The organism is Niveispirillum sp. CC-CTL257 (assembly GCF_059489915.1).
This window is the reverse complement of record NZ_JCAJXE010000001.1, coordinates 1,642,048-1,698,229: the sequence shown is the minus strand read 5'-3', so window position 1 is coordinate 1,698,229 and position 56,182 is coordinate 1,642,048. Positions and strand designations below refer to the sequence as shown.

55 protein-coding genes (2 of these 55 running past the window's edge) are annotated in these 56,182 nt (G+C 63.4%); 22 read left to right on the top strand and 33 right to left on the bottom strand.

What is annotated here, in order from left to right; translation table 11 throughout:
* From ABC729_RS08090 to ABC729_RS08070, 5 genes are all read right to left on the bottom strand, one after another.
* On the bottom strand, positions 1–484 hold the 5' portion of the coding sequence (locus ABC729_RS08090) for a DUF1365 domain-containing protein (RefSeq protein ID WP_495607115.1). Its footprint begins 329 nt before the window's first position; only the first 484 of its 813 coding nucleotides appear in the window; it begins with the start codon at positions 482–484; the stop codon falls past the left edge of the window.
* A 5-nt stretch (positions 485–489) separates the two neighbouring features.
* Positions 490–1,824, bottom strand: a complete 1,335-nt coding sequence (locus tag ABC729_RS08085) for an NAD(P)/FAD-dependent oxidoreductase (protein ID WP_495607114.1) — start codon at positions 1,822–1,824, stop codon at positions 490–492.
* A gap of 14 nt (positions 1,825–1,838) precedes the next feature.
* A complete protein-coding gene (locus tag ABC729_RS08080) occupies positions 1,839–3,317 on the bottom strand; it encodes a cryptochrome/photolyase family protein (RefSeq protein ID WP_495607113.1) in 1,479 nt (492 codons plus the stop codon).
* A 250-nt stretch (positions 3,318–3,567) separates the two neighbouring features.
* The gene (gene pdeM, locus ABC729_RS08075) at positions 3,568–4,284 is read right to left on the bottom strand and encodes a ligase-associated DNA damage response endonuclease PdeM (RefSeq protein WP_495607112.1); all 717 of its coding nucleotides are present in this window, start codon (positions 4,282–4,284) and stop codon (positions 3,568–3,570) included.
* A gap of 10 nt (positions 4,285–4,294) precedes the next feature.
* Positions 4,295–4,717, bottom strand: coding sequence for a VOC family protein (locus ABC729_RS08070; protein WP_495607111.1), 423 nt, complete (start codon positions 4,715–4,717; stop codon positions 4,295–4,297).
* A gap of 258 nt (positions 4,718–4,975) precedes the next feature.
* Between ABC729_RS08070 and ABC729_RS08065 the strand changes: the two genes are divergently transcribed.
* Together ABC729_RS08065 and ABC729_RS08060 are read left to right on the top strand one after the other, a co-directional pair.
* The gene (locus tag ABC729_RS08065) at positions 4,976–5,596 is read left to right on the top strand and encodes a hypothetical protein (RefSeq protein WP_495607110.1); all 621 of its coding nucleotides are present in this window, start codon (positions 4,976–4,978) and stop codon (positions 5,594–5,596) included.
* Complete coding sequence (locus ABC729_RS08060) at positions 5,593–6,168, top strand: hypothetical protein (protein ID WP_495607109.1); 576 nt, start codon at positions 5,593–5,595, stop codon at positions 6,166–6,168. The genes ABC729_RS08065 and ABC729_RS08060 overlap by 4 nt, the downstream gene beginning before the upstream one ends.
* Before the next feature lie 16 nt (positions 6,169–6,184).
* Here the strand turns inward: ABC729_RS08060 and ABC729_RS08055 are convergent, their stop codons facing one another.
* The 3 genes from ABC729_RS08055 to trxB form a co-directional block, all read right to left on the bottom strand.
* Positions 6,185–6,415, bottom strand: coding sequence for a hypothetical protein (locus tag ABC729_RS08055; protein ID WP_495607108.1), 231 nt, complete (start codon positions 6,413–6,415; stop codon positions 6,185–6,187).
* 328 nt (positions 6,416–6,743) lie between these two features.
* Positions 6,744–7,655 carry a LysR family transcriptional regulator gene (locus ABC729_RS08050; RefSeq protein ID WP_495607107.1) on the bottom strand — a complete coding sequence of 304 codons (912 nt, stop codon included), beginning with the start codon at positions 7,653–7,655 and terminating at the stop codon, positions 6,744–6,746.
* 310 nt (positions 7,656–7,965) lie between these two features.
* Positions 7,966–8,919, bottom strand: coding sequence for a thioredoxin-disulfide reductase (gene trxB / locus ABC729_RS08045; protein WP_495607106.1), 954 nt, complete (start codon positions 8,917–8,919; stop codon positions 7,966–7,968).
* Positions 8,920–9,145: 226 nt separating this feature from the next.
* Between trxB and ABC729_RS08040 the strand changes: the two genes are divergently transcribed.
* From ABC729_RS08040 to panB, 3 genes are all read left to right on the top strand, one after another.
* Complete coding sequence (locus tag ABC729_RS08040) at positions 9,146–11,248, top strand: protein-disulfide reductase DsbD family protein (protein ID WP_495607105.1); 2,103 nt, start codon at positions 9,146–9,148, stop codon at positions 11,246–11,248.
* A gap of 197 nt (positions 11,249–11,445) precedes the next feature.
* Positions 11,446–12,369, top strand: a complete 924-nt coding sequence (locus ABC729_RS08035) for an RNA polymerase factor sigma-32 (protein WP_495607104.1) — start codon at positions 11,446–11,448, stop codon at positions 12,367–12,369.
* Between the two features lie 102 nt (positions 12,370–12,471).
* Positions 12,472–13,296 (top strand): 3-methyl-2-oxobutanoate hydroxymethyltransferase, encoded by an 825-nt coding sequence (gene panB, locus ABC729_RS08030; RefSeq protein WP_495607103.1) that lies wholly within the window; start codon positions 12,472–12,474, stop codon positions 13,294–13,296.
* 8 nt (positions 13,297–13,304) lie between these two features.
* On the opposite strand, the gene ABC729_RS08025 is transcribed toward panB, so the two are convergent.
* From ABC729_RS08025 to minC, 5 genes are all read right to left on the bottom strand, one after another.
* Positions 13,305–14,900, bottom strand: coding sequence for an ABC transporter substrate-binding protein (locus ABC729_RS08025; protein ID WP_495607102.1), 1,596 nt, complete (start codon positions 14,898–14,900; stop codon positions 13,305–13,307).
* A 107-nt stretch (positions 14,901–15,007) separates the two neighbouring features.
* The gene (locus ABC729_RS08020) at positions 15,008–16,618 is read right to left on the bottom strand and encodes an ABC transporter substrate-binding protein (protein ID WP_495607101.1); all 1,611 of its coding nucleotides are present in this window, start codon (positions 16,616–16,618) and stop codon (positions 15,008–15,010) included.
* A 97-nt stretch (positions 16,619–16,715) separates the two neighbouring features.
* Positions 16,716–17,000 carry a cell division topological specificity factor MinE gene (gene minE / locus ABC729_RS08015; protein WP_102110923.1) on the bottom strand — a complete coding sequence of 95 codons (285 nt, stop codon included), beginning with the start codon at positions 16,998–17,000 and terminating at the stop codon, positions 16,716–16,718.
* Positions 16,997–17,812, bottom strand: coding sequence for a septum site-determining protein MinD (gene minD / locus ABC729_RS08010; RefSeq protein ID WP_495607100.1), 816 nt, complete (start codon positions 17,810–17,812; stop codon positions 16,997–16,999). Before minD ends, minE begins: the two co-directional genes overlap by 4 nt.
* A gap of 97 nt (positions 17,813–17,909) precedes the next feature.
* Positions 17,910–18,728, bottom strand: coding sequence for a septum site-determining protein MinC (gene minC / locus ABC729_RS08005; protein ID WP_495607099.1), 819 nt, complete (start codon positions 18,726–18,728; stop codon positions 17,910–17,912).
* Positions 18,729–19,456: 728 nt separating this feature from the next.
* On the opposite strand from minC, the gene ABC729_RS08000 reads away from it, so the two are divergent.
* A complete protein-coding gene (locus tag ABC729_RS08000; protein ID WP_495607098.1) occupies positions 19,457–20,203 on the top strand; it encodes a PhoH family protein in 747 nt (248 codons plus the stop codon).
* Positions 20,204–20,236: 33 nt separating this feature from the next.
* Here the strand turns inward: ABC729_RS08000 and ABC729_RS07995 are convergent, their stop codons facing one another.
* The 3 genes from ABC729_RS07995 to ABC729_RS07985 form a co-directional block, all read right to left on the bottom strand.
* Entirely contained in the window at positions 20,237–20,887 is a 651-nt protein-coding gene (locus tag ABC729_RS07995) for a hypothetical protein (protein ID WP_495607097.1), read from the bottom strand.
* Between the two features lie 242 nt (positions 20,888–21,129).
* Positions 21,130–22,815, bottom strand: a complete 1,686-nt coding sequence (locus ABC729_RS07990) for a methyl-accepting chemotaxis protein (RefSeq protein ID WP_495607096.1) — start codon at positions 22,813–22,815, stop codon at positions 21,130–21,132.
* Positions 22,816–22,864: 49 nt separating this feature from the next.
* Positions 22,865–23,809 carry an alpha/beta fold hydrolase gene (locus ABC729_RS07985; RefSeq protein ID WP_495607095.1) on the bottom strand — a complete coding sequence of 315 codons (945 nt, stop codon included), beginning with the start codon at positions 23,807–23,809 and terminating at the stop codon, positions 22,865–22,867.
* Positions 23,810–23,922: 113 nt separating this feature from the next.
* Between ABC729_RS07985 and ABC729_RS07980 the strand changes: the two genes are divergently transcribed.
* Positions 23,923–24,402 carry a MaoC family dehydratase gene (locus tag ABC729_RS07980; RefSeq protein WP_495607094.1) on the top strand — a complete coding sequence of 160 codons (480 nt, stop codon included), beginning with the start codon at positions 23,923–23,925 and terminating at the stop codon, positions 24,400–24,402.
* Between the two features lie 564 nt (positions 24,403–24,966).
* On the opposite strand, the gene ABC729_RS07975 is transcribed toward ABC729_RS07980, so the two are convergent.
* From ABC729_RS07975 to uvrC, 6 genes are all read right to left on the bottom strand, one after another.
* The gene (locus ABC729_RS07975) at positions 24,967–26,649 is read right to left on the bottom strand and encodes a methyl-accepting chemotaxis protein (protein ID WP_495607093.1); all 1,683 of its coding nucleotides are present in this window, start codon (positions 26,647–26,649) and stop codon (positions 24,967–24,969) included.
* 174 nt (positions 26,650–26,823) lie between these two features.
* A complete protein-coding gene (locus ABC729_RS07970; RefSeq protein ID WP_495607092.1) occupies positions 26,824–28,044 on the bottom strand; it encodes a sensor histidine kinase in 1,221 nt (406 codons plus the stop codon).
* A gap of 111 nt (positions 28,045–28,155) precedes the next feature.
* Entirely contained in the window at positions 28,156–28,635 is a 480-nt protein-coding gene (locus ABC729_RS07965) for a molybdenum cofactor biosynthesis protein MoaE (protein WP_495607091.1), read from the bottom strand.
* The gene (gene moaD / locus ABC729_RS07960) at positions 28,635–28,886 is read right to left on the bottom strand and encodes a molybdopterin converting factor subunit 1 (RefSeq protein ID WP_495608659.1); all 252 of its coding nucleotides are present in this window, start codon (positions 28,884–28,886) and stop codon (positions 28,635–28,637) included. Before moaD ends, ABC729_RS07965 begins: the two co-directional genes overlap by 1 nt.
* Before the next feature lie 7 nt (positions 28,887–28,893).
* Positions 28,894–29,457, bottom strand: coding sequence for a CDP-diacylglycerol--glycerol-3-phosphate 3-phosphatidyltransferase (pgsA, locus tag ABC729_RS07955; protein ID WP_495607090.1), 564 nt, complete (start codon positions 29,455–29,457; stop codon positions 28,894–28,896).
* 60 nt (positions 29,458–29,517) lie between these two features.
* Entirely contained in the window at positions 29,518–31,455 is a 1,938-nt protein-coding gene (gene uvrC / locus ABC729_RS07950; RefSeq protein ID WP_495607089.1) for an excinuclease ABC subunit UvrC, read from the bottom strand.
* A gap of 864 nt (positions 31,456–32,319) precedes the next feature.
* On the opposite strand from uvrC, the gene ABC729_RS07945 reads away from it, so the two are divergent.
* Positions 32,320–32,793 carry a phasin family protein gene (locus ABC729_RS07945; RefSeq protein WP_495607088.1) on the top strand — a complete coding sequence of 158 codons (474 nt, stop codon included), beginning with the start codon at positions 32,320–32,322 and terminating at the stop codon, positions 32,791–32,793.
* A 23-nt stretch (positions 32,794–32,816) separates the two neighbouring features.
* On the opposite strand, the gene ABC729_RS07940 is transcribed toward ABC729_RS07945, so the two are convergent.
* From ABC729_RS07940 to ABC729_RS07930, 3 genes are all read right to left on the bottom strand, one after another.
* Positions 32,817–34,043 carry a GGDEF domain-containing protein gene (locus tag ABC729_RS07940; RefSeq protein WP_495607087.1) on the bottom strand — a complete coding sequence of 409 codons (1,227 nt, stop codon included), beginning with the start codon at positions 34,041–34,043 and terminating at the stop codon, positions 32,817–32,819.
* A gap of 80 nt (positions 34,044–34,123) precedes the next feature.
* Entirely contained in the window at positions 34,124–35,329 is a 1,206-nt protein-coding gene (locus ABC729_RS07935; RefSeq protein WP_495607086.1) for a GGDEF domain-containing protein, read from the bottom strand.
* A gap of 154 nt (positions 35,330–35,483) precedes the next feature.
* Positions 35,484–36,710, bottom strand: coding sequence for a helix-turn-helix domain-containing protein (locus ABC729_RS07930; RefSeq protein ID WP_495607085.1), 1,227 nt, complete (start codon positions 36,708–36,710; stop codon positions 35,484–35,486).
* 358 nt (positions 36,711–37,068) lie between these two features.
* On the opposite strand from ABC729_RS07930, the gene ABC729_RS07925 reads away from it, so the two are divergent.
* Positions 37,069–37,713, top strand: coding sequence for a hypothetical protein (locus tag ABC729_RS07925; RefSeq protein ID WP_495607084.1), 645 nt, complete (start codon positions 37,069–37,071; stop codon positions 37,711–37,713).
* A 17-nt stretch (positions 37,714–37,730) separates the two neighbouring features.
* Here the strand turns inward: ABC729_RS07925 and ABC729_RS07920 are convergent, their stop codons facing one another.
* Positions 37,731–38,744 (bottom strand): MBL fold metallo-hydrolase, encoded by a 1,014-nt coding sequence (locus ABC729_RS07920; protein WP_495607083.1) that lies wholly within the window; start codon positions 38,742–38,744, stop codon positions 37,731–37,733.
* A gap of 180 nt (positions 38,745–38,924) precedes the next feature.
* Between ABC729_RS07920 and ABC729_RS07915 the strand changes: the two genes are divergently transcribed.
* Entirely contained in the window at positions 38,925–39,110 is a 186-nt protein-coding gene (locus ABC729_RS07915; protein ID WP_495607082.1) for a hypothetical protein, read from the top strand.
* Between the two features lie 233 nt (positions 39,111–39,343).
* Positions 39,344–40,414 carry an OmpA family protein gene (locus ABC729_RS07910; RefSeq protein ID WP_495607081.1) on the top strand — a complete coding sequence of 357 codons (1,071 nt, stop codon included), beginning with the start codon at positions 39,344–39,346 and terminating at the stop codon, positions 40,412–40,414.
* A 136-nt stretch (positions 40,415–40,550) separates the two neighbouring features.
* On the opposite strand, the gene ABC729_RS07905 is transcribed toward ABC729_RS07910, so the two are convergent.
* Complete coding sequence (locus ABC729_RS07905) at positions 40,551–41,219, bottom strand: response regulator transcription factor (RefSeq protein WP_495607080.1); 669 nt, start codon at positions 41,217–41,219, stop codon at positions 40,551–40,553.
* Between the two features lie 331 nt (positions 41,220–41,550).
* Between ABC729_RS07905 and ABC729_RS07900 the strand changes: the two genes are divergently transcribed.
* Positions 41,551–42,309, top strand: a complete 759-nt coding sequence (locus ABC729_RS07900) for a LuxR C-terminal-related transcriptional regulator (protein WP_495607079.1) — start codon at positions 41,551–41,553, stop codon at positions 42,307–42,309.
* Positions 42,310–42,383: 74 nt separating this feature from the next.
* Here the strand turns inward: ABC729_RS07900 and ABC729_RS07895 are convergent, their stop codons facing one another.
* Entirely contained in the window at positions 42,384–43,736 is a 1,353-nt protein-coding gene (locus ABC729_RS07895) for a TldD/PmbA family protein (protein WP_495607078.1), read from the bottom strand.
* A gap of 259 nt (positions 43,737–43,995) precedes the next feature.
* On the opposite strand from ABC729_RS07895, the gene ABC729_RS07890 reads away from it, so the two are divergent.
* On the top strand, positions 43,996–44,157 hold the full coding sequence (locus ABC729_RS07890) for a hypothetical protein (protein ID WP_495607077.1): 162 nt from the start codon (positions 43,996–43,998) through the stop codon (positions 44,155–44,157).
* An 86-nt stretch (positions 44,158–44,243) separates the two neighbouring features.
* Positions 44,244–44,735 carry a YajQ family cyclic di-GMP-binding protein gene (locus ABC729_RS07885; RefSeq protein WP_054166042.1) on the top strand — a complete coding sequence of 164 codons (492 nt, stop codon included), beginning with the start codon at positions 44,244–44,246 and terminating at the stop codon, positions 44,733–44,735.
* A gap of 18 nt (positions 44,736–44,753) precedes the next feature.
* Here ABC729_RS07885 and ABC729_RS07880 read toward each other — a convergent pair whose 3' ends face one another.
* Positions 44,754–45,524 (bottom strand): TerB family tellurite resistance protein, encoded by a 771-nt coding sequence (locus ABC729_RS07880; protein ID WP_495607076.1) that lies wholly within the window; start codon positions 45,522–45,524, stop codon positions 44,754–44,756.
* Positions 45,525–45,768: 244 nt separating this feature from the next.
* Here ABC729_RS07880 and ABC729_RS07875 point away from each other — a divergent pair, with 244 nt between their 5' ends.
* The 3 genes from ABC729_RS07875 (at position 45,769) to ABC729_RS07865 (ending at position 47,641) form a co-directional block, all read left to right on the top strand.
* On the top strand, positions 45,769–46,308 hold the full coding sequence (locus ABC729_RS07875) for a GNAT family N-acetyltransferase (protein WP_495607075.1): 540 nt from the start codon (positions 45,769–45,771) through the stop codon (positions 46,306–46,308).
* Positions 46,309–46,441: 133 nt separating this feature from the next.
* Positions 46,442–46,864, top strand: a complete 423-nt coding sequence (locus tag ABC729_RS07870; protein ID WP_495607074.1) for a DUF2141 domain-containing protein — start codon at positions 46,442–46,444, stop codon at positions 46,862–46,864.
* Positions 46,865–46,951: 87 nt separating this feature from the next.
* Positions 46,952–47,641, top strand: coding sequence for an aspartate/glutamate racemase family protein (locus ABC729_RS07865; protein WP_495607073.1), 690 nt, complete (start codon positions 46,952–46,954; stop codon positions 47,639–47,641).
* Positions 47,642–47,687: 46 nt separating this feature from the next.
* Here ABC729_RS07865 and ABC729_RS07860 read toward each other — a convergent pair whose 3' ends face one another.
* The 3 genes from ABC729_RS07860 to fsa are packed head-to-tail and all read right to left on the bottom strand — an operon-like array spanning position 47,688 to position 50,089.
* Positions 47,688–48,629 (bottom strand): tyrosine recombinase XerC, encoded by a 942-nt coding sequence (locus ABC729_RS07860; protein ID WP_495607072.1) that lies wholly within the window; start codon positions 48,627–48,629, stop codon positions 47,688–47,690.
* Entirely contained in the window at positions 48,623–49,348 is a 726-nt protein-coding gene (locus tag ABC729_RS07855; protein ID WP_495607071.1) for a DUF484 family protein, read from the bottom strand. Before ABC729_RS07855 ends, ABC729_RS07860 begins: the two co-directional genes overlap by 7 nt.
* Positions 49,349–49,408: 60 nt before the next feature.
* Entirely contained in the window at positions 49,409–50,089 is a 681-nt protein-coding gene (gene fsa, locus ABC729_RS07850; RefSeq protein ID WP_495607070.1) for a fructose-6-phosphate aldolase, read from the bottom strand.
* A gap of 231 nt (positions 50,090–50,320) precedes the next feature.
* On the opposite strand from fsa, the gene ABC729_RS07845 reads away from it, so the two are divergent.
* Positions 50,321–50,767 carry a DUF2948 family protein gene (locus tag ABC729_RS07845; RefSeq protein ID WP_495607069.1) on the top strand — a complete coding sequence of 149 codons (447 nt, stop codon included), beginning with the start codon at positions 50,321–50,323 and terminating at the stop codon, positions 50,765–50,767.
* Between the two features lie 9 nt (positions 50,768–50,776).
* Here ABC729_RS07845 and ABC729_RS07840 read toward each other — a convergent pair whose 3' ends face one another.
* Entirely contained in the window at positions 50,777–53,290 is a 2,514-nt protein-coding gene (locus ABC729_RS07840; protein ID WP_495607068.1) for a flagellin N-terminal helical domain-containing protein, read from the bottom strand.
* 309 nt (positions 53,291–53,599) lie between these two features.
* Here ABC729_RS07840 and ABC729_RS07835 point away from each other — a divergent pair, with 309 nt between their 5' ends.
* The 4 genes from ABC729_RS07835 to ABC729_RS07820 all read left to right on the top strand — a co-directional run.
* Positions 53,600–53,749: a hypothetical protein gene (locus ABC729_RS07835; protein WP_495607067.1), complete on the top strand. Its 150-nt coding sequence runs from the start codon at positions 53,600–53,602 to the stop codon at positions 53,747–53,749.
* 32 nt (positions 53,750–53,781) lie between these two features.
* Positions 53,782–55,044: an efflux RND transporter periplasmic adaptor subunit gene (locus tag ABC729_RS07830; RefSeq protein WP_495607066.1), complete on the top strand. Its 1,263-nt coding sequence runs from the start codon at positions 53,782–53,784 to the stop codon at positions 55,042–55,044.
* A 78-nt stretch (positions 55,045–55,122) separates the two neighbouring features.
* Complete coding sequence (locus ABC729_RS07825; RefSeq protein ID WP_495607065.1) at positions 55,123–55,803, top strand: ABC transporter ATP-binding protein; 681 nt, start codon at positions 55,123–55,125, stop codon at positions 55,801–55,803.
* Positions 55,804–55,837: 34 nt separating this feature from the next.
* Positions 55,838–56,182, top strand: partial view of an ABC transporter permease gene (locus tag ABC729_RS07820; protein ID WP_495607064.1) — the 5' end (the start) only. It continues 2,139 nt past the right edge of the window; 345 of the gene's 2,484 nt are visible here — the first part of the coding sequence; the start codon lies at positions 55,838–55,840; its stop codon lies off the right edge, out of view.

Genomic DNA, 56,182 nt, shown 5'->3' with positions numbered 1-56,182 from the left:
GATCGAAGAAGGGGGAGACGTGAAATTCCTTGGCGTGCGCGTGGTCCAGCAGGCCGCCCGGTGTGGGGGTCACATAGCAATGCTGATCGCCGAAGGTGTTCTTCACCTCATAGACCACGCCGCGCAACGCCCCATCCGGCCCGAAACCATAGAAGATGGACAACGGATTGAAGCCATATCCCAGTACGCGCGGGAAACAGAACAGCAGGATGCGCCCGCCGTCCAAATGCACGCCCTTGTCCGCCAGCATCCGCTCCACCCAGGGGCGCAAGGGCGACCCGTCCCGCCGCCCATGGTCGCGGTCCTGGATGGACAGCAGGCCGGGGCGGTTATGGGTCAGCGGTTTCGGCAGGTCATGCAGCCGGTCGATATCCAGCAGCAGCGACCAGACCCGGTAATTGAACGCATGCCGAAAGGGCCGATACCGGGCGTGGAACACCCGGCAATGATACAGCGCATGGGATTGGCCATCCTCCCCCGACATGCCCGTTACTCCGCCGCTGCCTTGAAGGGCTTCAACGGCCTGGCGTTGCGCCCGGCGGGGGAGACATCGGTGGTGTTCCAGGGCCGCTTGGCGCCCAGCGCCTCTGCCACGGCCAGCCCCGCCGACAACCCATCCTCATGGAAGCCGTACCCCAGATAGGCGCCGCAGAACCAAGTGCGGCGCACGCCCTGGATGCGAGCCATCTCACCCTGCGCGCGGATGGCGGCGGCGTCGAACATGGGGTGGTCGTAGATGAATTCCTTGATCTTATATTCGGGCCGCGGCGGCTGGATCGGGTTCAGGGTGACGAACAGGGGGTTCGCCTCGTCAATGCCCTGCAGCTCATTCATCCAGTAGGTCACCGCCACCTTGGCATTGCGGTCGCGGGTGCCGTTGGCCAGATAGTTCCAGGCTGACCAAGCCTTGGGGCGCTTGGGCATCAGCGCCGGGTCACGGTGCAGATGGGCGCGGTTCAACTGATAGCGGAAGGCACCCAGCACGCGCTTTTCCTGCTCATCCGCGTCGGTCAGCATGGCCAGTGCCTGATCGGCATGGGCGCCGATCACCACCTGATCGAACTGGGTTTCGTGGCCCTCTGTATCGCGCAGCCAGACGCCCGTGGGCGTGCGGCGCATGGCGATGATGGCGCGGTCGGTATGGAAGCGCCCGGCCAGCGTGTCGGCCAGCACCCGCACATAAGTGCGGCTACCGCCCTTCACCGTGAACCATTGCGGCCGGTTCTTGATCTTCAACAGGCCATGGTTCTGGAAGAAGCGCACGAAGCTGTGCGCCGGGAAAGCCAGCATTTCCGAAATGGTCGATGACCAGATGGCCGCCCCCATGGGCAGCAGATGGTCATAGATGAAGCGATGGCCATAACGACCTGCGTCCAGATATTCGCCCAGCGTCTGATTGATAGCCGCCGGGTCGCGCAGCAGCTTCGGCGCCTCGCGGTAGAACCGCACGATATCGCGCAGCATCAGGTGATAGCTGGGGGACAGAAGGTTGCGCTTCTGCGCGAACATGCCGGCCAGATTGCTGCCGGAATATTCCAGACGGCCCCGATCCAGGCTGACGGCGAAGCTCATGGTGCAGGGCATGGAGGGTACGCCCAGATGCGCGAACAGGGCGATCAGGTTGGGGTAGGTCGCCTCGTTGAACACGATGAAGCCGGTATCGACAGGGATATTCTCCCCGTTCTTGCCCGTCACATCCACTGTGTTGGAGTGGCCGCCCAGGTAATTATTCTGTTCGAACACCGTCACGTCATGCCCGTGGCGGTTCAACAGCCAGGCTGCGCTGAGACCCGAAATGCCGGCACCGATAACCGCGATTTTCATCAGTCTTCCTTCCTTCAGGCCGGGATCGCCGGAGTGCTGCCACGGATCGTGGCAAAGGCATCCAGCGCGCGCTGCCGGCCCATCGCATGATCAATGATCGGGGTGGGATAGTCACGACCAAGAGTGACACCGGCCCCGCGCAGCACCATGGGCGGTGCGGTCCACGGGGCGTGGATATATTTGTCCGGCATATGTTTCAGTTCAGGTACCCATTGGCGGACATAACGCCCGTCAGGATCGAATTTCTGCCCCTGCATGATGGGATTGAAGACCCGGAAATAGGGTGCAGCGTCGGCCCCGCAACCCCCGATCCATTGCCAGCCGGCGGCATTATTGGCCAGATCGGCATCGACCAGCGTGTCCCAGAACCAATCCTCCCCTGCCTGCCAGGGCAGCAGCAGATGCTTGACCAGCAAGGACCCCACGATCATCCGCACACGGTTATGCATCCAGCCCGTGACCCAGAGCTGCCGCATGCCGGCATCGACGATGGGGTAACCGGTCTGTCCGCGCTGCCACGCGGCCAGGGCCTTATCATCGCGGACCCACGGGAAGGTCTCGAATGCCGGGGAGAGGGGGCGTTCGGGCAGGGTGGGGAAATGGTACAGCAGGGAATGGCAGAATTCCCGCCAGCCGATCTCCCGCAGGAAACTGTCCATCTGCGCCTTGAACGCTTCACTGCCCTGATCCCCCGCCATCCTGGCTGCGTGCCAGACCTGCCGGGGGGAGATTTCCCCGAAATGCAGATGCGGGGACAGGCGCGAGGTGCCGTCAATGCCGGGCACATCACGCCCGGCACTGTAATTGGCGGCACCTTCGGACAGGAACTGCGTCAGGCGGGCGGATGCCGCCGCCTCTCCCACGCCCATCCCATCATCCCAGGTGCGGCGGAGCCCGCCGGCCCAGTCGGGGCGGGTGGGCAGCAACGCCCAGTCGGACAGGGCGTCGCCGGCCGGACGGTTGGGGCAGGGGATCAGACGGTCAGGTGCCGGCAGGGCACGGTCGGGGTTGGTAACGGCCACACAGGCGCGCCAGTAAGGTGTAAACACCTTGTACGGCGTGCCCTGACCCGTCAGCACTTCCCACGGTTCGTTCAGCAGGGCGGCCTTATGGCTGCTGACCTTTACCTTGCCCTTCAATGCTGCCTTCAGGCGTGAATCGCGTTCAATGGCAAAGGGTTCGTAGCAGCGGTTCCAGACCAGTTCCGCCGCATCCACCTGCGCCGCCAGATCGCCGATGACCACATCGCCCGGCCCGCGCAGCAGCAGCAGCGGCGAACCCAGTCTTTCCAGGGAGGCCGACAGATGCGTCAGGCTGTGATGCAGCCACCAGCGCGTGGCCCCGCCCGCCTTCCACGCGCCGGGGGTGATATCGTCCAGCACATAGACGGGCAACAGGGGGCGCCCGCTTTCAACGGCATAGTGCAGGGCCGGGTTGTCAGCCAAACGCAGATCCTGGCGGAACCAGACGATGATGGGACGCGTATCGGTCATCGGGTGGGGTAGGCTTCCGGTTAGGAACATCAGATTTTACTGATGATACGCGCCGGGGTCGCGATTGGATCACCGCCAACCCTATCCTTTTGCAAAGATTATTTTTGTCGGTGCCCGTTGACGCGACCCGGCGGGGATATAGGTGAACTTAATGACAGGTGGCCATCCCATTTCCCCCCCTTTGGCCGTCTGTCTCTTTTGCCCCCGGATGCCTCCCCCGCATCCGGGGGTGTGTCTTTTCAGGGACGGGTCAGCCGCGTGCGGCGGCGGTTTCCCGGCGTGTTGGGCCGTCCGCCGACAGGCGTGTGCAGGGCAGGGGGAACAGACGGCCCGTGCCCAGCATCCAGGCCTGGAACGGACGGTGCAGCAGACCCGATATGGCGGGGTCCAACACGTTCAGACCACCGGCATAGGCCCCGAAGGCTGGCAGGATCATGCGTCGCCCGTCGCCCGCGAAGCAGCGCGCGCTGATCCGCTTGCCCCGCACAATGGCCGCCGCCTTGGGATGGTAATGGCCGGAAATTTCGCCCGCCGCCGCCAAACGGTCGGACACCGCCTCATGCCGCAGGACCAGCGGTCCCTCGCGCAACTCCTCCGCCACCACCGTTCCGCCCCAGCCGGGGGGCGGGGCCGGATCATGATTGCCGGCGATCCAGACCCAGTCATGGGCCGCCGTCAGCGCCGCGATGCGTCGTCCATCGGCGTCCGACACGCGGGCGGCGGCGTCGCGGTCATGGAAACTGTCGCCCAGGCAGACGACGCGGGTGGGTCGCCAATGTCGGCACAGTTCCTCCAGCCGCGACAGGGTCGCCGCCGTGTCATAGGGGGGCAGGAACTGTCCCAGCCGGGCAAAGGCCGACCCCTTTTCCAGATGCAGATCAGCAACCATAAGCCAGCCGCGCGTGGGCCAGAACAGGGCCCCGGCGGGATCGGCCTTCAAACTGGCACCGTTCAGCAGGATGTCCATGGGCGTCCGGTCAGTCCAGGGTGACCGACCCGTCCTCGGCCAGGGGCCAGAACGGGTTATGGGCGATTTCCCAATAATGACCGTCGGGATCGGCGAACATGCCGGAATAACCGCCCCAGAACTGATCCGCCGGTGCCCGCACCAGCCGCCCACCCTGGGTCAGCGCGAAGGAGACCAGCCGATCCACATCGGCCTTGCTGCGCACATTATGCGCCAGCATGCTGGGGCCATGCGTCACCTTGCCGGCATCGCCGGCGATTTCCTTGTCATGGCTGTCCGCCGCCAGAAGGCCCAGGCCCATGCCACCCATCTGAAAAAAGGCGAAGCCGGGCTGGCTGCCCGACGCAGCCTTCCAGCCCAGGCCTTCATAGAAGGCCCGCGACCGCGCCACATCGGCGACGCGCAGGGTGATCAGGGTGATGCGCTGTTCCATGCCGGCTACTCCGCCATCTGTCTGCCGCCATTCACACATAGCGGCGGCCAAACCGCAAGGGTGGGCTGAACCGCGCGGGTAAGATACGCAAGCCCTTGGGCACAGGCGGGGCGCAATACACCAGCCATTGAAAAGAACACGGAACTTTCAGTCGAGAAGATAATGGTCTGGCTGCGAATTCGGTCCTGTTTATTGCCTCTTTCAAGGAATTGAAACTTTCACTACAATAAATCGATTGGATACTTTCCGGGGCACCTTGTGCTGAATGGCATCATCGATCTGGTCCGGTTTGCCGTGATCACGTTTCTGGCCTCCGTGGCTGCGAACGTGGCAGTCTCGATGGTCGCCTATATCTGGGTCAGGGTTATCCGTGCGCAGGGGCAGGAAACGATGCTACGCGACCGGCTGGCGCGGTACGCCCGTATCGCCACCGGCCTGACCAACCGTGTTGAGGCCCGAAAGAACACGGCCGCCGGTGCCGCAACACACCTGTTCTCGGCGCAGCGACAGGAGAAAGCCCTGAAGGGCCGTATCCGGGAGCTGGAAAACAGCCCGCACCGTTTCGTCCGCATGATCGGGGCGGAGCAGTTTCCCAACAAACCCTATGAGTTCCTGGTCTTCAACAGCTCCGTTTCGCATCAGGTGAAGCGGGGGGAGAAGCATCCCTTCTACGATAATTCCTGGGCGCAGCCTTGTCCCGTCCATGTCTGGGCGCGCGGGCCGGAAGAGGCGAAGGCGGAGTTCGAGCGCGTCTATCCCAAGGCGTCAGGCTTCAAGGCCGTCTATGCCCAGCCCCTGACCGGGGCGGCGGCACCCAAGGATAGTGACGAAGGGGCCGGTGTGGAAATCGCCGATGATCCGGAAATGGAGCCGGCATGAACGGCTTCTCCATTGCCCTGATGCTGATGATCGTCTTCCTGTCGATGAAGCCGACAGTGTTGAAGGCCAATCGCAGCCTTAAGGAAGCGAGAAGGGCGATGATCGAGCTGCGGCGTCGCCAACAGGCGCTCAGCAACAAGATCCGTTCGCTGGCCCGCGAAAGCCTGAGCCAGCGCCTGACCGCCGGCCAGGACGATCATGAAGCGGAAGAAATGCAGGCCCGTACCGATCACCTGCATCGCATGATCGAACAGTTGGAGGCGGAGGATCGCCGCGTTCTGGTGATGGATGAACGGCGCGGCCTGTCGGAAACCGGCTGGATCATCTGTGTCCGCCGCCGGCCGGAAGCGGCCTCGCCGCTGGAACCCACCAACATCACACGTCTGTGGGATGAAGGCCGCTATGTGTTCTTCTTTGCCTCCGACATGCCGCGTGCGCGCCGCAAGGTGCTGATGCGGTTTCCCGAGGATGGCGGCTACAGCATCGTCGATGTGAAGCCGCATGAGGGTGACCTGTCCGATCCCCCCGCACTGGGCGCCCATAATCCTGATAAGCGCAAACAGAGTGCCTGAGGCGGCCTGCCGGTCTTTATGCCGATATGTCGATGATATAGCCGCGATACTGTACCGGCTGCACCGGCTCCAGCCGCACGGGCGGGACAGGCGACAGGTTACGTTCGGGCAGACGGGGGGCAGGTGCCGGCTGTGGCGGCGGTGGGGCCGGTGCCGGGTCGGCGGAACGACGCCCGGGTGCCCCCTCCGGCGCGGGTGGGGCCGGGGCGGTATAGGTACCAGTGCTGTTGATGCCGTTGATCGCCATGATCGGCTGCCCCGCTATTCATGGGCGACATCATAATCCCTGCACCCGCCATCGTGAATTGCACAATCGGATAGGCTGACACGGTCTGACCCGTGCCGGAATTTTGGGCGGTGGCTGGTCAGGAGTGAGGCAGATAAAAAAACGGCCGGAAAACCAAACGGTTTCCGGCCGAGTTGAACAGGGAGGCTTCACGTCTGGGAGACGCTGGGTCAAGGACCCAACCCCGACCGGGTAAATCGGGGTGAAACGTCGCTGCTGCGTCGCAGCAGCGATGGCCCAAGATTTAAGCATCCGGGCCGATTATACCAGGGGTGAAGCCAAGCCTGAGTTATGCGTTCGATGCATGGCTCGCAGGGAAGGTCTCAGCAACCTTCTTCACGAGGAAGTCACGGAACACGGCGATGCGCTTGGAATGGCGCAATTCCTCCGCGTACACGAAATAGGCGTCGATGCGCGGCCCGCTCACTTCCGGCAGGATACGGACGATATCGGGCTGGTTGTCGACGACATAGTCGGGCAGGGACGCAATGCCCAGGCCGGACTGAACGGCGCGGAACATGGCGTACAGGCTATTGACGCGCAGCGCGGTATGGCGTTCGCCACCCGGCGGATCGCCGACATGCAAGGCCCAGTTGATGTTGGTGACCGGGGCCCGCGCTTCGTTCGGATAGGCGATCAGGTCGTGCTGATCCAGTTCCGCCACCGATTGCGGCATGCCGCGCTTTTCGATGTAGGACTTGTGGGCGTACAGGTGGACGCGCACCGTCATCAGATGGCGCTGGATCAAATCTGGCTGGCGCGGGGCCGACAGGCGGATGGCGATATCCGCCTCGCGCATCGACAGATCCAGCTCGTTATCGTCCAGCAGCAGCGTCAGCTGCACATCCGGATAGAGCGACAGGAAATCCTTCACCCGCGGCGTCAGCCAAGTGGAGCCGAGCGCGATGGTGGTGGTGACCTTCAGCGGGCCCTTCGGATGCTCCTTCGATTCGGAGAGCATGGCCTCCGTCATCGAGAGCTTGGCGAACACCTCCCGCGCGGTGCGGTAGAGCAACTCACCCTGTTCCGTCAGGATCAGCCCGCGCGCGTGGCGATGAAACAGCGGCACATGGAGGCTTTCCTCCAGAGCGCTGATCTGCCGGCTGACCGCCGACTGGCTGAGGTTCAGGGTTTCCCCCGCATGCGTGAAGCTGCCCGCCTCCGCCACAGCGTGAAAGACGCGAAGCTTGTCCCAGTCCATGGACCCGTCCCTAGATAGTGGCGCAACTGCCGAACGCCGGATGACGTCCCAGGCGCCCTGTCTGTTGGTCGGACACGGGAATGCGCCCGACGCATGGATGATATACAGCCCCCGCCGCCAATGCTAGGGCTTGTCACCAAAATGTCGATTTACCGCTAGCTATCGTATTGTTCTTGCAACACATCACCGAGGGACCGGGCGGGAATCCCCCTGCGAAAGTGGTAAAATGAAGAACGGCCAGGAAATGGAAACGGCGACTCCGCCGCCATTCCTTGGCCGTTTTCACATAATCCTTGGGGCCGATGTCGAATCAGTGACCGGCCAGGAACTTTTCGACTTCCAGTGCCGCCATGCAGCCCATGCCTGCCGCCGTCACGGCCTGACGGAACACCTTGTCCTTCACATCGCCGGCGGCATAGACGCCAGGGATGTCGGTGCGGGTGCTGTCCGGGTCGGTGACGATATAGCCTTCGTCATCCATGCGAACCTTGCCCTTGAACACGCTGGTGGCCGGGTCATGGCCGATGGCCACGAACACGCCGTCAAGCGACCGTTCCGTGACAGCGTCGGTCTTCACATTGCGCAGGCGCACGCCCGTCACCAGCTTCGGGTCGGTGAAGCTGGAGCCACCCTTGCCCAGGATCTCTTCCACCACGCTGTCCCAGACCACTTCGATCTTGGGATGGGCGGCGACGCGTTCCTGAAGGATGCGTTCACCGCGGAAACTGTCGCGGCGATGGATCAGGGTAACCTTGCTGGCATGGTGGGTCAGGTACAGGGCCTCTTCCAGGGCGGTGTTGCCGCCGCCGATAACGGCCACTTCCTTGCCCCGGAAGAAGAACCCGTCGCAGGTGGCGCAGGCCGAAACGCCGCCGCCCTGATAATGCTCTTCGCCCGGAATGCCCAGCCAGCGGGCCTGTGCGCCCGTCGCGATGATGACGGCGTCGGCGACGAACTCATCACCGCTGTCGGCCTTGCACACGAAGGGGCGCTGGGTGAAATCGACATCGGTGATGATGTCGTAAAACATTTTGGTACCGTAACGTTCGGCCTGCGCCCGCATCTGCTCCATCAGGAACGGGCCTTCCACCGGGTCGGCGAAACCGGGATAGTTTTCCACGTCCTTGGTGATGGTCAGCTGTCCGCCCGGCGTCATGCCCTGTACCAGCACCGGCTCCAGGCTGGCGCGGGCGGCATAGATGGCGGCGGTATAGCCGGCCGGGCCGGCGCCGATGATCAGGACCTTGGAACGATGGGTCGCCATGATGCTTCCTTGGGAACGGCGTTGGATTTCATGCCGCCGAAGATGGGGGCGATGGGGCGCATCCGGCAAGATGCACGGGCGCGGGGCGGGGTTGCGACCCTACAGGGGCCAGGGCGGGCGGGCAATGGCCCTGGCGCTGACACAACTTGAAACAAAGCCGCACTGGCCCCGGAGCCGAGGTCACACTACATAGAGAGGCGCCTTTGCTTTCCCATGGGTTCCGGTGATGAAGAAATTCGGCCTTTCCACCTTGTGCGCCCTGTTGCTGGCCGGTGCCGTGCAGGCGGCCCCTGTCCGGTCCAATCTGGTGACGACCGACAATGTGGAAACCTTCATCACCCTGGAAACCCAGGGTGTGGCCCCCGGACAGACGGTGTGGGCCGCCCTGACCCAGAATATCCGCCCGCATTGGCACACCTACTGGATCAATCCGGGCGACAGCGGCATCCCGACCGAGATCAAATGGACCCTGCCGGAAGGCTGGAAGGCCGATGCCATCACCTGGCCCGCACCGCAGCGCTTCCCCATCGGACCCCTGGTCAATTTCGGTTATGCCGATCAGGTGCATCTGTTGGTTCCCCTGACGGTTCCCGCCAATGCCGTGCCGGGGCAGGCGGTGACGCTGGACGCCAAGGTCGACTGGCTGGTCTGCGAGGATATCTGCATCCCCGAATCGGCCGATCTGTCGATCGCGGTGCCGGTGGTGGCCGGAACGGCAGCCGTGGAGCCGGAGGCGGCGGCCTTGTTTACCAAGGCCCGCGCCAGTCTGCCCGTACCAAGCCCCTATACAGCGACCCTGACGCCGGGGGAGAAGTCCCACCGCCTGACCCTTGCGGCCCCCGGTCTGGACAAGGGGAAGATCAGCGAGGTCTTCTTCTTCCCGCATGATTACAAGGTCGCCTCCTCCAACGCCGCGCAGGAACTGCGCCTGGGGGCTGACGGCCTGAGCCTGTCGCTGGTGCCCGGCGGTGCCATGCCCGCCGGGCCGGTGACGGGTGTCCTGTCCTTTACCGAGGAACTGGACGGGCAGTCGGTTCGCCACGCGTTTGCGGTGGAGGCGGCGGTAGGTGCTGCTGCGCCGGCACCCACGGGTGGGGATGCTCAGACAAGCTGGGCCACGGCCCTGCTGCTGGCCCTGCTGGGCGGGGCGGTGCTGAACCTGATGCCCTGTGTATTCCCCGTCCTGTCCATGAAGGCCCTGGCCCTGTTGAAGCATGGTCCCGGCCATGCCCGCCGGCATGGGCTGGCCTATACGGCGGGGGTTCTAGCCTGCTTTGCCCTGGTGGCGGGCATCCTGATCGCCTTGCGCGCCGGGGGGGCGGCCATCGGTTGGGGGTTCCAGCTGCAGGACCCGCTGGTGGTCGCCATCCTGGCCTATGTCATGCTGCTGCTGGGCCTCTCCCTGTCGGGCGTGTTTACGCTGGGCGGGTCGGTGATGGGGGTAGGGCAGGGGTTGGCGGGCCGTGATGGGCTGGCTGGCAGCTTCTTTACCGGCGTATTGGCAACGGTGGTCGCCACCCCCTGCACGGCACCCTTCATGGGCACGGCCCTGGGTTTCGCCATCACCCAGCCCTGGCCCGTGGCCCTGTCGGTGTTCCTGGCCCTGGGGCTGGGCATGGCGCTGCCCTTCCTGGCTTTGTCGTTCAGTCCGGCCCTGCTGAGGCGGTTGCCGCGACCGGGTCTGTGGATGGAGCGGGTGAAACAGGCGTTGGCCTTCCCGCTCTATGCGTCTGCCGCCTGGCTGGTCTGGGTCCTGTCGATACAGGCGGGGCCGGCGGCGCTGGCCACCGTTCTGGCCGGTATGGTCGCCATCGCCTTCGCCGCCTGGGTCTATGGCCAGACGCGGCTGTCGGGTGGGGTGGGGCGGGCCTTCGGCACTGTCCTCGCCGTGCTGGCCCTGGGCGGTGCTGTGGCAGGCGCCAGCACAGCGCGGACCGTTCCGGCACCGGAACAGTCCGCCGGGGCCAAGCAAGCCAGCACGGATTATCAGCCTTGGACCGCGGAGAAGCAGGCCGAACTGACGGGGCAGGGGAAACCTGTCTTTGTGAATTTCACGGCGGCTTGGTGCGTCACCTGTCTGGTGAATGAACGCACCTCCCTGTCCACCGCGTCGGTGAAGGCCGCCATGAAGGAAAAGGGTGTCACCTATCTGAAGGGCGACTGGACCAACCGCGACGCCACCATCGCCCGTGTCCTGGAAAGCTACGGGCGCAGCGGTGTGCCGCTTTACCTTGTCTATCTGCCGGGCAAGCCCGAACCGGTGATCCTGCCGCAGATATTGACCGAGGGCATTGTGCTGGATGCCCTGTCCGGCCTGCCGAACGCCTGATCGTCGGGAACCATTCGCCACCCTTCGTTGTTGGTTTCCCATGCAGTGATGCGGGAAGCGTAGGGCCGCTATGTCCTTGGCGATATGACGCCAGCCGGTCTTGCGGCACCATCCCCCGCATCCTATCTTAGAATTATTCTAAGACGGAGGATGCATGCGGCCGCCCGTGCGGCCAGCATCTTCCGGGGAGACAGATCATGGCGAGTTACAGCGAAAGCGCCGACATTCTGCGGACCTTCACGGCCCAGGCCAACCGGTATCCGATGCTGCTGCCCGAGCAGGAGGCCCAGCTTGCCCGCGATTGGACGGAGCGCCAGGATCGCCGCGCCTTCGACAAGCTTGTCCGGTCCCATATGCGTCTGGCGGTGAAGGTGGCCGGCAAATATGCCCGTTCCGGCCTGCCCGCCGCCGATCTGGTGTCGGAGGCGAATATTGGCCTGGTGAAGGCGGTGCAGCGTTTCGATCCCACGCGCGGTTTCCGTCTGGCCACCTATGCCCTGTGGTGGATCCGGGCGGAGGTGCAGTCCTTCGTCCTGCATAACTGGTCGCTGCTGAAAGGTGGCAACACGGCCACCCTGAAGCGCCTGTTCTTCAACCTGCGTCAGACGCAGCGCCGTCTGGGCATCCATGACCGGGTGATGAGCGATGCGGAGGCCGCGAAGGTCGCGGAAACCTTGAGCGCCAGCATCGAGGATGTGCGCGAGATGGAACATCGCTTCGCCACGCCCGTCAGTTCCCTGAACGTGCCGGTGGGGGAGGATGGCGATCATGAAGCCATCGACATGCTGGCCGATGAAACGGAAAGCGTGGAGGAAAAGCTGGCCGAGAAGGGGGAGCTGACGGCGCGACGCGCCCTGATGAAGGATGCGCTGACCCAGTTGGGCGACCGCGAGCGCCATATTTTCGCGGCCCGTAATCTGGCTGAACAGCCGGTGACGCTGGAGACGCTGGCCCGGCAGTACGGCGTCAGCAAGGAGCGTATCCGCCAGATCGAAAGCGGAGCCTACAAGAAGGTTGTGCGCCGGGTCCGGTCGCAGGTGGAGGCGACCCCAATGCTGCCGGCCAACCTTCCGCCGCCCCTGGCACTGGGCCGGCGGGCCGGTGCCATGGCGATGGCCTGATGCGTAAAGGGGGACCGCTGGCCGGTCCCCCTTTACGCATGGCCCGTTCTGCGGTACGGGATGCCGCAACGCACAAATAAACATGGCCGGAGGAGAAGAGGCATGAGCGCCAGCGCCCAGGTGAAGCGCGTCAGCGTGCCCGATATCGCTGCCCGCAAGGGACAGGAACCGGTCGTGGTGCTGACGGCCTACAGCGTTTCCATGGCCAAGCTTCTGGATGAGCATTGCGATTGTCTGCTGGTGGGCGACAGTCTGGGCATGGTGCTCTACGGGTTGGACAGCACGCTGCCTGTCACGCTGGACATGATGATCAACCATGGTGCCGCCGTTGTGCGCGGGTCGTCCAAGGCCTGTGTCGTGGTCGATCTGCCCTGGGCCTCCTATCAGGAAAGCCCGGCCCAGGCCTTTCGCAATGCCGCCCGCGTCCTGGCCGAAACCGGCGCGTCGGCGGTGAAGCTGGAGGGCGGGGAGGAGATGGCGGAGACGGTGGAGTTCCTGGTCCGCCGGGGTATCCCCGTCATGGGCCATGTCGGTCTGACGCCACAGGCCGTGAACGCGCTGGGCGGCTATCGTGCGCGCGGCCGGTCGGATGCCGAACAGGCCAAGATATTGGGTGATGCCAAGGCCATTGCGGAGGCCGGGGCCTTCGCCATTGTGGTGGAAGGCGTGGTGGAGCCGCTGGCCCGTCAGATAACCGAACAGATCCCCGTGGTCACTATCGGCATCGGCGCCAGTGCCGCCTGTGACGGGCAGGTGCTGGTGTCTGACGATATGCTGGGCCTGTTTGCGGGCTTCACGCCCAAATTCGTGAAGCGGTATGCGGAGATCGGCGAGCAGGTGTCCGAGGCCGCTGCATCCTATGCCGCTGAGGTGCGCGCCCGTGCCTTTCCCGGCCCGGCACATGTGTTTGCTGCCAAGAAGGGCTGAAGTTCCCCCTACCTTACCGGCGCGCCGTCGCGCAGGGTGACGGCGCGGCCGAACACGCGGGCGGTATCGCGCGGGGCCACGATCAGGTCGGCCCGGTGCAGTACCAGATCGCGCAGATGCAGCAACGGGATGAAGGGCGTGTCACGGTCCAGGATGACCTGAATGTCCCGCATGGCCGGATCGATGGCGGCGGGATCGGTTTCGGCGGACAGCAGCAGGCGCGTAATCTCCGCGTCCTGATACTTGCCGGGATTCATCAGGGTGCGGGTTGGTGTGGGGCGCAGCATCGCGTCATAACCGCTTAGAACGATCCCATCCTCAATACCGACAAGGTCCAGAGCCAGATCAAACCGCCCGTCCCGGACCTGCTCGCGGAACTCCTCCCGCGTGACCCGCCGCACATTTACTTTGATCCCGGCGGCGGACAGCATACCGGCCAGCACATCCGCCGTGCGCCCGCCATCACTACCCCGGGAGGGAGCGGTCAGCAGGTCAAGGGTCAGCCCCTCCCCATAACCGGCGGCCCGCAGCAGGTCGCGGGCGGTGGCGGGGTCATAGGTATCGGCGGGCCGGTCGGGCATGAAGCCACGCATGCCCGGTCCGCCCAACTGGTTGGCCGGCAGCCCGTAACCATCCGTCGCGCGTTGCGCCAGCAGGGGCTTGCTGATGGACAGTGCCAGGGCGCGGCGCACGCGCAGATCGGCCAGCGCCGGGTTCCCCCGTGCCAACGGATTGCCCGGCCCGCTACCGGACAGGTTCAGCGACAGGAAGAAGGTGCGGTCGGTGGGCAGTTCCGTCAGGCTGATATGCGACAGGCCGGGCAGATAGGCGAGCGGTGCCGGGGGCGGGTCTTCGATAATGTCGGCCTGCCCATCGGCCAGGGCGCGGACACGGGCCTGCCCGTCGGGCTCTACCCGCAGGATCAGTTCCTCGAACGTGGCCGGGGGCCGGCCCTTGACCGGTGCTGCCGCCGACAGCCTGTATTGTGCTGCTTCATGCGCCGACAGGCGATAGGGGCCGCTGCCACCCGGCGGGCTGGCGGTCAGCAGCAGGCCTACCGGCATGTCCGGCGTGCAGGAACGGTCGGTGAAGGCGGACGGCGCCTCCACCCCGAAAATCAGGAAAAAGGCTGAACTGATCCGTGCATAGGGTCGGTCGAGTTCCAGGAGGATGCTGTTGTCGGGCTGAACGCTGGCGCGGCGCACGGACAGGTTCTGGCCGGTCCCGCCCCGGTTCAGGGCGGCCCAGCGACACAGGCTGTAGGCAATGTCACGGGCCGTCACCGGTCGGTCCTTGCCGAACCAGTAACCAGGGGACAGGCGCAGACGCCAGACGCGCTGATCCTGGCTTTCCCAGGCCGACAGCAGGCCGGGCATGGGATTGAACATCTCCCGGTTGGCCAGACTGTCATAGAGATGACCCATCAGCTGAAAATCAGCGCCCGTATAGGCCCGGTGCGGGTCCAGCGAGGTCGGGGCGTTGGTGATCAGTATGGTCAGCCGTTCGGAAGGGCCGGCGGCCCATGACCCGACGGTCACCGTCAGGGGCAGGAACAGCAGCCCCAGCAGGCACAGCAGCATTATTGGGGTTCGGCGTCCGGCCATCCAGCGCATCCCCGTTTCGACCCGCACAAGGATATGTGCGTGGGGAGATCATGACTCCTTTCCGCCGCAACGAAAAGTGTCACGCAGTGGATGGTTACGATTGTGTGTCAGTTTCGCTCAATCGGCATCGCGTCGGTTGGCCGTGCGTCGGCTGTCACAGGCGATGTGATGCGGCCGAACGCGCGGGCCGTGTCACGGGCATGCAGGGTCAGTCCGGCCCGGTGCGCCACCAGATCGCGGATATGCATCAGCGGCAGCACCGGCAGATCCTCCTCCAGGATTGCGGTGGCCTGTGCCGTCAACCGCAGGATATCCTTTGGATCGGCGGCGCGCGCCTGCCGCAGCAGCGTATCCAGCTTCGGGTTGCGATAACCGCTGGGATTGATGATGCTGTCCTTCTCCGTCGAACCGGCGATGGAAGCATACCCTTCCATGGCCGATCCTGCCGTCAGGCCCAGCCCGGCGAACATCACCAGAAAATCCCCGGCGGCAACGCGGGCGCGGGCCTCTGCGGCGGGAACGGGGATGATTTCCGCCTCTATCCCGATGGGGCGCAACATGCCGGCCAGGGCATCGGCAACGCGGGGCCGGTCGGTGATACGGGTCGCGGGCAGCAACAGCGGCAGCCGCAACCCGTGGGGATATCCAGCCTCCGCCAGCAGGGCGCGGGCCTGATCCGGGTCGGGATGGGTGGCGCGGGACCGGTCGGCCAGATAGCCCTCCATCCCCGGCTGTGCCAACTGCCAGGCTGGACCGGCAAACCCCTCCAGCCCCCGATCGACCAGCACATGCCGGTCCACGGCCATGGCGATGGCGCGGCGGACGCGGATATCGGCCAGCGGGTTGGGGTTTCCGTCCCGCAGGCTGGCGCGCAGGTTGAAGGTCAGCAGCAGGGTGCGGTCGGTCGGCAGTTCCGTGATGGTCACCCCCTGCATCTTGCCCAGATAGGGCAACTGGTTGGGGATCACATCCTCCATCACATCCGCGTCGCCCATGACCAGCAGGCGCAACCGGTCGCGCGCATCAGGTTGCGACCACAGCACGACGCGTCGCCAGACTGAACAGTCGCGCCAGCAATGTGGCGACGGCACCAGCACACGCCGGTCAGCCGTCGGCGGCTCCGTGGCGGGGATATAGGGTCCGCTGCCCGTCTGCGGTTGTCCCCGGCTGGCCGTCGCCTGCTTTGCATCGCACCCCAGCGGTCCATCGCCGGCATCGGGCGGGGCCGCCACGATGAACAGCAGCGACAGGGCCGCCGGCAGCAGCCGGTACGGTGTCTCCAGCATCACGGTGACGCGGCCATTGGCGCCATCCGTGGCGACGCGGCTCAACAGCCCCAACCCTTCCCGACCCAGGCCGCGCATCAGGGTCTGATAGCGGCACAGGCTGTAGGCGACATCGCGTGGCGTCACCGGGCGGCCATTGGCGAAGCGCGCGGCGGGGTCGATCTGAAATGTCCAGGTGCGGTTGTCCGCGCTGGACCAGTTGCTGGCTAGCCTGGGCGCGACATTGAAGCCGTCGCGCGTCACCAGCGTATCGAACAGATGCTCATAAAATTGGAAATCGGCGCCCGTGCGCGCCTGATGCGGGTCATCGGCACTGACCAGACCGGAGGTGGCGACGACAAGATCGGTACCGGCCCGCACAGGCAGCGCCGCCGACGCCGTCAGCAGCGTCAGCACACAGACCAGCAACCGGGGCAGGCCAAGTCGAACCAAGGTCGCATCCAGGTTCAGCGGGGGGAATGTCAGATAACACAATGCCCGCCCCGGTAGGGGGCGGGCAAGATGTTTAGGGCCGCTGATTTTCAATGCGTCAGTTGATGGTGGCGGCGGTTCCGCGCTTGGCCGGACCCGGCAGCTCCACATTCACCTCCAGCATGGAACAGCCGCTTTCGCGTTCCAGCTTCACCGCCACCTTGTCGTCGTCGATGGACACGTACTTCTTGATGACGGCCAGCAGTTCCTGCTGCAACGCCGGCAGGAAATCGGGGCTGTCGCGGCCAGAGCGTTCATGCGCCAGAACGATCTGCAGCCGTTCCTTGGCCTGGGCCGCCACCGTGGGCGGCTTCGACTTGCGGAAAAGGTCAAGCAGGCTCATGCGGTCCTCCGCAGCAGGCGGTCCAGGAAGCCCTTCTTTTCGGGCTTGATGAAACGATGCTCGATGGTTTCGCCCAGGAAGCGGCCGACGGCATCGGCATAGGCGAGGCCGGCATTGGACTTGTCGTCCAGAACGACGGGCATGCCCACATTCGACGCCTTCAGCACGGCGGGGCTTTCCGGGACAATGCCCAACAGCGGGATGGCTAGGATTTCCAGCACATCCTCCACCTTCAGCATCTCACCCTTTTCCACCCGCTCCGGGTCGTAGCGGGTGACCAGCAGATGCTCCTTCACCGGCTCCAGACCCTGTTCGGCGCGGCGCGACTTGGCCTGGATCACGCCCAGGATACGGTCGCTGTCGCGCACCGACGACACTTCGGGGTTGGTCACGATGATGGCGTGGTCGGCCCAGTAGAGGGCCATCAACGCGCCCTTCTCGATGCCGGCCGGGCTGTCACACAGGATGTAGTCGAATTCCTTCTTCAGCTCGTCCAGGATCTTGCCGACACCCTCCTGGGTCAGCGCGTCCTTGTCGCGCGTCTGGCTGGTGGGAAGGATGTACAGGTTCTCGACCCGCTTATCCTTGATCAGGGCCTGGCTCAGCCGCGCCTCGCCATTGATCACATTGATGAAATCGAACACCACGCGGCGTTCGCATCCCATGATCAGGTCAAGATTGCGCAGGCCCACATCGAAATCGATGATGCAGGTCTTGAACCCACGCAGGGCAAGGCCGGTGCCGAAGGCGGCGCTCGAAGTGGTCTTCCCCACGCCGCCCTTGCCGGAGGTCATCGTAATGATCTTGGCCAAGAGGCGTCTCCCAAGCTCAAAGGTTGATCAAACTGTTCAGCAGGCTGCACAGGCAGCCCGCAGATTACTCAGGCCACGTTCGTGGCCACTGGACTCGTCAGGCCACATTCGTGGCCAGTGGGTCGATATGCAGATAGCCATTGTTCAGGTAAATTTGAACCTGACGACGACGGATATCCTTGCCGATATCTTCCGATACGCGATAGAGGCCGGCGATGGAGACCAGTTCGGCATCCAGGCTCTGGCAGAAAATCCGGGCATTCTGGTCGCCGCTGACGCCAGCCAGGGCCCGACCGCGCAGCGCACCGTAGACATGGATGGAACCGTCCGCCAGCAGTTCCGCGCCAGGGCTGACGGAACCGATCACCACAAGGTCACCGCCGGGCGCATAAATCTGACGGCCCGACCGCACATTCTCGGCGATCACCATCGTGTTGCGCTGCGGTGCCGGTTCCGGCATGGGGGCCGGCGGCGGGGCCGGGTTGGGTGCGGCCTGGGCCTGTGGCTGTCCGTGGCCCTGCACATTGGCCAGACCCTGGGCCGGGCTGCGGCCCGTGCCGGCCAGCGGATCGAACGTCTCCACCTTGCCGCGCGGCGTCGCGATCAGCGCCATGCCGCGCGACAGCGCCGCATCCTGCTGCTGCTTGGTGCCGCCCAGAAGGCCCACGGCCATCAGGCCCAGATTCTTCAACAGCTTGCAGAACGCGTCCATATCGAACGGCATGCCGGCCGGCAGATCGTCCAGATCCAGGACCACGCCTGCATTGCGGAAGAAGTTCGGGGCCTGCGCGATCTTGCCCGACAGGACGGGGAAGAAATTCGGATTGTGGGGGTCGCTGACCTTCAGCACCATCATGGTGAAGGTGCTGCCGCGCAACTGAAACGGCGCGTCCCTGAAGGCGACCTGATTGCTCATATCCGTGTCAGACCCCACCTGTCCCCGTATACGGCACAAGGGAACGGCGCGGCCCCGCCGCCCCATTCCCGTCCGCATTCACATCATCCCGCCGTTCAACCGCTTTTCGCGCGCCGACGCAAGCTTTTCATGCGGCACATCTTGCGACATTGCGCCAATGTTCCACAATATCTATTCCGGGTGGGCCTGTATGAATGCTTGCAATAACGGCCATGGCGCATCTTGAAACCCCATTCTCTGCCGCGGGAGAGGTGGCGGGGCGGGGGATGCGCAACCGGTCGCTGCCGTTGCCTTGCCGCCGGGTTCCGGTCCCGTTTCCGCCAACATTCCTATTGCACCCGCGAAGCCCGACTCGGATACCGTCTCCGAAAGGTGTATGTCACCAGATAGTGTGTGAATATTCCGTTTCATCCGCAATGGCTGGTGACGGCTGAAAATTTATGGGGTAACGTTCCTATTGTTGATCCTAAATGGGGGGGGACCGGATACATGTTGATGGCATATTGCCCAGCAGCATCATCCCGCAGCGCAGCAGCCATAACAGGCCGTGCGGCACCGCGAAACGCGTCGCCCGGCGCACCGCCCGCAGCAGCATCGACCGTCCGACGGCACGCACACCAACCGCACCACTCGACCCGAGGGTGCGGTTTTTTATTGCCCCGTCGCCGTCCCGCCGCGTTCCCGCTTCAACCGGACAATGTCCTTTGCCGTAAGTGAGGAGATGCCAGATGGCCAAGCGCCAGTCCAAGCCCGCGTCCAGCAGCAGCGATAACAAGGTCCAGCCCCTGTTCCCCCGCCAATCGACGGGGTGGGACCCGTTGGGCAATGCGGGGGAGGAGCGGCGCGATCAATCCTATGTCCGCACCGTCAAACCGATGAGTGCGGGCCAAGCTCTGCTGATGCAGGCCATCAAGGACCATAACCTGACCCTGGCGCTGGGGCCGGCGGGCACGGGCAAGACTTATCTGGCTATTTCATCCGCTGTCACCGCCCTGGAGAAGGGGGAGGTGGACCGCATCGTTCTTTCCCGCCCCGCCATCGAGGCCGGCGAAAGCATCGGCTTCCTGCCCGGTGACGTGAACGAGAAGATGGCGCCGTTCCTGCGCCCGCTTTACGACGCGCTGTCGGACCGGCTGGGGTCCAAGCGGCTGAAGGCTATGATGGCCGACGGCTCCATCGAGATCGCGCCCGTCGGTTACATGCGCGGCCGCACGCTGAACAATGCCTTCGTGGTGATTGATGAGGCGCAGAACTGCACCTACGCCCAGATCAAGATGCTGCTGACCCGTCTGGGCTGGCACTCCACCATGGTGCTGACGGGCGACCCGGATCAGTCGGACCTGCTGCCCGGCGTGTCCGGTCTGGCCGACATTGCCCGCCGACTGGAGGTGGTGGAGGGCATTTCCATCGTGCGTCTGGCCGATGCGGACATCGTGCGCCACCCGCTGGTGGCCAGCATGCTGACCGTGCTGTGACTTTCGGCGAAGGGGTGGCCCGCGGGTCACCCCTCAGTTCGACGCCGCCACGTCCTGATGCAGGCTTTCCAGATATTGGTCGGCCAGCTTTTCCCGATCAATCCGTGTCAATCCGCGCAGCAGGCTTAGGCGGGCGCGTTTGGCGCGGTCGCTTTGATTGAAACAGGCATGCAGTGTTTCAGGGGGGCCGATTGACAACGCGCTCAGCGACAATGGCGCGAAGCCCTTGGCATTGCGGTCGCGGTCCAGTTCAGATTTCAGGAAAGCGAATTGTGATACCTCTACCACGGCCGCATTGATACGGCCCGCCTGCAGCTTTCGCAGGTTAGCAATATCCGACGCCGCGACCTCGACCCGCAACGTGCCTTTGCCCCGCAGCCCGTCAATGATGGGGCCGTTATCGTAACCATCGACGATCCCGATCAGCAGGTTTTGTAGATCGCTGGCGTTTTGCCATTTGATCGGGTCCGTCTGGCGTTCAGCCAGGGCGTGGCGGAAGGTGCCGATGGGCAGTTCTGACAAGATGCCACCCGCCGCCGCACATTCGGTCGCCGTGGCGGTGAAGAAGCCCACATGATCACCGTCCATCTGCATGCCGGTGGACACCGCCCGCTTCCACGGCAGGATGGTCAGGGTAAAACCGTCGCCTTGCGTGGCGAATGCTGCCCGCAGGACGGTGCTCATAGCACCTCCCTGCGGCAGGCTGCCGGAAAAGGGCGGCCATTCAAGAGTAGTGAAAGACCATTCCTCTGCCCCTGCCACCGGCAGCGGTGCCATAAGCAACCCGCACAGAAATGCCAGTGATCTGAGCCGACGCATGATCCTCCCCAGGTTTAAGGAACCGATCCCCAAAACTATGGATGATGTTTCAGTGCTGCAACATCGTCCTGTATGACCATAAGCATCATTTCCGGGTTTTCTTACCGTCAACCGGCCCTTACACGGGTAATGAACCCCTCCACCTGCTGGCGCAGATCATCGGCTTCCCGCGTCAGTTCACTGGCCGAGGTCAGAAGGTCATGGGCACTGCCGCTGGTACTTTCCACGGCCATGCGCACGCCACCGATATTGCCCGCGATCTCCGCCGTGCCGATGGCCGCCTGCTGCACATTGCGGGCGATTTCGCGGGTGGCGGCGTCCTGTTCTTCCACGGCGGCGGCGATGCTGGTGGCGATTTCGTTGATCTCTGCGATGGTGCGGGTGATCTCGGTCGTCGCGGCCACCGCCCCGCCGCTGGCCTGCTGGATGGCCGCGATGCGGGCGGAGATGTCCTCCGTCGCCTTGGCCGTCTGGCTGGCGAGGTTCTTCACCTCCGACGCAACGACAGCGAAGCCCTTGCCGGCCTCACCCGCGCGGGCCGCCTCAATGGTGGCATTCAAGGCCAGCAGATTGGTCTGACTGGCGATCTCCGCGATCAGCTTGACCACCGCACCGATGGCATCGGCCTCGGTTGCCAGGGCCTGGATGGTGCCGTTGGTGGCCTGGGCGCGCTCGGCGGCGGCCCGCGCGATGCTGGCCGAGGTGCCGACCTGCCGTGTGATCTCGCCGATGGACGCGGTCATCTGCTCCGCCGAGGCCGCGACCGTCTGCACATTGGCGCTGGTCTGGTCGGTGGCGGCGGAAACCACACCCGTCTGCCCCCGCGCCTGTTCGGCCGACGCCGACAGGGTCACGGCGCTGTCATTCAGATGGTTTGCCGCCGATGCGACGCGGGACACGATGCCCATGACTCCGGTTTCGAAACTGTCGGCTAGGGTCATCAGACCTTGCCGGCACTCTGCCTCGGCCCGTTGCTCGGCCTGCTTCACTTCCTCGCCCAGCCGCCGCGCCTCGGCGGCGTTCGCCTTGAAGGTTTGCAGCGCCGATGCCAGCCGGCCAATCTCGTCATGCCGTCCCAGCCCGGGGATGGCAACCGACAGGTCGCCATCGGCCACCTTCGCCATGGCGCCCGTCACCGCCTCCACGGGCCGCGCGATCGTGTAGGTGGAGATGTAGAAGGCTAGACCGCCCAGCAGGACAATGCCCACCCCCATGGTGGACAGCACCAGCAGGTGGGATTGTTTGGCATCCGCCGTGGCGGCAACCGATTCCGCGTGGACCGCGTCCCGCAGCTCGTCCGACAGTTTCAGGGCCTTGTCACGCAATCCGTCCATGGCGGGATCAAACCGGCCGCTGACAAAGGCCAGAGCGTCCCCCGGATTGCCCGCCTTCACCACCGGGGCGATTTCCTTGAAAATCTCCTGACTGGCCAGAAGGTCTTGCTGGATTTCCGCGATACGGGCGGCATAGCGCGGGGCCGTTTCCCGCGTGCGGTCCAGATGGCCCGATGCCTGCCCGAAATTGCGGATGCCGCGGTCATGCGCTTCCTGAATGCGCTTTTCATCGGGCATGGACAGAAGCTTGTAGCCCTGCCGGCTGACTGCTGTCAGTTCGCGCACGGCACGCACAATCTCCAGCGCTGCTGTCTGATCGCCGTTCAGCAATCGTGAATATTGCTGGTCCGTACTGACCAGCCGGGTGGAGGCGAACAGGCCGACACCGACAGTCAACAGGCTGAGCAGGGCGATGATGCCCAGGATACGGGCGGAGATGGACAGACGGCTGATATTCATGTCGTCTTTCTTCTGGCAGGCTGGGAAGCGGAACCTCAAGGATTAACCCTTAAGAATTCTCTGCATGCTCGTCTATCCCTGGCAGGTCCGCCAGAAAATTATCAATGGCTGACAGAACCTCCGCCCGGATCGGGTCCGCCTCAATCAGCAGTTCATGTTCGCCCACAGGAAAGGGCACCAGGGTGCAGTGGGGCAGGCGCCGTGCCGCCCGGTCGTGGCTATTTGGGCGCACAATCCGGTCGGCGCGGGCCGACAGGATTAATGTTGGCACCGTCACATTCTCAAGCCGGTCCTTCTCAAAGTAATGCCGGATAGAAGACAGCGCCCCATGCAGCCAGCCCCAACTGGCACCCCCGAGGGCCACAGCCGGGTCCCGCGCCATGACATCCTGCATCAGGGCAAACCGGCGCGGATCGCTGGTCAGGCGGTTGCCCTTGAAGGGCAGCGGCTTGTCGGGTCCCTGCATCAGGGCGTATTTATCGGCCCGCCCCGTGCGCACGGCCCAGCGGGTCAACTGCCAGGCCAGCCCCTGCGGCATCGGCACATTGATGCCCAGCATGGGGGCACACGCGATGATCCCGGCGAACGGGTGGGGCCGTTCCGCGACATGGCGCATCAGGATATGACCGCCCATGGAATGGCCCAACCCGACCAGCGGACCCTTGAACTGGCTCTTCCAATGCGCCAGCGCCGCGTCCAGATCGTCCAGGAACGCATCGAAATCCAGGGCGTGGCCCACCATCGGATCGGGCAGCAGGCGGGAGGAGCCACCCTGGCCGCGCCAATCCATCGACAGGACATGCAGGCCCCGGTGGCTCAGGTCCGCGGCCAGTTCGGTATAGCGTTCCACCTGCGCCGCGCGGCCGGGCAGGATCAGCATGGTGATGGCGTCATCGGGCGGGGGTGGGCCGGGCGGTTGCCAGCGTGACAGGCGCAACCTTGTGCCATCGGGCAGCGACAGCATCTCATGCGCCCAAGCTCCGTTATTCTCCACGCCGCCTCTCATCCTTTCCGCCTGTTTGACCGCCTTGCCGGGCCAAGCCTATGGTTGTGGCGGCAGCTTAAGGGGCAGGGGCCCCATCCGCCAAGCCTGGGAGCATCGTCACGATGGATAGTATCACCCGCCGCACCGGCCTGGACCCGGCCGATCTGACTGGCTTTTATTTTGAAGATCTGTTTATGGGCATGAAAGGCATCTATGCCCGGACCATCACGGAAACCGACATTGTCATGTTTGCCGGTATTTCCGGCGACACCAACCCCATGCATCTGAATGAGGATTATGCCCGCGCCACCCCGTTCGGCGGGCGCATCGCGCATGGGATGCTGTCGGCCTGCTTCATTACCACCGTTCTGGGCACCCGCCTGCCGGGGCCGGGCTGTATCTACATGTCCCAGAACCTGCGCTTCCGCTCGCCCGTGCGCATCGGGGAGACGGTGACGACGACTGTTACGGTGACGGGTCTGGTCCCAGAGAAGCGCCGCGCCATGCTGTCCACGATCTGCACCGTGGGGGACAGGGTTGTCATCGATGGCGAGGCCATGGTGATGGTGCCGGCCCGCGCCGTCAGCGAAACCACCCCCTGACCTTTGCCTGGGGGAGAGACACAAGCTCTCCCCAGAATCTGTGGATAAGTCTGTGGCTAAAGGGGCGGTAACCGCGCCGGAACATTGCGGCCTGCGGCTCTCCTGGATTTGCCTGTTTTTTGTGCAGATTTGTGCGCGCGGGATAGGCTTCGCTTGACATCAATCCGGATGTCATCATGAAAACTGTTTTATAACAGTGAGTTGAGTGAGGTTCTGGGAACTGCTGGCGAATTTCCGGAACGGAAAGACGGAGGGGTCATATGCTCGCCGCCATGCGACACATGCATGCAATGGCGGCTGATGGATTGCAAAACCGGGTGGCGGAAGGCCCCGAAGCCGGGCCGATGTCACGGTGGACAATATTCGTGTCACGGCTCGCGGGATATTCACGACGGGTACTTGGATAACGCCCCGACGATGGCGGACGACGGCAGTTGCGGCGGGGTGAAGTCTTAAACGCTGTCGGTGGACCCCCTGCTTGATCCGGCAATGATTGCGGCCCCCTGTGATTCAGGCCGGCATTGCCACCGGGGATCGCAGGGGGCCGGTTGTATACTGTCCGGCTCAGGCGGCGCGGATATCAGACAGGAACCGCTCGACGCGCGCCCGCAGATGCTCAGCTTGCTGGGCCAGTTCCTTGGCAGCACCCAGAACCTGGGTGGCGGATGCCCCGGTCTGGGCGGCGGCCTCGGTCACCTGGCTTACATTGGCGGAGACTTCCTGCGTGCCGGTGGCTGCCTGGGTCACATTGCGGCTGATCTCGGACGTGGAGGCACCTTGCTGTTCCATGGCAGCGGCGATGGAGGCGCCGATTTCCGAAACTGACTGGATGGTGGTGCCGATGGACCGAATGGCGGAGACGGAACTGTCGGTCGCCTGCTGCACCGACGAGACCTGGGCCGCGATCTCCTCTGTCGCCTTGGCCGTCTGATTGGCGAGCGCCTTCACTTCCGACGCCACGACGGCAAAGCCCTTGCCGGCTTCCCCGGCGCGTGCCGCCTCAATGGTGGCGTTCAGTGCCAGCAGGTTGGTCTGGCCGGCAATGTCCTGGATCAACTGCACCACAGCCCCGATCTTGCCCGCCGCCTCGGCCAGACCAGCCACGGTATTGTCGGTCTGGCGGACCTCCGTATAGGCGCGGTCGGAAATGGTCTTGGAGCGGTTGACCTGGGTATTGATCTCGGTGATGGAGGCGGCCATTTCCTCTGCGGCGGCGGCGACAGTCTGAACGTTGGCCGTGGTCTGTTCAGCGGCGGCAGCGGCGGCGGCGGCCTGACGGTTGGTCTCTTCGGCAATGGCGCTCATGCTCTGCGCTGTCGCGTCCAGTTCGGTGGCGGCGGAACTGACGGTGCGCAGCACGGCGGAGGATTGCTCATCGAAGGCCTTGATCAGGTCGTTGACGCGGACTGCGCGGGCTTCCTTGGCGGCCTGCTCCTGTTTCTGCACCTCGGCCAGACGGTCGGCCTCGATCAGCCCATCCTTGAACACCTGCACCGCGCGGGCCATGTCGCCGATTTCATCCCCCCGGTCGCCACCCTCCACGGCCACGGTCAGCTCATGCTTGGCCAACCGGTTCATGGTGTCGGTCATGCCGCGCACCGGCTTTACAACCCCGGAAATCAGGGACCAGCCGGCAGCCAATGCCAGTGCCGTAGCCAGGGCCAGGACCACTGCCGTGATGATCAACGACATGCGAGTGGTCGTCTGCAGATCACCAACGAGTTGGGCCGCCGCATCCTCGTTCAATTTGATCAGTTTGTTGATATCTTCCTGGAACTTGTAGAAGAGTGGCGTCTGCTGATCTCGCATCAGGGCACTGGCTTCTTCTGATTTGTTCTGCCGGGATAGCGCATGAACAGATTTCCAGTTAGACATATACTCGGCCCATTTCGACATGGCGTCATCATAAATGGACTTTTCTTCCTTTGAGCTTATCAACGGCTCATAGTTTTTCCGGGATTGTTCGAGTTCTTTTTGGGCACCCTCCATTCTTCCTTCAAGGGCATCCATCTCCTTGTCAGTCAGTGCCAGCACATGCTGATACTGGTTGACCCTGGTTCGCAGGGCAGAGGTGTAAATATCCTCAATTTCCTTAACCGAGGGCAAAGCATTTGTCCCAATGACCACGCCGCTATCCGCTACGCTGTTGAGGCGCGTCAGCGACAGCAGTCCAAGCAAAAGCGTCAAGGCCAGGACCACGCCAAAGGCGGCGATCACACGGGTGCGTATCGAGATGTTGCTGAACATGATCCCTCCCGAAATGTAGATCGGGTTTGAGGTGGACTATGTCCAATGTCATATGCCTGTGTGCTTTCCCGCACAATCTATGCGTCGGGATAGTGACTAACATTCTAATAAAGCCTTAGGCTGCAATCCTTCCCCTGAACATAGCAGAGGTCTGTTTTTCTTTAATATTCAGCGTCAGGCGGAGATATCGCCCGGCGCGCTGGGCGGCAGGCGGACGCTGACCACAGTGCCCTGACCGGGAACGGACGAGATGTCCAAGGCACCGCCCAGCATTTCCACGAAACGGCGGGTCAGCGGCAGGCCCAGGCCGGTGCCTTTGGGGTGCGGCTTATCCGGTTGGCGCACCTGACCGAAAGGCTTCATGGCGGTCGCGATATCCTGGTTGGCGATGCCGACGCCGGTGTCCCGGATGACCAGGATGACGGCACCCCCATCATCCAGCCCTGCCACTTCCACCGTCACACGGCCGCCGCGCGGGGTGAATTTGATGGCGTTGGAGGCAAGGTTGATGACGATCTGGCGGATTTTCTCCGGATCGGTGCGGATGCGCAGCGGAATGTCGGGGACCTTGATATCCAGCGTGATGCCCGTCCCTTCGGCCAGCTGGCGCAGCATGCGGGCGCTGTCCTGGACGGTGCGGCCGATATCGATCTCGCGGATATCCAGCGGGTCCGCCCCGGCCTCCGCCCGCGCCAGATCCAGCGTGCCATCGACAATGGCCAGCATATGCGTCGCGGCCTGATGAATATCGACAGCATATTCGGGATAACGCGCGTCGGTATGGGGGCCGTGGGCCGCATCCCGGATCAGTTCGGAAAAGCCGATGATGGCATGCAGCGGCGTCCGCAGCTCATGCGAGGCATTGGCGATCATGTCGGTGGTGGGGCGGCTGTCGCGCGGTTCCGGCCGCTGCTCCAGCAAACGGCGTTCGGCAATCTTCAGCAGCTCCATCGCCTCTGTCAGGCGTTGGTTGCGCTCCTCGGCGGCCTGTTCGGCCTTGATCAGCCGGTCGCGCAGCCGCAGATGCGACAAGAGGCGGGTTTGCAGTTCCGCCACCGTCTCCGGCCGCTCCATCACCTCCAGCACACCCAGTTCCACGGCGGCGGTGCGTTGATGTGGCATGACATCGTCGCCGATCATGATGATGGTCGGCTCCACCGGCAAATCGGCGGCCTTCACATTGGCGACAAGGCCCAGCGGCGTGCCCACACCATCCAGGTCAAGGACAAGCAGCGCCGGCCACCGCGACCGGCAGGCAGCCAGCAGTTCGTCGTCCGCCTTCAGAAAGCGCAGATCGACGGCGGGCGAAAGCCGTTTCAGCACGGCCGGTACCGGATAGCTGGATTTGTCCCCGCCAACGACCAGGATCGTGGCGGGATCGTCCTTCACATACATTTCGATGCGGGCAAAGTTTCGCTGGTCCTAATATTTGGCACAAGCGGCGCCGCTTGTCGCCTGCAACCTTGCCGCCCACACCGCATGGGCGATGCGAATTAGCGGTAGGTGTTACCTCGAAAGGTCAGACCAGCGGTCGGTGGCATTCTGGTCGCTGTGGCGCGCTTCGACCCACCGGTCGCCTTCGCTGGCGGTATCTTCCAGTTTCCAGAACGGGGCCTTGGTCTTCAGCCAGTCCATGATGAACCGGCAGGCATCGAACGCCGCCTCCCGGTGGGCGGACGCGCAGGCGACAAGCACGATGCGTTCCCCCGGCTCCATCCGCCCATAACGATGGATGATCAGGCTGGCCGACAGCGGCCACCGGGCCTTTGCTTCGGCCTCAATGGCTTCCAGCTGCCGTTCGGTCATACCGGGATAATGTTCCAAGGTCAGGGCCTTGACGGTGCCCGGCCCTTCGCCCGCCTGCGGGTGCATGTCGCGGACCAGACCGGTGAAGCTGCACACACCGCCGATCCCGGTATCGCCATCGGACAAGGCCGCCAGTTCGGCCCCGATGTCGAAATCGTTCCGCTGGACCCTGACGGCCATCAGCCGCCCGTCACCGGCGGGAACAGCGCCACCTCATCACCCGCCACCACCGGGTGGGTGAAGGGCACATATTCCTGGTTCACGGCCACCTTGACGACATCCAGGTTGGCCAGCGCCTCGGCATAACCATCCCCACGCCCGCGCAGCCAGTCGATCAGGCCGGCGACATCCGTCACGCCGTCGGGCACGGCAACGCGTTCTTCGGCCATGCCGATCTTGGTGCGCAGCCAGGCGAAATAGAGCAGCTTCAGCATCAGATCACCCCTCCGGGTTCAGCATATGGCGCAGGCCCGCGCGCAGATAATCCCAACCCGTCAGCAGGGTCAGCGCGGCGGCCAGCCACAGCCCAACCTCCCCGATCAGGGTGACGGGCCAGCCTTCCGGCCCGTCGGCTCCCACGATCAGCCAGCCGATGGCTCCCATCTGGATAGCCGTCTTCCATTTGGCAAGCTGGCTGACCGGAACGGAGATGCGCAGACCCGCCAGGAATTCACGCAGGCCTGATACCATCACTTCCCGCAGCAGGATGATGATGGCGGGGATGACGGCCAGCCCCTCGATCTTGCCCACCGCCGCCAGCACCATCAGCACGGCAGCCACCAGCAGCTTGTCGGCAATCGGGTCCAGGAACTTGCCGATCAGGCTTTCCTCCCGCCAGATGCGGGCCAGATAGCCGTCAAACCAGTCGGTGATGCAGGCCGCCGCGTAAAGACCCAGCGCCGTCCAGGCGCTCCATTTGCCGGGAAAGAAGAACAGGGCCACGATCACGGGGATCACGGCGATGCGCGACAGGGTCAGGATATTGGGCAGGCTGGTCAGCATGGGCGCCAAGTCGGGGTGGTGAAGGGGCCAGGGCCGGGGGAGGGGCCAGTGGCGCGCATCCTATCCTTCCCCGTGGAAGTGATCATAGATGATTCTGGCGACAGCCTCGCTGATGCCCTCCACAGCCTGGAGATCGGCCAGCCCGGCCCGTGAAACGGCCCGCGCCGACCCGAAATGCAGCAGCAAAGCCTTCTTGCGGCGCGGCCCGATTCCCTGAATCTCGTCCAGCGGCGAGGCGCTGATGGCCTTTTCCCGCTTGGCGCGATGGGTGCCGATGGCGAAACGGTGCGCCTCGTCGCGCAGACGTTGGAGGTAGTAGAGAACCGGGCTTTTATGCTCCATGCCGAAGGGCGGGCGGCCCGGCATGAAGAAGCGTTCGCGCCCCGCATCGCGGTCTGGTCCCTTGGCGATAGCAACCAGGGGGACGTCTTCGATGCCCAGTTCGGCCATCACCTCCATCACCACGCCCAACTGCCCCTCGCCACCGTCGATCAGCACCAGATCAGGCCAGCTTTCGCCCGCCCGTTCCGGGTCTTCCTTAAGGGCCCGTTCGAATCGACGGGTGAAGACCTCCCGCATCATCGCGAAATCGTCGCCGGCGGCCTCGGGCGCCTTGATATTGAATTTGCGATAGGCGTTCTTGATGAACCCGTCCGGCCCCGCCACGATCATGCCGCCGATGGCATGCGCGCCCTGGATGTGGCTGTTGTCATAGACCTCGATGCGCTTGGGCGGCTCCGCCAGACCAAACGCTTCCGCCACACCGGCCAGCAGCTTGGCCTGACTGCCCGTTTCGGCCAGACGGCGGCCATGGGCGTCGCGGGCATTGGTGATGGCATGGTCGAGCAGCCGCTTCTTGTCGCCCCGCTTGGGCGCGTGCAGTTCCACCTTGGACCCGGCCCGTACCGACAGCGCCTCCTGCAGCAGCGCTTCTTCCGTCAGGTCATGGCTGACCAGGATCAGCGGCGGGGCCGCCTTGTTGTCATAGAATTGGGCGATGAAGGAGGCCAGGACCTCCTCGACCTCCAGCACCTTGTCATGGCTGGGGAAATAGGCGCGGTTGCCGTAATTGCGCCCGCCCCGGAAGAAGAAGACCTGAATGCAGGTACTGCCCCCATCCTGATAGGCAGCGATGATATCGGCATCGTCCACACCTTCGACATTGATGTCCTGATGCGCCTGGATGGCGGTCAGGGCCCGGATACGGTCGCGCAGTTTGGCCGCACGTTCGAAATCCAGCGCTTCTGCCGCCGCCTGCATGTCGGTGGCCAATGCCGTCTGAATGTCGCGGCTGCGTCCTTCCAGGAACTGTTTGGCCTCGCGCACCTGATCGGCATATTCGCCTGCCGTCACCTTCTCCACACAGGGTGCTGTGCAACGCTTGATCTGGAATTGCAGGCAGGGGCGGGTGCGGCTGTTGAAGATGGTATCGGCACAGGTGCGCAGCTGGAACGCCCGCTGCAGCGCCGTCAGCACGCGGTTGACGGCTCCGGCAGACGCGAAGGGGCCGTAATAGGAGCCGGCCTCGGTCCGCGTACCGCGATGCTTGGTCAGCTGCGGATAATCCTGCCCGCCCGTGATCAGAATATGCGGAAAGGTCTTGTCGTCGCGCAGCAGCACATTATAGCGCGGCATCAGCTTCTTGATCAGATTCGATTCCAGCAGCAGCGCCTCCACCTCGGTATGGGTGGTGACGAACTCCATCTGCGTGGTCTCGGCGATCATGCGCTGCAACCGGATGGGCAGCTTCACCGGCATCGTATAGTTGGTGACGCGCTTTTTCAGGCTGCGCGCCTTGCCGACATACAGCGCGTCCCCCTCATCATTCAGCATCCGGTACACGCCGGGCCGGTCGGGCAGGGTGCGCAGGTAGCCCTTGATGATCTCCACACCCCGGTTCAGATCCGCGACGGCGCGTTTGCGCCTGCTCGGTGCCGCGACAGGGGCATCCGTGGCGGGCGTGGGGGAGGGCGGATTGTGGTCGGCGTCGTCGATCATGGTCCAGCATGTGGCGCATCCGGCCCCGCCGGTCAATCACCCGCTGAAACGCGCCTCCTGCATCGGCTTCCCTCTGCCGGAGGTCATAGAACATAGCCGGAAGCGATACCGGTAACCCGGCACCCCCACCCATCCGGCCAGCCGATGATGGATGGGGACAGTTCCGGATGATTTCCACGAAATCTGTGGATAAGTCTATGGACAAGTGCGGGTGTGGATGGTGTGAAGCCAGGGGTTCTGCGGGTTCCATCGGCTTGCACAAAAAATAGGCAGAAAAAATCATAGTATTGATTTTATTGAACTTTTTGTAAGTCAAGCAGACACCGAACTGTCATGCAAGCCATTCCAGGGCTTGACAGGGCCAAGAATCGCTTCGTAGCGCGGCGCGTTGTCGGCCTGTGCAAAAGCTTAGGACCATGAACGCAACAGGCAGGACGCAATTCGTCCGCGCTTGGGAACCCGCACCCTCTGATCAGGGTTAAAACTTCGTTTACGGCGGGATCAAGACCGTGCCGCCGTAACGAATAAGTAAAGATGCCCCCAGGTGCGGACAGAGTTCTCGTCGGCTTCGGGGGCAGTCCTGTATCTGGGAATAAACACCGCTCGTGCGGATAGGGTGGGAAAGCCGTGGGGGCGGCGGCGTACCACCCGCAGGCGGGGATGGCAGCCATGCTTGCACGCCAACCTATCGGTTCGAAACAGTCAGGAGCTTGATTTGCCAATACTTTTGTGCGCTGCAACAAAGAAGTTGACGAAAAAAGCGGCAAAGTGCATTATCAAGCTCGGATTTGCTGCGGCGCAACAGGTTGATCCTGGCTGCCTGCCGATCCGGCGCACCTGACGACAGACACATTGGGGATTGCCATGGCCACCAAGAATCCGTTTCTGGACTTCGATCCGGCGAAGTTCTTCGACATGAACCGCCTGACCGACTTCCAGAAGGCCTTTACCGAGTTCAAGCTGCCCAGCCCCGATTTCGAGGGTGTGGTCGCTGCTCAGCGCCGCAATGTGGAAGCCATCGTCGCCGCCAACCAGCTGGCCGTCGAAGGTTATCAGGCTGTCGCCCGTCGTCAGGCCGAAATCATCCGCCAGTCTCTGGAAGAGACCTCGACCATCATCAGCGAGCTGATGACCCCCGGCACCCCCGAAGACAAGGTGGCCAAGCAGGCCGCCCTGGTGAAGGCTTCGTTCGAGAAGGCCTCCGCCAATCTGAAGGAACTGTCCGAACTGGTGGCTAAGTCCAACAGCGAAGCGGCCGAAGTGCTGTCCAAGCGCGTCAAGGAAAGCATCGAAGAGCTGCAGGGCGTTCTGTCCAAGGTTGCTCCCAAGAAGGGCTGATCCTTGGTAAAGCGTCACTGACGTCAGTTGAAGGCCGCCCCCCGTGGGCGGCCTTTTTCGTTGAGGGGGAAGGGGATGACGCGGTTGTCGCCGATGGTTGGGCGGCGTCCATCCTGCCGCTGGCGCTTGTCGGCATACATGGCCGCGTCGGCATGGCGTAGCAGACTGTCAATGTCGCGCCCGTCGCGCGGGGCCAGGGCGGCCCCCAGGCTGATGCGCACCGGCTCGATATCATCGCTCAGCACGATGGGGCCCTCCACCATCTGGCGCAGGCGGGCGCAGGCTGCGTCCAGCCCCTCGCCATTGTCCAGATTGCTGAACAGCACCACGAATTCGTCCCCGCCGATCCGCGCTGCTTCATCGCTGGTGCGCAGGCCGTCGCGCAGGCGGTCTGCCACGGCGCAGAGCATGGCATCGCCGCCGCAATGGCCGTAGCGGTCATTGATTGATTTGAACTGATCCAGATCGAAAAAAGCCAGACCGAAGCCGGGGCCGCCGCGTTCCAGCCGGGCCAGGGCACGGCCCAGCACCGCCTCCAGATGCCGGCGGTTGGCCAGTTTGGTCAGCGGGTCAATCTGGCTGACCGTCTGCACTTCCTGCCGCACGCGCATATTGACGGACAGCATCAGGCCATAAACCCAGCCAAGACCACACAGGGCCACGATGGTGAAGATCATGGCGTTGAGGTCGTAATAGGGGAACCTCTCCCCCTCATCCAGGGTCAGGGCGACGGTCCAACGCCAGGATGCAGCCCCCGCCATCAACAGCATGAAGCCGGCGGCCATGCCATGCACCACCCGTTCATGCGGGTTGGTCCGCCACATCATGGTCAGCGCCGTTCCCGCCAGACACAGCACGCAGATCGCGTCATGCCAGAGATAGCGGCGTGTCACAACATCCCGGTTCAACAGGGAAACAGCCACCGCCATCAGGACCGCCGCCAGCACCAGTAGGCGTCTGGTCTCCGCCCGCCCGAAGCCGCGAAAGCGCAGGGCACCCTCCAGCATCAGGATCATGGAGGCGAGATTGAGCGAATTGTTGAGCACCGTATAGAAAGGGCCGCGCATCACCCCCTGGATCACCATCACGGACAGGACCCAGGCACCGACATGCAATGTCTGCGACAAGCTCCAGACATCCAGGCCAGCAACTTTCGGGTTGATCCGCCATACCACGATCAGCGCAAGCGTATTGATGACAGCCAAAGCCGCCACCACTATCGACATGGTGAAGAAATCAACCCCAGGCATTGCCCCGTCCGCCTGTATGTATTGCCCCGCATTAACCATATGGCGGAAACCACGCGTCGCCAAGCCGGTTACCCTATCCGTCAGGATGGTGTCGGGTCGTGCAGTTCTGTCGTTATGGAGGGGCTGAGCGGCGACAGTTTGGTTTCCTGCCGGCTTCGCTTATCCGCATACATGATCCCGTCGGCGCGACGCAGAAGATCCTCCGGCATTTCGCCATGCAGGGGGGCCAGGGCTGTTCCCATACTGACCCTGATATCAATGACGTTCTGATCGCGCCGCAGCGGACCCTCAATGGCCTGGTGCAGCCGCCGGGCAACGGTTTCCAGGGCCGCCGCATCCTCCAGTCCGGGCAGCAGCACCACGAACTCATCGCCGCCAATGCGGGCCGCCAGATCCTGGGTCCGCATGTCCTGGCGCAACCTTTCGGCCACGGCCACCAGAACAGCATCACCCACCGCATGGCCCCAACGGTCATTGATGGGCTTGAACCGGTCCAGATCGAAATAAACCAGCCCCAGCAGGCCGCCGGTGCGCGACCGCTGCGCCAGCGCACGCGCCAGTTCCTGCTCCAGCGCGCGGCGGTTATCCAGCCCCGTCAATGGGTCGATCAGCCCAGTCAAGATCACCTGCCGCTTGGCCTCGGCGTTGATGGACAGGATCAGGCCGTACACCGTGCCCAGGCAGCACATGGCGACACCGCCGAACAGGATGAAGTTGAAGGCCCGTGACCCCATCTCGGTCCAACCCTGCATGATGGCGACCGCCAGGCCCCAGCGCGCCAGATAGATGGCGGCCTCTACCAGAATGTAAAAGGCGGCCATGGTATGGGCCAGCCGCTGATGCGGTGCCATGCGCCATAGCAGGCCCATTGCGGCACCAGACAGAAGCAGACCGGCCACCGCATCATGGAACAGATAGCGGGCGACATCATTGCTGCGATTGACAAAGGACAGAATGATGATGATCGCCATGACCAGCAGCATCCAGGGCAGCCTGATCCGCCCCTGACCCATATTCCGGAACCGCAATGTGCCTTCCAGCAGCAGCAGCATGCCGCCCAGGTTTATGCTGTTATTGTAGGCCGTGAAGAAAGGGTCGTTCAGAACGCCGATATTAACGAACAGAGCCGGCAACCACGCCGCCATGAAGGCAAATTGCGCTGTCACCCAAAGGCGAAGGCCGGGCATGCCGGAATGAATGCGCCAGACGATGACAATGGCGATGCTGTTAATCAGGGCCACCGCCCCGATCAGTGTGGACAGGGTAAAGAATTGCTGTGTTGTCATGCCCCCCGCCGGCGTCTTCGTCCGGTTACATGGTAGGATTCAGTATAGGCATGCAACCGGCGATGTCATGGACAAATCTGCGTTGGTGCAAATAAAAAGCCCCGCCTTAACAGCGGGGCTTTTGTTTTACAACCACTGCACAATGCCAGTGTGATCAGCCACGTGACTGTTGCGGCGGCGGTAGGTTGGTGCGATAGGCGGGGAAGGGGATCGGGCGCAACTCTTCCTTGCGGCTGGCCGAAATCTCGATCTCCATGCGGGCAATGACCTTGCGCAGCTCATGCAATGCATCGGTCAGACCCTGCACGCCGCCACCTGTCTGGCCCTTCCAGGCCTTGTAGGCTTCGGCGCAGGCCTTGGCAGCCGCGTCCATGCGCTCATCGGCGGGCACTGTCGGCGTCTCCGCCGCCTCCAGCCGGGCCGGGTTGCGCTGCTGCTGGCGATAGGGATAGACGACCTCGATGGGCCCTTCGCTCAGGTTCACATCGACCGGTGCGCGTTCCACGCGACCCTCACCGCCCTGGGGACGGTCGAAGTCGCGGGGCGGACGGGCCTCAAGCCGGTCACGGCCCAGACGCTCACCGCCGAAGCGTTCCCGCTGCGGGCCGGGCTGGCCCCCTTGCGGGAAGCGCGGCACGTGGCCCTGACGCCGGTCGCCATTCTGGTTACGGTCCTGACCGCGGTCGCCGCGATCCTGTCCACGATCACCCCGATCCTGGCGCGGCTCGCCCCGGAACTCGCCACGGTCGGGACGACCCTCGCGTCCTTCCTGGGGGAAACGCTCACCGCGTTCCGGGCGGTCCGGCCGCTCACCCCGGTCAGGACGGCCTTCACGGCCCTCACGCGGCGGGCGGTTGTCGCGACCTTCAAACCGGCGCGGGGCGACGTCGCCCACACGACCGCTGTCATGATGGAACGGCGATTCACGAGTCGGTTCAACCGGCGCATCGGTCGCGGCCGGTGCAGCAGCGGGGGCGGCCACGGATGCGGGTGCCGCCTCCGCTACCGGAACCGTGTTGACGACGGGTTCTGCCGTTTCGGCTTCAGGGGCCGGTGCGGCGGCGCGCGGCGCACGACGCGGGCGGACCGGTTCGGCGGCGGGGGCTGCTGCTTCCGGTGCCGGGGCGGCAATGATCGCCACCGGGGCCACGGGGGCCGGTGCGGCCTCTGCCACGCCATCATCGCCCTCTCCGGTCAGGCCTGCGGCCTCCGCCTTACGGACGATGTAGGAGATGGCACTGGGCGTACAGTCGAATTCGCGCGCGATGGCGGACAGGGTTGCCCCCGCCTTGTAACGCTCAAGAATTCGTGGCCAAGCGGATTGCGGAATTCTGCCCCGACGCTTCGGGGAGTCCGCATCACCTTCATTTTCGGCGTTCAAGATATCACTCGGTTGCCAGAGAGGCTCTTGCGTCATGCAGCGGGTTCACATTCTGGGACAGACCCACCGCATGTAATGGCTGTTGCAGGGGCCAGGAAGGCCACGGCATGCCAAACGCAAGGGGACTGCCAGGATTTGTGAAACCAGATATGGGGGAATTGCCAGAGAATTGAAAGAGAAACTGCGACCGCGCCGCAAAAAATCCCGACATGGTGTTCACGGCGTCATGGCCGGCGGACGGGACCGGATCGGATTGGTAATGAAATCACAGCCGCTGGTGCGGGGCGCCACTTGCGGGGTGCGGCGGCTTGGGGCACAGTCGCCACCATTCATCCCGTTGCAACCGGACCTTATCCGCATGCCGTCCTTTCGTCAGGCCGCCCGCGCCATCGGCGCTTCCGCCCTTGCCATTCTGCTCGCCACGGTTCCCGTTCTTGCAGCACCTGCACCGAAGGGGCCTTGCTACACGGTTCCTGAATTTGCGGCCGAACAGGGTATCCGTCTGCATACGGAACTGATGGTGATCGGTCTGACCTGCCAGCAGATGGACGTGCCGGGCCAGATGAGCCTGTTCAACCAGTATAAACAGTTCACCTTGAAGCATCAGGCCCGCATCCAGGAATGGGAGAAGAGCCTGGTCGGTTATTACAAGCGGACGAGCAAGGGCAACGCGACGCGCAGCTTTGACAGTTTCCGCACCCGTCTTGCCAATGAAACGTCGCAGCGCGCCATCGCCCTGACCACGCCTGTATTCTGTGGCACGCATGCACCGCTGGTGGCGCAGGCCATGGCGGCCAGCCTTGCCGAGATTGAGCAGGGGCTTCAGCCCGATGCCGCCGGCGTGCGCCTTGCCAATGCCCCGCGCTGTGACAAGCCGGCCCCCACCATCCTGATGGCCGATGCCGCAGCGGCTGCAAATAATTCCCCGCCGCGCGCGCCGTCGGCTGGCGTGTCGGGTGCTGCCGCAGGGGCCAAGACCAAGGCCAAGTCGAAGCCGGAATAAACGCTTTCGCAACGGGGTCAGGGCCGGGCGAAAAGCCAGGCCCCATCCTCGCGCTTTTGCCGCGACAGCCGGCCCTGGCGTTCCAGATGATTGATGTGGGCCAGCGCCTCGCCAGCGGCAAAGCTCATCTGATGGGTGTCTAGGACGCGGTTGAACATCAGCCGCGTGATTTCCGCGATGGTGCGCGGTCCCTCAGCGCAGAAGCCCACCGCCTCGTCCAGCCGTTCCGCGTGATGGCGGCTCAGTTCATCAATGCGGCCGCGCAGGTCGCTGAACGGGCTGCCATGGGAGGGCAGGACCAGTGTGTCGGCTGGTAAGGTGCGCAACCGCCCCAGCCCGCCCAGAAATTCCGCCAGCGGATCGGCAAATGGTTCCGCCGGCCAGACGCTGACATTCGGGCTGATACGCGGCAGCACCATATCGCCAGCGATCAGAATATTGCCGTCGGCGCTATAAAGGCAGGCATGTTCGGGGGAATGTCCGCCGGAGGTGATGATGGTCCAGTCCCGATCCCCGATCCGCAGGCGGTCCCCCTCTGTGATCCGGTCGAAGGTGGCGGGCACCATGGGCACGCCGCGCGCATAGGCATTGCCGCGCACCGTCAGCGCCGACAGCATCTCCGGCTCCAGACCCATGGCGCCATAGAAGCGGCGGCCGGCTTCCGCGATCTCGTCCGAATTGTCCAGGCTCAGCATGCGTGCCAGCAGCCATTCGGTGCGGGTCATGCGCAGCGGCGCCTGGAACCGCTGGCACAGCCAGTCGGCAAGGCCGATATGGTCGGGGTGGAAATGCGTGACGATCACCTGACGCACGGGCAGCCCCTGCATCACTTCGGCGGCCACATTCTCCCAAAGCCCGCGCGTCAGGCTGCTGGCCACACCGGTATCGATCAGGGTCCAGCCGGGGGTGCCATCGGGCATCCGATCTTCCAGAAGCCAGACATTGATATGGTTCAGCTGAAATGGCAGCGGCAGGCGCAGCCCATGGATTCCAGGGGCGACCAGGGTGATCTGCGGGGCCGGGGCGGTCACGGGATGGCTGACCTTTCCTTAAGCGGGGTCCATGGGACTATGCATTCGTCTCTCAAAAGACATAGGACAAGCAATCGCACTTTGCCATGTCGCAGCGCATGATGACGGGGCACGCGGTGGAAACCGTCATCTTTCCCGATGTAAAGCCCCGGCATGTGGCAACCGCCGGAGTCTGCACCGATGCACGCGCAAACAGGCACGATCATTGAGATTGAAGAGGAAGCGCTTGGGCTTCTGGTGTCTATCGAGGAGGAATTCGTGTTTCACGCGGTCCATCCAGCCGTGCAACGGTTGCATGGCAAACGGTTCCGCGACGGCGTATCCGCAAGGAGGGAGGCCGTAAAAGCCTTTCGCAGCGCGGCGTAGAACAAACGCAAATTCTCCCTCAACATTGTTTAGCCTTATGGGCTAGTATGTTTGTCCAGCAAGTTGCCACCTTGAGTCGGCAGCACAATTTCTGTAAGTCTGGTGTGACCGGGTTGCGCTGGCTTTTGCCGTGCCGCCCCGTGAGACAACACGGTCGCCACCGGGGTCCTCGCCTTCTCAACCGGACCCCGACCCAAGGTGATCGCCCCAAGGGCCCATAAGGAGAATGAAAGATGAAACTGCACCATTTGCTGATGGGAACTGCATTGGCTCTCGTCCTGCCCGTGGCCGCCACGGCGCAGACCCTGACGGAAGGACCGTATATCGGTTCCCAGATCGGCGTGAGCTGGCTGCAGGATCTTGATCTGAAGACCGCCACCGCCACCAACAAGGTGGACAACAAGGAGAGCATCGCCGCCGTGTTCGAAACCGGCTATCAGTTCGGCGATGGTCTGCGTCTTGGTGTGGAAGGCGGCTTCTCGGTCCACCAGGCCGACAGCATCTCCGGCGGCCCGGTCGGCAACACGATCGGTGACACCACCACCTTCACCCTGATGGGCGTGGTACAGAAGGAATTCGACGTCGGTTCGCCGTTCCGTCCCTATGTCAGCGCCGGTCTGGGCTGGGGTTGGGTGGATACGGACAATGTCGGTCCGGTCTTTACTCCCGGCTACTATTCCAACGCCGCCCAGGACAATTTCGCTTATCAGCTGGGTGTTGGCGTTGCTTATGCGCTGACCCCGGATCTGGACCTGACCTTTGGCTATCGCTACCAGGGTATCGATGACCTGAAGTTCAAGGGCGAGACCCCGCGCTACAAGACCAACTACAACTCCCACTCCGTGCTGATCGGCGTGCGCACCGTGTTCGGTTCCGCCCCGGTTCAGGCGGCACCGGCCACCACCATGGTTGCCCCGCCGCCCCCGCCGCCGGCGCCCGCTCCGGCCCCGGTTCCTGCCGCGGCCCCGACCATCACCCGCAACTTCACGGTCTTCTTCGACTGGGATCGTTCGGTTCTGTCGGCCGATGCGCAGCAGGTTCTCCAGAACGTGGCCCGCGACGCCAAGGCTGGTAAGATCGTGCAGATCAACGTGGCCGGCCATGCCGACACGTCCGGTCCGACCGATTATAACCAGAAGCTGTCGCTGCGCCGCGCCGAGGCCGTGCGGGAGTATCTGGTCAGCCAGGGTCTGCCGGCCAACCAGCTCTCCGTTGAAGCTAAGGGCGAAGCTGATCTGCTGGTCCCGACCGCCGATGGCGTGCGTGAGCCGTCCAACCGTCGCGCCGTCATCATTTTCCCCTGATCGGAAAATGATCGGTTCCACCGGTCCTGCGGGGCCGGTGGACGGAATGCAAAAAAGGGCCGCTGTTCGCAGCGGCCCTTTTCTTTATTTGGATAGATCGCGTTTTATGCGAATTTTAGGTTGGTCTCTCTTTGTCTCACGCCATGGGCGCGATGCCATGTTCCATGGCCCAGATCGCGGCCTGTGTGCGGTTGCCGGCGTTGATTTTCCGCATGGCGTTTTTGAAATGCATCTTCACGGTGCTTTCCGTGATGGACAGGCGCCGGGCGATGGCCTTGTTCGAATGGCCGCTGATGACACAGGCCAGAATCTGCGTCTCGCGGGGGGACAGATCGGCGCTGCCGGCCATTTCCCCGGCTGTTTCTGTCTGCACGGTTGTGGGGGCTGGCGACTGGCCCATGCCCTGCGTGGCGGTCGACGGGTAGACTGCTTGCCCCATCAGGATCAGGCGCACGGCCCGCAGAACAGCGTTGAAAGACGCGCCCTTGGAGACATGCCCATGGGCACCGGCCGCCAGACTGCGGTTCAGGGCCGGGGCCGCCAGATCGGCGGACAGGACCAGAAGCCGGGCGGCAGGTGCCAGGGACCGCAGACGGGTCAGCGGATCGCCGTCTTCCATCCGGTCCAGCCCGGAAGGGTCGGTGATGATCAGGGAAGGGACCACACCATCCGCCAGCGCCTGTTCCGCTGCTGTCAGGGAGGGCAGGGGGGACTCAACGGTCATGCCCTCCTCCTCCAGCAGGGCGGCCAAAGCCGCGCTGAACAGTTGGTCATGGTCGACAAGCATCACTGAAACGGATGTCATCCCCGCTTACCCCCTTCGATCCAGGCAATTCCCATCGCCGCTGAATCAGGCGCGCGCCGCATCCGACGGGAATTTTTCCCATGATTCCAAGCCTTTTGGGCCTGTCGCTGAAAGTTTGGTTAAAATACAATCGATAGATCGTTCATCCGAAGTAACTGGCAAGGATAAAAGCTTCGAATTTCGATCTATTTTCGTCACAACTCGGTTCCTTTGAATAATATAAACAGATTCTCATGGATTTGAACAGAAGGAGGTTGCGAGAAGACTTAATCCGTATGAATATGTACGAGAGGTTAACACCGGGCTGGATGCCCTACTGCTGGAGGTCGTGATGACCATCGCCGTGCGCCGGGGCGGCAGCCCATTGCGTGTCGTGACCACTGAGTCCTACGCACGCCCCACCGGGGCCGACGCGGTTTCCGGTGTGCGCCGCCGTTGTTTCCTGATCATCGATCCGCAGGCGCTGGTCCGTCATGGCTTGGCTTTGACGCTGGCCTCGCTCTATGACGGCGCGCAGACATGGCAGGCGGGCAGCCCGGCAGAGGCTTCGGCCTTGCTGTCGCAGGCTGGTCATATTCCTGATGTCGTTCTGATGGATGCCGATGGGCTGGGGGCGGAGCGGATGGCCGCCATCGCCGATTTCCTGGCCAAGCTGCAGGGCGTACCCGCCATTGTGATGTCGTCGGCCTTCACGCCGGCGGAAACCCGCACCCTGCTGACGGCGGGCGCTGTGGCCTGTCTCTTGAAAAGCGACCCCAGTGCCGTTCTGGCCGAAGCGGTGGCCCTGGCCCTGACCCGTGAAGGCTATGTGCAGATGCCCTATGGCATGCTGGTTCCGTCGGTTGCCATGCCGACGGCAGAGGATCAGGCGGATTACGCCTCCGTTTCCCGCCTGACCAATCGCCAGCGCGATATTTTCCGCCTGTTGCTGTCCGGCTGTTCCAACAAGGAAATCGCCCGCCAGCTGGGCGTGCTGGAGGGCACCGTCAAGGTGCATGTCCGCGCCATGATGCAGAAGCTGGGTGCCCGCAACCGTACCCAGATTGCCATCCTGGCCGCCCGTACCGGCTTGCGCGCCGAGTGCGCGTAATATTCGTCCGAACATGAAAAAGGCCCGGTCGGGACATCCCGCCGGGCCTTTTTCATGGCGTTCTATTCCGGCGGTCACATGCCTGCGACCGTCATGCCGTCGATACGCACCGTCGGCGCGTCGATACCATAACGCAGGCGCAGGTCGCTGGCCGGAACCATGCGGCGGAACATATCCTTCAGATTGCCAGCGATGGTGATCTCGCTGACCGGATAGGCGATCTGGCCATTTTCGATCCAGAAACCGGCGGCCCCGCGCGAATAGTCGCCCGTCACCCCGTTCACGCCCTGGCCCATCAGTTCGGTGACATAAAGCCCGTCCTTGATATCGGCCATCAGTTCGGCGGGCGACAGGGGGCCAGGGGCCAGATAGACATTGGTGGGGCTGGGGGCCGGCGGGCCGCTGGTGCCGCGCGTCGCATGGCCCGTGGGTGTCAGGCACAGCTGGCGCGACGAACGCAGGTCCATGATCCAGGTGGTCAGGACGCCATCATCAATCAGGTTGCGGCGATGATTGGGCAGACCTTCGGCATCAAACGGCTTTGACCGCAGGCCGCGCTTCACATGCGGGTCTTCCACCACCTGAATGCCGGGCGCGAACACCGCCTGGCCCATCTTGTCCTTCAGAAAGCTGGTGCCGCGCGCGATGGCGGCACCGGAGATGGCACCGCAAAGATTGCCCAGGAACCCGCCCGACAGGCGCGGGTCAAAGATCACGGGCACCGTCTGGCTTTTCACCTTGCGGGGGTTCAGTTTGGCCACCGTCTTGCGGCCGGCGCGTTCACCGATCTCGGCGGGGCTTTCCAGATCGCTGCCATAAACCGTGGCATGATAGGCATAGTCGCGTTCCATGCCGGTGCCTTCGCCGGCCAGGACGGAGACGGACAGTGAGCGGCGTGACACACCGTAACCGCCGGCAAAGCCGTTGCTGGCGACCAGTGTTACCGAACTGCGGCTCCAGCTGGCATCCGCGCCATCGGAATTGGTGACGCCGGCAACCGCGCGGGCTGCATCCTCCGTGGCCTTCGCCGCCTCGATCAGGGCGTCGGCGCTGGGTTCATCCGGGTCGTTCAGGTCCAGGTCGATCCAACTATGGGCGATCTGGTTCGGGTCAGCAATGCCACAGAACGGGTCCTCTGGCACGGCGCGGGCCATGGCCACGGCACGTTCGGCCAGTTCCGCGATCATGCGCGGGCTGCGGTCGGTGGACGATACCACCGCCATGCGCCGGCCCACGAAGACGCGCAGGCCCAGATCGCCGGCTTCCGACCGCTCCAGCCCTTCCGGTTTGCCAAGGCGGGTGGACAGCGACAGCGACGCCCCATCCACCAGCAACGCATCGGCGGCATCGGCCCCGGCGCGGCGCGCACGCTGGATCAGGTCGTCCAGCAGGTTGGCGGCATCTTGGTCGAAGGACGGCTTGGTCATCACTTGTTCCTGTCAGCTGCCCATAAAGGGCCTGTCTTCAGACATCTAGCATCCGCACCCCGGCCCGCAAAGGCCCAAAGCGGCCCCGCGACAGCCGGCATCTGTGCCCTTCGTGCAACAGGGAGTAGGCGTTACCGATGCGAAACCTGTCTGTGACAATATTAAACATTTGCATGTTAAAGAGTTGCTTATATAGTCAGTGCATCGGGTATCGGGGCGATGCCCAGGATCAACACTCAGCCTTTCAAGGGAGGCCGTAATGCGTGAAGCGACGAATTTGAAGCAGCGTGCCGCCATGGTCCTGCAAGCCCTGGTCCTGGCCGGTCTGTTCGTGGTGGCGGCCATGTCCGCTGGGGAACAGGCCCATGCAGGTGACGGGGCGACCGTGGCCCATAATCAGGTGAGTGCCGCGAAGGGCTGACCCCTTCGCCGGGAAGGGTGACGGGTGCGGATTGCTGATGCTAAGGTGCGCGCAGCTTTTCAAACCGTACCCGGGACCCTTTACCCATGCCCACCTTTGATATCGTCTCCAAAACCGACATCGCCGAAGTGAACAATGCCGTGCAGGGTGTGCTGCGCGAATTGCAGACGCGTTTCGACTTCAAAGGCTCCAAATCCACGATGGAGTTGAAGGAGAAGGAGAACGAAATCCACATCCATACCGAGGACAGCACCAAGCTGGCGCAGCTGACGGAAATGCTGAAGGGCTATTTCGTGCGGCGCAAGCTGGACCCGGGTTGCCTGGATTGGGGCAAGGAAGAAAACGCCGCTGGCGGCACCCTGCGTCAGACCGTGAAGGTCAAGCAGGGCATCGACCAGACCCTGGCCAAGCAAATCAACAAGGCCATCAAGGACAGCAAGATGAAGGTCCAGGCCTCGATCCAGGGTGATGAGCTGCGCGTGCAGGGCAAGAAGATCGATGACCTTCAGGCCTGCATCGCCCTGGTCAAGGGGCTGAAAATCGAACAGCCGCTGCAATACATCAATTTCCGCGACTGATATGGACAGTGCGGGGGATCACTTCCCCTGCATCTGCCGCTCCAGCTTTTCATAGGCGGCGTTCAGCGCCGCCGTTTTTTCGTGCGCCAGATCGATGAATTCCTGGGGCATGCCCTTGGCGATCAGCGCGTCGGGGTGGTTTTCGCGCATCAGCTTGCGGTAGGCCGCCTTGATGGTGGCGAAATCCGCGTCGCGGGCCACGCCCAGGATGGCGTGTGGATCATCCTCCGGCGCGTTTGCCCCCTCAATTCGCGTGCCGTGCTGGCGCCAGACCTGTTCGAACTCGTCCGGGGGGAAGCCAAAAATCTCGGCCACGCGGCGCAGGAAGGCCAGTTCGGCCAGATGCACGATATCGTCGGCAACCGCGATATGGAACAGGCCGGCCAGCAACTCCTCCAGCACTTCCGGCCGGTCATGGAACATCTGCGCCAGCTGTTTGGCGTAGGATTCGAACCCGGCGCTGTCGCGCTTGGCCGCATCGAACAGGCGACCGACATTGCGCAGCTCATGATCGGGTACATGGAAGATGCGTTTGAACGCCTCAATCTCCACTCGATGCACCACGCCATCGGCTTTGGCCATCTTGGCCGACAGGACAATGACGCCGACGGTGAAGGCGATGGTCTGTGTCTGGTCGGGCCGGGCCTGTTCATCGGGACCGCGTGGAGACGGCTCCGTACCCCGGAACTCATCCACCGCATGGCCTGCCAGGGCGCCCAGCAGGCCACCCAGCGGCCCCCCCATCGCGAAACCCGCCGCGCCGCCGATGACCTTGCCCCAGATGCTCATGATATCCGCCTGCTGCCGATCTGCGTTCGCAGGATAGCGGGGGCGGACAAGGATGCAACGATGTTGGTGCGGCCCCCGCCGGGACCGCATTTCCCGCATGGCAGCCCCAATCTTCACAGCCGCGTATTCACCCCCTATATTGCACCGCACAAGAACAATCCCGCGCCCCAAGGCCAGGCGGGAAGGTGAACAGGGTGGGGGACGCGGAAGGGCCTTTTCTTCATCTGTTCCAAGGTTTACCGCGATGACCGTATTCCGTCCCCTGCTGCCGACCGAAGCCGCCCGCTACACTGTCCATCTGCTGCGCCTATCATCTTCCGACCGTCGCGCCCGCTTCATGGGCGGGTTGAGCGATGACGCTGTGCGTGCGCATGTGGGTCGGATTGACTGGACCCGGTCCATCATTCTGGCGGCCATTATCGGTGGGGAGGTTCGCGGCGCTGTGGAACTGCGTCTGGCAGGGGCGCACGCCGAACTGGCGATCACCATTGAGGCGGCGTGGCAGAACCAGGGCCTGGGCGGCATGCTGGTCCGCCGGGCTTTTACCATGGCCCGCAACCGGTCTGTGCGGGGGCTGGAGCTTTACTGCCTGGGCGACAATCACCGCATGCTGCGCATCGCGGGTCGGCTGCAAGCACTGGTCAGCTTCGACGGTGGGGAGGTCCATTGCGACTTCCAGCTGGCCCCTGCCGATGCTTTCTCCTTGGCGCTGGAGGCGATGGATCAGGGCGGTTCGGCGCTGACCATGATGCTGGAACCCGCCGCCCTGCCGCGCGCCGCCTGAGCCTGCACGTTTCACGCTTCGCGAAACGGCTTTCGCGAAACGCGCCGCCGGTTGCACGAAGCTGCACTTTACCGGTCCCGGTCGGTCGGGGGATGGGATGGTCCATCCACACCAACCACGGGACCTTTCAAAGATGCGCCGCGTCGTGCTTTCCGCTTTTCTGTGCTCCCTTCTCACCGCCGCCATGGTGCCGGCGGCCATAGCCGGTGACGTGACAGTTATTGTCACAGACGCCGAACCCAATGGCCGTGGCGTCTTCGTACAGCTCTGCACGCAGGCGGAGTTTCTGAAACGCTGCACCCTGCGGGACAAGGCGGTGGCGAAGGAGGACAAGGTCACCCTTGTTTTCAAGGATGTGCCCCCCGGCACCTATGCCGCCACCGCCTATCAGGACGTGAATGACAATGCCAAGCTGGACCGGGGCATGTTCGGCGCGCCCAGTGAACCCTGGGCCGTCAGCCGCGATGCCAAGGGCAGCATGGGCCCGCCCGTCTTCGAAGACGCCAAGATTGACGTCACCGACCAGCCCCTGACCCTGGAAATGGACCTGGATTGAGCTTGTCTTAAGGACAAGTTCGCCATTGCAGCGGGGCGTCATCCGCGCCAAGCAGGGGGAGCTTCAATCCTCTGCAAGGCAGTCAGCATGCGACGTATCGGCATTATCGGCGGCATGAGCTGGGAATCCACCCAGCTTTACTATCGGCTGATCAATGAACGGGTGCGCGCAGTACAAGGCGGCCTGTCCTCGGCCCCGCTGCTGATCCATTCTGTCGATTTCGCGCCCGTCGCCGCGATGCAGGCGGCGGGCGACTGGGACGGTTTGACCGCCATGATGGTGGGGGCTGGCCGCGACCTGAAGGCGGCGGGGGCAGGGGCCCTGGCCATTGCCACCAACACCATGCACAAGATGGCGGATGAGGTGGTGGCTGCCACGGGCCTGCCCCTGATCCATATTGCGGATGTGACGGCGGCGGCGGTCCGCACCGCGGGCCTGTCGCGCGTGGCGCTGCTGGCCACCCGTTTCACCATGGAACAGGATTTCTACCGCGCCCGGCTATCCGCGGGCGGCCTAGACGTGTTGACGCCTGAAGAGGCGGACCGGGCCGAGGTTCACCGCGTCATCTATGAGGAATTGTGTCGGGGGGTGATCAAGGACAGCTCCCGCGACAGCTATAAACGCATCATCACGGCGCTGCGGGCGGCGGGGGCGCAGGGGGTGATCCTGGGCTGTACCGAGATCACCATGCTGATCGGGCCGCAGGATACGGATCTGCCCCTGTTCGACACGACCGCCATCCATGCGGCGGCGATTGCCGATTGGGCGATGGGTTAATCAACCCGTTCAGGCCGGCAATTGATCCGGTGGGTCTTCGACTGGCTCACCCCCGCGCCCGCGGATGCGCGTCGGCATAGACGGCCAGCAGTTTCTCCGTATCGACATCGGTATAGCGCTGGGTGGTGGACAGGCTGGCATGGCCCAGCAAATCCTGGATGGCGCGCAGATCGGCACCGCTGCCCAGCAGATGCGTTGCGAAACTGTGGCGCAGCGCGTGGGGTGTGGCGCTGTCGGGCAGTTGCAGGGCGCCGCGCAGGGCCTGCATCTGCTTGCGCGCGACCGATGCGTTCAGCCGGTCGCCCCGGCTGCCCACAAAAATCGCGTCGCTTCCCTGCCAGGGACAGGCCTCCAGATAGGTCGCCAACGCTTCGTGAATGGCCGGCAGCACCGGCACCTGCCGTTCCTTCGACCCTTTGCCCAGCACGCGCACGGTCGCCGCCCCCGGCGGCAGGTCGCTGCGGTTGAGCGCCAGCGCCTCTGAAATACGCAGGCCACAGCCGTACAGCAGGGTGAACAAGGCCCGGTCGCGCAGTCCGATCCAGGGGGCGTCGGGCAGGCTTGCCGCCTCATCCAGAAGGCTCGCGGCGTCCGGTGCGGTCAAGGGGCGGGGCAGGGGGCGCTTCACCTTGGGACTGGACAGGCCGCCGATGGCGGGATTATGGACGATGCCCGCCCGGTCCAGCCAGCGAAACAGGTTGCGCACCCCCGCCAGCCCGCGCGCGCGCGTCGCCGCGCCCGCCCCGTCCCCGGCCCGTGACGACAGCCACGCCCGGAAATCGGTCAGCTTCAGGGAGGACAGGTCGTTCAACCCTGGTGCCCGTCCCCGATAATCGGCCATGAAGGTCAGAAAGCCGGCAAGATCGGTATTATAGGCGCGGATGGTGGCCGGGCTGACGCCCTTTTCGGATACCAGCCAGCGTTGCCACCGTGCGATGGCGTCCTGCAGATCGGCCTGCGCCGCAAAGCCCAGGCTGACGCTTACCATGCCGGGTCCAGATAGGCGGCGATGACCCGTTCCACCACACCGGACAGGAACAGCAGCAGGTCCGTTGCCTGTCCGGGATGGAACGTGTCGGGTTCGGCGGAACCGAAGGCCAGCAGGGCCGGTGTGGCATCTTCACCATCGCCCAGGCGCAGGCGCACCAGGGCCTGGCTGCGGATCAGGCCGGCCTGATGGCCCCAGACCTCGACCGATCCCAAAATGTCGGATTGCAGGGCCACATCGGCGCGGCCCATGACGCGGTTGATGGTGCCATGGTGGGCCATGCCCAGGCCGGCGGGGCCGATGCTGGCGATGGGGCCATCGGGCTGTTCCACGACAAGTGAAGCACCGTCCAAATCCAGCAGCACGGCCAGATCACCGGTAATGGCCTGCACCATCGCCTCCAGCCCCCGGCAGGACAGCAGATGCAGGACAGCGGCATGGACACGCCGCAGGTTCATCATGTTGGCGCGGGTCGTATCGACCAGCAATTGCTGCTGATCGGACAGCCGCCCCACCTCACCCCGCAGCTTTTCCAGGATGCGTTCGCGGATATCGACGATACCCTGGCCCATCTCCGGGGCGGCGGGGGTCAGCAGATGGCGCAGCAGGTCGGGCCGCCGCGCCAGGAAATCAGGATGGTCCATCAGAAAGGCCGCCACATCCTCGGCCGTCAGTTCATCCATCGGGTTGGTGGTGATCTGTCCGGGTCCGGTGGTCATGCGGCCTTTCCTCCATCCTTATTTATTATGGTTGTTGAAGCCCGACCTTCTTTGGCCGGATCAGCCGCGCTTGGGCAGGGGCTGGTCCAGGATGGTCTGGCCGGTCTTGGCCCAATCGGACACGAAGGTGGCCAGACCCTTGTCGGTCAGGACATGGTTGCCCAACTGGCGGATGACGCTGGGCGGCATGGTGGCGACATGGGCACCCATGCGGGCCGATTCCACGACATGGATGGGGTTACGCACCGATGCCACCAACACTTCGGTCGTGAAGGCCGGATAGTTGGAATAAATCTCGACGATTTCCTGGATCAGGTTCAGGCCGTTCTGGCCGATATCATCCAGGCGACCCACGAAGGGGGAGATGAAGGCGGCACCGGCCTTGGCGGCCAGGATGGCCTGCGCGGCGGAGAAGCACAGGGTCACATTGACCATGGTGCCTTCGTTCGCCAGCGTGCGGCAGACCTTTAGACCGGCGGGCGTCAGCGGCACCTTGACCGCCACGTTCGGGGCGATCTGGGCCAGATAACGGCCTTCCTTCAGCATCGTGTCGAAGTCGGTGGCGGCCACTTCGGCGCTGACCGGGCCTTCGACGACGTCGCAGATCTCCGCGATCAGTTCCACGAAGTTGCGGCCGGCCTTGGCGACTAGCGACGGGTTGGTGGTGACGCCATCCAGCAGGCCGGTATCGGCCAGATCGCGGATTTCGGCGAGGTCGGCGGTATCGACGAAGAACTTCATGGGAGCGGGTCCTGACGGGCGATGAAAGGGGCGTCCGGGCCGCACGCCCGAACATGCGCGGGAAACTACCAATATCCCGCCCCCGTCGCCAGCGCGGCCAATCCTTGTTGCGCGCATGGGTGGGCGGCGATGGGGATTCTGACAAAAGCCGCGCGCGCCATCAAGGGCTTGTCCTTGGCAAGTGCCCTGTACCCCCGTATTTTGTCCCTGGATTGTGGTGGAGAGCAGGACATGAACGCGGCAGTAAGGCTGAAGGCGGTGGATGCGGACGATCTGCGGGTGGTTTCCGCCCTGTTGCAGGACGCCATTATCCCCATCGCCGATATCGCCTTCCTGCCCGACGAACGGCTGTTCGTGCTGCTGGCCAGCCGTTATCAGTGGGAAGGCCCCACCCCCGATGGCGGCCCCACCCCGGACGAAGGTGGAGAGGGGCCGACCCGCATCCGTTGTGCGGTTCGGTTCACGGGCGTTGACCGGGTGAAACGGCGGGGTGTGGACTTGACGCAGCGCGGCCAGTTCCTGTCGCTGCTGACCCTGGAGCCGGTGGACGGCGCGCTGTTGCTGCGCCTGTCGGGCGGGGCCGATATAAGATTGGAAGGGGCCGGCATCGAATGTCGGATTGAGGATCAGGGCGACGCCTGGCCCGCCGCCCGGCGCCCGGACCATCCCACCGTTTGATGCTACGCCTTAGAAAAGGCTCAGGATGCGCTGCTGCTGCTGTCCCATCAGGCTGACCATGATGCTGGCAAGCTGACTGCGCACATTGGCGGTCAGGACCTTGGCGCTTTCCTCATTCTGATCCGCACTGACCAGTTTGCGCGAACCATCCTGCAGGACATCGGCGAATTCGCTGGTGAAGTCGGCGCGCGTGTTCAGGATATCCATATTCGTATCCAGACTGCGCAATGATGACATCAGCCGGACATTTGCGCGTTCCAGATCCTGGATGGCGACGTTCACATCAGTGCGGTCACGCCAACCATTGGCGGCGTTGTCGATGCCAAGTCCCAGCGGCCCGCTGCCCAGGTTGACGGCCTTGATCTCCAGCATGCTGCTGCCATTGGTGTTCAGGGCGACATTCAGGTCGTTTTCGGCCGTGCCGACACTGACCTGTTCTGTGGCTATCGTGGCCTTTTCGCCTTTGGATGAACTGCGGATGACCAATTCAGCTGCACGGCTGGCGGTGCTGCTCATCGCGGCGACCCGCCAGGAGTAGTTTCCGGGACCAGTGGCGGCGTCAAACTGTACCGTGGCACCGGTGGATAGCGTGGTGCTAACGGTCGCTGCCGCGTTGCCCATGGTCAGGTTGTCGGTGGCGGAGATGCTGCCATCCATGGCGGTATGCGTGATCGATACGGTCCGCAGGCCCGCGCCGGCACTGTTGTTGGCGCCGACCGAAACGCTGACATTGGCATCCTTGCCGAACCCCGACCAGGCTTCCAGGTTGTTGAAGCTGCTGGCCGCGGCACTGGTGGCGTCATCGGCGACCGCATAGGAGTTAAGGCCCACATGCACGTCAATCAGCCGGCTTCCCGCAGCACCGCTCTGGTTGAACAGCCCAATGGTAGCACCGCTATTGGTGCCGCCTTGCAGGGTGACAATCACGGGCTGACCATCACCCTTGTCGGTAATCGATCCATTAAAGGTTCCGCCCAGCCCGTCGCTGATGCTGACGGTTCGCTTGTCGCCTATGATGGCACCATACGTTAAGGATAGTTGCGCGCTTTGCTTCCATCCCTGTGTGTAGGGGTTTGCGAACTCACCGGCGTCGAAATCGCCGTCAGCGACGGTGGTCAATCCGCCGGCTCCGGCGCTGCGATTATAGAGAAATACGGCGTTGCTGGTGCTTCCGGCAAGGGCTCCTGGGGAAATCGCAATGCTGCCCTTGCTGGCTGTGGTGCCGGTTCCCCCGATGGTGGCAACGGACTGATTGCCGTTGATCTGGGACCAAGTGGCTCCTCCCGAGCCGATGCTGACATATTGGTTCAGAACAAAGGCGCCGGTGCCAAAGCCAGACCGTGCCGCTTCCAGCTTGACCTTTGTATCTTCCAGATCTTCTGTCGATGGGCGGCCCAAGCTGATGGCGCCGGTAAATGATCCCATCTCGCCCGTGATGCCGCCCGACGTTTCAGCAGCCCCCTGAATGGTCTTCGGATCGACCATCAAGCGGACGGTTCCCGCCGGAAACCGGAAACTGTTTTCGCCATCCTGCAAGCGGATTGAGCTGTCCTGGGTGGCGGCACCGCGTTCCAACGTTATGCCCTGATTGTTCGTCACGCTGATCGTAAGATTGACGTCACGCGCGATGCTGGTTCTCACAACGCCACTGGACTGCAACGCCTCGGCCATCGACTTACCGTCGATCAGCAGGTTGATGTTGGCACCGGAGTTGAAGCTGTGGCTGACGCTGAGCTTGGTGCCCGATGTGGCTAATGCCGTCAGTTGTTCTTGGGTGTAGGTCGTTGTCCAACTTTCATCGCCATCCAGGACAACCAGTTTCGCGTCGCGGCCGGGCTTTCCGTGCAACTCGAACTTGATATCGTCAAAACGGCCCTGCGTCGCGCTGTTGAAGCCGGTGAGGCTGAGTTGTGCAAGGCCCAAAGTTTCCTGGGCCCGGATCAAATCCGTTGCATCGGTCGAAATCTCGCCATCCCCGCTCACAACCACGCGATAACTGTCAGCGTCCGTGACACTGCTGATCGCGGCCTTGTCGATGCCGGTGATGTCGCCGGCATTGCGAATGCTTTTGTCGGTGGCGGCAAAGCTGGGTGGGCGGGACATGAGCAGGTTCTTGCCGCCATAGGAACTGTCGGATACGAACCGGTCGATCTGTTTCAGAATGCCGTCAAACTGTTCGGCCAGTTCGCGGCGCATGGCGATGGCTGTCGGCGTATTGTCCAGTGTCGCAAGTGACACGGTAGCCAGACCGCGCGCCTGATCCAGCAAGCCTTTCACGGAGGCAACACCGGCACTGGCCGCCTGTACCGTGGAGATGGCCTGCGCCATTCCGGATTTCAGCCCTTCGAGATCGCTGGCGCGCTGGGCAAGGCCGCGTGAGGCGAAAAACTGCTGCGGTCCCTGGATGGCGGTGTTGATTTTAAGGCCGGTCGACAGGCGGTCCAGTGCCGAACTGCGGTCAGCCGAAAGGGTTTGCAGCAACGTTGTCGTGCTGCGCAAAGTTGCCGGCAGATTGACCGACATTTGCCCCATCGTCTTCGCCTGCCTTTGGCCGACTCTTGCCCCACCGACATTCAACATTGCTGAAAATCGGTATTAACGGCGTGAGACTTTTTCCCACGGACATTAACCCCATAGATTTACCTAAAAAGCGGTAGTTCGTCCAGTGTCCGTCTTTAGCAGGCGCTCTGTTCGAATTCGGACACTGTTCATTTCCGAACAACAATGATGTCAAATTAACCAATTGAAAATAAACGATTTTAATCGTGGCACGCCCCTTGCCAGTAGAAGCGCGAAACGCCGGGAAACGGGACCGGCGGCAGGTGATGGGGAATGATCATGCGTCAGGCGCAGCAGCAGTTTGAAATGATCGGCGAAGCAACGGATCTGATGGATCGGATCGAGGACGCCGTTCTCAGCGTCAATCCGGACCTGTGGCTGGCCGGCCTGATGCTGGCCGTGCTGATCAACTGGCTGGCCTGAACGGCACCATACAAGGGTAGGGAGTGGGCATCATGGCGATGGATCGCCGGATCGAAAAGACGGGTTTCCAGAAGCACAAGAAGGCCATTGCGGGCGCGGCTGTCGCCCTGCTGGTCGGGGCCGGCGGCCTTTACATGGCGTTTGGCGGCACGGGTGGGCAGACGGTGCGCGTGGCGGAGGATCGGCTGATTGTCTCCACCGTCAATCAAGGTCAGTTTGAGGATTTCATCCCCGTGCGCGGCTCGGTGGAACCGCTGACCAGCATCTTCCTGGACAGCGTTGAAGGTGGCCGGGTGGAGCGTCGCTTCGCCGAGGCGGGGCAGTTCGTCAAGGCGGGCCAGCCGCTGCTGGAACTGACCAATACGGACCTGCAATTGGAGGTGATCAGCCGCGAAGCGCAGGTGATCGAACAGCTGAACCAGCTGCGCACCGTTGAGCTGAACCTGGAAGTCACCCGCCTGAACAACCGGCAGAGCCTGGTGGAAGTCGAGTATAAGCTGGTGCAGCTGAAGCGCACGCTGGACCGCCGGATCGAACTGATCAAGAGCAAGGCGATCAGCCAGGCCCAGTATGATGAGTCCAAGGACGAGTATGAATATCTGCTGCGCCGCCGCGACGTGCTGAAGGAAACGCAGAACGTCACCGACCGGCTGCGCGGGGAACAGTTCGACAAGCTGAAGGAAAGCACCAGCAAGCTGCAGGAGAATCTGGAATTCGCCCGCCGCAACCTGGACAACCTCATCGTCAAGGCCCCCGTCGATGGTCAGTTGACCTCGTTGGAAGCGGAGGTCGGGCAGAACAAGACCCGGGGTGAGCGGCTGGGCCGCATCGACCGTATGGACGGGTTTAAGGTCGTGGCCCAGGTGGATGAATTCTACCTGCCGCGTTTGGCGACGGGCCAGACGGCGGAAGCCGCCATCGGGTCGGGCAATTACATGCTGCGCGTCGCCAAGATTTTCCCGCAGGTGCGCGATGGTCAGTTCAAGGTCGAACTGGAATTTGCCGGCGACGCGCCCAAGGACATCCGTCCCGGCCAGAGCCTGCAATTGCGTCTGAAGCTGGGTGACACGACCACGGCACTGCTGATCCCCAACGGTGCCTTCTATCAGGACACGGGCGGCGCCTGGCTGTTCGTCGTCGGTCCCGACGGCAAATACGCCACCAAGCGCAATGTGCAACTGGGCCGCCGCAACGCCCAGGTGATCGAGGTGAAAAGCGGCCTGGATAAGGGGGAACGGGTGGTCACGTCGGCCTATGGCGACATGATCCGCATGGACCGTATCCAGTTGAATTGAGGCTTGGTGACGCCGAAAGGCGGCGCTGGGCGATGTCGCAAACGTAGCGTGAAATTCACAGCAGGAAGGAACAAGGGAATGTTGAAGCTGGTCGATCTGGTCAAGGCCTACCGCACCGAGGAAGTGGAAACCACGGCGCTGAATTCGGTGAATATCCATGTCCGTGACGGCGAATTCGTCGCCATCATGGGCCCGTCGGGCTGCGGCAAGTCCTCCCTGTTGAACATTGTCGGCATGCTGGATACGCCCAGCAGCGGCCAGTACTGGTTCAATGGCGAGGAAGTGTCGAAGTATGGCGAGCGCAAGCTGGCCGATATCCGCAAGAAGAATATCGGCTTCATCTTCCAGAGCTTCAACCTGATCGACGAGCTGACCGTGTTCGAGAATGTCGAACTGGCCCTGCTTTATCACGACATCCCGGCGCGCGAGCGTAAGGAGCGGGTGAAGGCGGCGCTGGAGAAGGTGAATATCGCGCATCGCGAAAGCCACCTGCCGCAGCAGCTGTCGGGTGGTCAGCAGCAGCGCGTGGCCATCGCCCGCGCCGTCGTTGCCAAGCCCAAGATGCTGCTGGCCGACGAACCGACCGGTAACCTGGACAGCGCCAATGGTGACGAGGTCATGCGCATGCTGACCGACCTGAACGCCGAAGGCACCACAATCGTCATGGTCACTCACTCCATGCCGCACGCCCAGTATGCGACGCGCATCATCAACCTGTTCGACGGACAGGTCGTGGCCGAGAACCTGCGCGCTGCCTGATGATCGCCGTCCACGGCATCCGGGGGGATCTGCCATGTTGAAGAACTACCTGATGGTTGCCCTGCGCAACCTTCTGAAACACAAGCTTTATTCCGCGATCAACGTCACGGGGCTGGCGGTGGGTCTGGCGACCTGCGTGCTGATCCTGCTGTTCGTGCGTAACGAGACATCCTACGACCGCTTCTTCACCGACAGCGACCGCATCTATCAGGTGGCGTTCAAGGCCCAGCTGCCGGGCCGTCAGGTCGATAATTTCGCTGTCGCCATGTTACCCCTGGCCGCCGCCATGAAGGAAGGGTTGCCAGAGGTGGAGATGACCGCCCGGGTGGTGCAGAACAGCATCGTCATCAAGCAGGGTGGCGAGAGCTTTTCCGAAACC

Bases quoted from the DNA above. Each gene is read 5' to 3' on its own strand.
- ABC729_RS08085 (WP_495607114.1), bottom strand. From the start codon at position 1,824: ATGAAAATCGCGGTTATCGGTGCCGGCATTTCGGGTCTCAGCGCAGCC.
- ABC729_RS08080 (WP_495607113.1), bottom strand. From the start codon at position 3,317: ATGACCGATACGCGTCCCATCATCGTCTGGTTCCGCCAGGATCTGCGT.
- pdeM (WP_495607112.1), bottom strand. From the start codon at position 4,284: ATGGACATCCTGCTGAACGGTGCCAGTTTGAAGGCCGATCCCGCCGGG.
- ABC729_RS08070 (WP_495607111.1), bottom strand. From the start codon at position 4,717: ATGGAACAGCGCATCACCCTGATCACCCTGCGCGTCGCCGATGTGGCG.
- ABC729_RS08060 (WP_495607109.1), top strand. From the start codon at position 5,593: ATGAACGGCTTCTCCATTGCCCTGATGCTGATGATCGTCTTCCTGTCG.
- ABC729_RS08055 (WP_495607108.1), bottom strand. From the start codon at position 6,415: ATGGCGATCAACGGCATCAACAGCACTGGTACCTATACCGCCCCGGCC.
- ABC729_RS08050 (WP_495607107.1), bottom strand. From the start codon at position 7,655: ATGGACTGGGACAAGCTTCGCGTCTTTCACGCTGTGGCGGAGGCGGGC.
- trxB (WP_495607106.1), bottom strand. From the start codon at position 8,919: ATGGCGACCCATCGTTCCAAGGTCCTGATCATCGGCGCCGGCCCGGCC.
- ABC729_RS08040 (WP_495607105.1), top strand. From the start codon at position 9,146: ATGAAGAAATTCGGCCTTTCCACCTTGTGCGCCCTGTTGCTGGCCGGT.
- ABC729_RS08035 (WP_495607104.1), top strand. From the start codon at position 11,446: ATGGCGAGTTACAGCGAAAGCGCCGACATTCTGCGGACCTTCACGGCC.
- panB (WP_495607103.1), top strand. From the start codon at position 12,472: ATGAGCGCCAGCGCCCAGGTGAAGCGCGTCAGCGTGCCCGATATCGCT.
- ABC729_RS08025 (WP_495607102.1), bottom strand. From the start codon at position 14,900: ATGGCCGGACGCCGAACCCCAATAATGCTGCTGTGCCTGCTGGGGCTG.
- minE (WP_102110923.1), bottom strand. From the start codon at position 17,000: ATGAGCCTGCTTGACCTTTTCCGCAAGTCGAAGCCGCCCACGGTGGCG.
- minC (WP_495607099.1), bottom strand. From the start codon at position 18,728: ATGAGCAATCAGGTCGCCTTCAGGGACGCGCCGTTTCAGTTGCGCGGC.
- ABC729_RS08000 (WP_495607098.1), top strand. From the start codon at position 19,457: ATGGCCAAGCGCCAGTCCAAGCCCGCGTCCAGCAGCAGCGATAACAAG.
- ABC729_RS07995 (WP_495607097.1), bottom strand. From the start codon at position 20,887: ATGAGCACCGTCCTGCGGGCAGCATTCGCCACGCAAGGCGACGGTTTT.
- ABC729_RS07990 (WP_495607096.1), bottom strand. From the start codon at position 22,815: ATGAATATCAGCCGTCTGTCCATCTCCGCCCGTATCCTGGGCATCATC.
- ABC729_RS07980 (WP_495607094.1), top strand. From the start codon at position 23,923: ATGGATAGTATCACCCGCCGCACCGGCCTGGACCCGGCCGATCTGACT.
- ABC729_RS07975 (WP_495607093.1), bottom strand. From the start codon at position 26,649: ATGTTCAGCAACATCTCGATACGCACCCGTGTGATCGCCGCCTTTGGC.
- ABC729_RS07970 (WP_495607092.1), bottom strand. From the start codon at position 28,044: ATGTATGTGAAGGACGATCCCGCCACGATCCTGGTCGTTGGCGGGGAC.
- ABC729_RS07965 (WP_495607091.1), bottom strand. From the start codon at position 28,635: ATGGCCGTCAGGGTCCAGCGGAACGATTTCGACATCGGGGCCGAACTG.
- pgsA (WP_495607090.1), bottom strand. From the start codon at position 29,457: ATGCTGACCAGCCTGCCCAATATCCTGACCCTGTCGCGCATCGCCGTG.
- uvrC (WP_495607089.1), bottom strand. From the start codon at position 31,455: ATGATCGACGACGCCGACCACAATCCGCCCTCCCCCACGCCCGCCACG.
- ABC729_RS07945 (WP_495607088.1), top strand. From the start codon at position 32,320: ATGGCCACCAAGAATCCGTTTCTGGACTTCGATCCGGCGAAGTTCTTC.
- ABC729_RS07940 (WP_495607087.1), bottom strand. From the start codon at position 34,043: ATGCCTGGGGTTGATTTCTTCACCATGTCGATAGTGGTGGCGGCTTTG.
- ABC729_RS07935 (WP_495607086.1), bottom strand. From the start codon at position 35,329: ATGACAACACAGCAATTCTTTACCCTGTCCACACTGATCGGGGCGGTG.
- ABC729_RS07925 (WP_495607084.1), top strand. From the start codon at position 37,069: ATGCCGTCCTTTCGTCAGGCCGCCCGCGCCATCGGCGCTTCCGCCCTT.
- ABC729_RS07915 (WP_495607082.1), top strand. From the start codon at position 38,925: ATGCACGCGCAAACAGGCACGATCATTGAGATTGAAGAGGAAGCGCTT.
- ABC729_RS07910 (WP_495607081.1), top strand. From the start codon at position 39,344: ATGAAACTGCACCATTTGCTGATGGGAACTGCATTGGCTCTCGTCCTG.
- ABC729_RS07905 (WP_495607080.1), bottom strand. From the start codon at position 41,219: ATGACATCCGTTTCAGTGATGCTTGTCGACCATGACCAACTGTTCAGC.
- ABC729_RS07900 (WP_495607079.1), top strand. From the start codon at position 41,551: ATGACCATCGCCGTGCGCCGGGGCGGCAGCCCATTGCGTGTCGTGACC.
- ABC729_RS07895 (WP_495607078.1), bottom strand. From the start codon at position 43,736: ATGACCAAGCCGTCCTTCGACCAAGATGCCGCCAACCTGCTGGACGAC.
- ABC729_RS07890 (WP_495607077.1), top strand. From the start codon at position 43,996: ATGCGTGAAGCGACGAATTTGAAGCAGCGTGCCGCCATGGTCCTGCAA.
- ABC729_RS07885 (WP_054166042.1), top strand. From the start codon at position 44,244: ATGCCCACCTTTGATATCGTCTCCAAAACCGACATCGCCGAAGTGAAC.
- ABC729_RS07880 (WP_495607076.1), bottom strand. From the start codon at position 45,524: ATGAGCATCTGGGGCAAGGTCATCGGCGGCGCGGCGGGTTTCGCGATG.
- ABC729_RS07875 (WP_495607075.1), top strand. From the start codon at position 45,769: ATGACCGTATTCCGTCCCCTGCTGCCGACCGAAGCCGCCCGCTACACT.
- ABC729_RS07870 (WP_495607074.1), top strand. From the start codon at position 46,442: ATGCGCCGCGTCGTGCTTTCCGCTTTTCTGTGCTCCCTTCTCACCGCC.
- ABC729_RS07865 (WP_495607073.1), top strand. From the start codon at position 46,952: ATGCGACGTATCGGCATTATCGGCGGCATGAGCTGGGAATCCACCCAG.
- ABC729_RS07860 (WP_495607072.1), bottom strand. From the start codon at position 48,629: ATGGTAAGCGTCAGCCTGGGCTTTGCGGCGCAGGCCGATCTGCAGGAC.
- ABC729_RS07855 (WP_495607071.1), bottom strand. From the start codon at position 49,348: ATGACCACCGGACCCGGACAGATCACCACCAACCCGATGGATGAACTG.
- fsa (WP_495607070.1), bottom strand. From the start codon at position 50,089: ATGAAGTTCTTCGTCGATACCGCCGACCTCGCCGAAATCCGCGATCTG.
- ABC729_RS07845 (WP_495607069.1), top strand. From the start codon at position 50,321: ATGAACGCGGCAGTAAGGCTGAAGGCGGTGGATGCGGACGATCTGCGG.
- ABC729_RS07840 (WP_495607068.1), bottom strand. From the start codon at position 53,290: ATGTCGGTCAATCTGCCGGCAACTTTGCGCAGCACGACAACGTTGCTG.
- ABC729_RS07835 (WP_495607067.1), top strand. From the start codon at position 53,600: ATGATCATGCGTCAGGCGCAGCAGCAGTTTGAAATGATCGGCGAAGCA.
- ABC729_RS07830 (WP_495607066.1), top strand. From the start codon at position 53,782: ATGGCGATGGATCGCCGGATCGAAAAGACGGGTTTCCAGAAGCACAAG.
- ABC729_RS07825 (WP_495607065.1), top strand. From the start codon at position 55,123: ATGTTGAAGCTGGTCGATCTGGTCAAGGCCTACCGCACCGAGGAAGTG.